The sequence below is a fragment of the Nonomuraea diastatica genome, from assembly GCF_004349015.1.
Classification (GTDB): Bacteria; Actinomycetota; Actinomycetes; order Streptosporangiales; family Streptosporangiaceae; genus Nonomuraea; species Nonomuraea diastatica.
This window is the reverse complement of sequence record NZ_SMKP01000078.1, coordinates 1-44791: the sequence shown is the minus strand read 5'-3', so window position 1 is coordinate 44791 and position 44791 is coordinate 1. Positions and strand designations below refer to the sequence as shown.

42 protein-coding genes and 1 tRNA gene are annotated in these 44791 nt (G+C 68.2%); 12 read left to right on the top strand and 31 right to left on the bottom strand.

What is annotated here, in order from left to right:
* The 13 genes from E1294_RS26145 to kdpF all read right to left on the bottom strand — a co-directional run.
* Positions 1-1058: sensor histidine kinase (locus E1294_RS26145; RefSeq protein WP_132512527.1), on the bottom strand; the 1058-nt coding region annotated here is incomplete at its 3' end.
* Positions 1059-1505: 447 nt separating this feature from the next.
* A complete protein-coding gene (locus E1294_RS52925; protein ID WP_165977480.1) occupies positions 1506-1652 on the bottom strand; it encodes a hypothetical protein in 147 nt (48 codons plus the stop codon).
* Positions 1653-1837: 185 nt separating this feature from the next.
* Positions 1838-2179, bottom strand: coding sequence for a VOC family protein (locus tag E1294_RS26140; RefSeq protein ID WP_132512525.1), 342 nt, complete (start codon positions 2177-2179; stop codon positions 1838-1840).
* 98 nt (positions 2180-2277) lie between these two features.
* Entirely contained in the window at positions 2278-3486 is a 1209-nt protein-coding gene (locus E1294_RS26135) for a cytochrome P450 (RefSeq protein ID WP_132512523.1), read from the bottom strand.
* A gap of 83 nt (positions 3487-3569) precedes the next feature.
* On the bottom strand, positions 3570-4334 hold the full coding sequence (locus E1294_RS26130; RefSeq protein WP_132512521.1) for an ABC transporter permease: 765 nt from the start codon (positions 4332-4334) through the stop codon (positions 3570-3572).
* 12 nt (positions 4335-4346) lie between these two features.
* Positions 4347-5111 (bottom strand): ABC transporter ATP-binding protein, encoded by a 765-nt coding sequence (locus E1294_RS26125; RefSeq protein WP_132512519.1) that lies wholly within the window; start codon positions 5109-5111, stop codon positions 4347-4349.
* Positions 5111-5524 (bottom strand): DUF1048 domain-containing protein, encoded by a 414-nt coding sequence (locus tag E1294_RS26120; RefSeq protein ID WP_132512517.1) that lies wholly within the window; start codon positions 5522-5524, stop codon positions 5111-5113. Before E1294_RS26120 ends, E1294_RS26125 begins: the two co-directional genes overlap by 1 nt.
* 2 nt (positions 5525-5526) lie before the next feature.
* Positions 5527-5856: a PadR family transcriptional regulator gene (locus tag E1294_RS26115; RefSeq protein WP_132512515.1), complete on the bottom strand. Its 330-nt coding sequence runs from the start codon at positions 5854-5856 to the stop codon at positions 5527-5529.
* A 184-nt stretch (positions 5857-6040) separates the two neighbouring features.
* The gene (locus tag E1294_RS26110; RefSeq protein WP_132512513.1) at positions 6041-8560 is read right to left on the bottom strand and encodes a sensor histidine kinase; all 2520 of its coding nucleotides are present in this window, start codon (positions 8558-8560) and stop codon (positions 6041-6043) included.
* Between the two features lies 1 nt (position 8561).
* Positions 8562-9422, bottom strand: coding sequence for a potassium-transporting ATPase subunit C (locus E1294_RS26105; protein ID WP_132512511.1), 861 nt, complete (start codon positions 9420-9422; stop codon positions 8562-8564).
* Positions 9423-11540, bottom strand: a complete 2118-nt coding sequence (kdpB, locus tag E1294_RS26100; RefSeq protein WP_132512509.1) for a potassium-transporting ATPase subunit KdpB — start codon at positions 11538-11540, stop codon at positions 9423-9425.
* A gap of 2 nt (positions 11541-11542) precedes the next feature.
* Positions 11543-13204: a potassium-transporting ATPase subunit KdpA gene (gene kdpA / locus E1294_RS26095; RefSeq protein WP_132512507.1), complete on the bottom strand. Its 1662-nt coding sequence runs from the start codon at positions 13202-13204 to the stop codon at positions 11543-11545.
* Positions 13204-13293, bottom strand: coding sequence for a K(+)-transporting ATPase subunit F (gene kdpF / locus E1294_RS26090; protein WP_132512505.1), 90 nt, complete (start codon positions 13291-13293; stop codon positions 13204-13206). The genes kdpA and kdpF overlap by 1 nt, the downstream gene beginning before the upstream one ends.
* Positions 13294-14181: 888 nt before the next feature.
* Here kdpF and E1294_RS26080 point away from each other — a divergent pair.
* Positions 14182-16617, top strand: coding sequence for a PEP/pyruvate-binding domain-containing protein (locus E1294_RS26080; RefSeq protein ID WP_132512503.1), 2436 nt, complete (start codon positions 14182-14184; stop codon positions 16615-16617).
* 179 nt (positions 16618-16796) lie between these two features.
* Here E1294_RS26080 and E1294_RS26075 read toward each other — a convergent pair whose 3' ends face one another.
* The 3 genes from E1294_RS26075 to E1294_RS26065 all read right to left on the bottom strand — a co-directional run bounded on the left by E1294_RS26075 (position 16797) and on the right by E1294_RS26065 (position 20096).
* Complete coding sequence (locus E1294_RS26075) at positions 16797-18425, bottom strand: HAL/PAL/TAL family ammonia-lyase (RefSeq protein WP_132512501.1); 1629 nt, start codon at positions 18423-18425, stop codon at positions 16797-16799.
* Between the two features lie 97 nt (positions 18426-18522).
* The gene (locus E1294_RS26070; RefSeq protein ID WP_132512499.1) at positions 18523-18711 is read right to left on the bottom strand and encodes a hypothetical protein; all 189 of its coding nucleotides are present in this window, start codon (positions 18709-18711) and stop codon (positions 18523-18525) included.
* A gap of 812 nt (positions 18712-19523) precedes the next feature.
* Positions 19524-20096, bottom strand: coding sequence for an ArsR/SmtB family transcription factor (locus tag E1294_RS26065; RefSeq protein ID WP_281284511.1), 573 nt, complete (start codon positions 20094-20096; stop codon positions 19524-19526).
* Between the two features lie 504 nt (positions 20097-20600).
* On the opposite strand from E1294_RS26065, the gene E1294_RS26060 reads away from it, so the two are divergent.
* The gene (locus tag E1294_RS26060; protein ID WP_132512495.1) at positions 20601-20999 is read left to right on the top strand and encodes a VOC family protein; all 399 of its coding nucleotides are present in this window, start codon (positions 20601-20603) and stop codon (positions 20997-20999) included.
* A 421-nt stretch (positions 21000-21420) separates the two neighbouring features.
* Here the strand turns inward: E1294_RS26060 and E1294_RS26050 are convergent, their stop codons facing one another.
* On the bottom strand, positions 21421-21885 hold the full coding sequence (locus E1294_RS26050) for an aminotransferase class V-fold PLP-dependent enzyme (RefSeq protein WP_181958554.1): 465 nt from the start codon (positions 21883-21885) through the stop codon (positions 21421-21423).
* A gap of 178 nt (positions 21886-22063) precedes the next feature.
* A complete protein-coding gene (locus E1294_RS26045; protein WP_132512491.1) occupies positions 22064-23248 on the bottom strand; it encodes a cytochrome P450 in 1185 nt (394 codons plus the stop codon).
* An 87-nt stretch (positions 23249-23335) separates the two neighbouring features.
* Between E1294_RS26045 and E1294_RS26040 the strand changes: the two genes are divergently transcribed.
* Complete coding sequence (locus E1294_RS26040) at positions 23336-23959, top strand: TetR/AcrR family transcriptional regulator (RefSeq protein WP_132512489.1); 624 nt, start codon at positions 23336-23338, stop codon at positions 23957-23959.
* Between the two features lie 71 nt (positions 23960-24030).
* Here E1294_RS26040 and E1294_RS26035 read toward each other — a convergent pair whose 3' ends face one another.
* From E1294_RS26035 to E1294_RS54755, 3 genes are read right to left on the bottom strand one after another with little or no spacing between them, the layout of a single operon-like run.
* Entirely contained in the window at positions 24031-24471 is a 441-nt protein-coding gene (locus E1294_RS26035) for a rhodanese-like domain-containing protein (protein WP_132512487.1), read from the bottom strand.
* On the bottom strand, positions 24464-24691 hold the full coding sequence (locus E1294_RS54760; RefSeq protein WP_220447940.1) for an alpha/beta fold hydrolase: 228 nt from the start codon (positions 24689-24691) through the stop codon (positions 24464-24466). The genes E1294_RS26035 and E1294_RS54760 overlap by 8 nt, the downstream gene beginning before the upstream one ends.
* Entirely contained in the window at positions 24675-24983 is a 309-nt protein-coding gene (locus tag E1294_RS54755) for an alpha/beta fold hydrolase (protein ID WP_220447939.1), read from the bottom strand. Before E1294_RS54755 ends, E1294_RS54760 begins: the two co-directional genes overlap by 17 nt.
* A gap of 182 nt (positions 24984-25165) precedes the next feature.
* Between E1294_RS54755 and E1294_RS52920 the strand changes: the two genes are divergently transcribed.
* Positions 25166-25405, top strand: a complete 240-nt coding sequence (locus E1294_RS52920; protein ID WP_165977478.1) for a hypothetical protein — start codon at positions 25166-25168, stop codon at positions 25403-25405.
* A gap of 242 nt (positions 25406-25647) precedes the next feature.
* On the opposite strand, the gene E1294_RS26020 is transcribed toward E1294_RS52920, so the two are convergent.
* From E1294_RS26020 to dnaA, 10 genes are all read right to left on the bottom strand, one after another.
* Positions 25648-25860, bottom strand: coding sequence for a GNAT family N-acetyltransferase (locus E1294_RS26020; protein WP_132512485.1), 213 nt, complete (start codon positions 25858-25860; stop codon positions 25648-25650).
* Positions 25861-26457: 597 nt separating this feature from the next.
* Positions 26458-26534 (bottom strand) — tRNA-Ile (locus tag E1294_RS26015).
* 125 nt (positions 26535-26659) lie between these two features.
* A complete protein-coding gene (locus E1294_RS26010; protein ID WP_132512483.1) occupies positions 26660-27343 on the bottom strand; it encodes a DUF3566 domain-containing protein in 684 nt (227 codons plus the stop codon).
* Between the two features lie 2 nt (positions 27344-27345).
* Positions 27346-29844, bottom strand: coding sequence for a DNA gyrase subunit A (gyrA, locus tag E1294_RS26005; protein ID WP_132512481.1), 2499 nt, complete (start codon positions 29842-29844; stop codon positions 27346-27348).
* A gap of 84 nt (positions 29845-29928) precedes the next feature.
* The gene (gene gyrB / locus E1294_RS26000) at positions 29929-31872 is read right to left on the bottom strand and encodes a DNA topoisomerase (ATP-hydrolyzing) subunit B (RefSeq protein ID WP_132512479.1); all 1944 of its coding nucleotides are present in this window, start codon (positions 31870-31872) and stop codon (positions 29929-29931) included.
* Between the two features lie 337 nt (positions 31873-32209).
* Positions 32210-32710 (bottom strand): DciA family protein, encoded by a 501-nt coding sequence (locus E1294_RS25995; protein ID WP_246083283.1) that lies wholly within the window; start codon positions 32708-32710, stop codon positions 32210-32212.
* Positions 32700-33944: a DNA replication/repair protein RecF gene (gene recF, locus E1294_RS25990; protein WP_132512477.1), complete on the bottom strand. Its 1245-nt coding sequence runs from the start codon at positions 33942-33944 to the stop codon at positions 32700-32702. Before recF ends, E1294_RS25995 begins: the two co-directional genes overlap by 11 nt.
* A 72-nt stretch (positions 33945-34016) precedes the next feature.
* Complete coding sequence (gene gnd, locus E1294_RS25985; protein WP_132512475.1) at positions 34017-34961, bottom strand: phosphogluconate dehydrogenase (NAD(+)-dependent, decarboxylating); 945 nt, start codon at positions 34959-34961, stop codon at positions 34017-34019.
* Between the two features lie 45 nt (positions 34962-35006).
* Positions 35007-36146 carry a DNA polymerase III subunit beta gene (dnaN, locus tag E1294_RS25980; protein ID WP_132512473.1) on the bottom strand — a complete coding sequence of 380 codons (1140 nt, stop codon included), beginning with the start codon at positions 36144-36146 and terminating at the stop codon, positions 35007-35009.
* Between the two features lie 543 nt (positions 36147-36689).
* Entirely contained in the window at positions 36690-38270 is a 1581-nt protein-coding gene (gene dnaA, locus E1294_RS25975; protein WP_132512471.1) for a chromosomal replication initiator protein DnaA, read from the bottom strand.
* Positions 38271-38725: 455 nt separating this feature from the next.
* Here dnaA and rpmH point away from each other — a divergent pair, with 455 nt between their 5' ends.
* The 8 genes from rpmH (at position 38726) to E1294_RS25935 (ending at position 44555) form a co-directional block, all read left to right on the top strand.
* Positions 38726-38863: a 50S ribosomal protein L34 gene (rpmH, locus tag E1294_RS25970; RefSeq protein ID WP_043614899.1), complete on the top strand. Its 138-nt coding sequence runs from the start codon at positions 38726-38728 to the stop codon at positions 38861-38863.
* Between the two features lie 83 nt (positions 38864-38946).
* Positions 38947-39291 (top strand): ribonuclease P protein component, encoded by a 345-nt coding sequence (rnpA, locus tag E1294_RS25965; RefSeq protein ID WP_246083282.1) that lies wholly within the window; start codon positions 38947-38949, stop codon positions 39289-39291.
* A complete protein-coding gene (yidD, locus tag E1294_RS25960) occupies positions 39288-39569 on the top strand; it encodes a membrane protein insertion efficiency factor YidD (RefSeq protein ID WP_132512467.1) in 282 nt (93 codons plus the stop codon). Before rnpA ends, yidD begins: the two co-directional genes overlap by 4 nt.
* Positions 39570-39573: 4 nt before the next feature.
* The gene (yidC, locus tag E1294_RS25955; protein ID WP_132512465.1) at positions 39574-40524 is read left to right on the top strand and encodes a membrane protein insertase YidC; all 951 of its coding nucleotides are present in this window, start codon (positions 39574-39576) and stop codon (positions 40522-40524) included.
* 20 nt (positions 40525-40544) lie between these two features.
* Positions 40545-41033 carry a Jag family protein gene (locus E1294_RS25950; protein WP_132512463.1) on the top strand — a complete coding sequence of 163 codons (489 nt, stop codon included), beginning with the start codon at positions 40545-40547 and terminating at the stop codon, positions 41031-41033.
* A gap of 281 nt (positions 41034-41314) precedes the next feature.
* On the top strand, positions 41315-41986 hold the full coding sequence (gene rsmG, locus E1294_RS25945; RefSeq protein ID WP_132512461.1) for a 16S rRNA (guanine(527)-N(7))-methyltransferase RsmG: 672 nt from the start codon (positions 41315-41317) through the stop codon (positions 41984-41986).
* Between the two features lie 137 nt (positions 41987-42123).
* Positions 42124-43059, top strand: coding sequence for a ParA family protein (locus tag E1294_RS25940; RefSeq protein WP_220447941.1), 936 nt, complete (start codon positions 42124-42126; stop codon positions 43057-43059).
* A 533-nt stretch (positions 43060-43592) separates the two neighbouring features.
* Positions 43593-44555 carry a ParB/RepB/Spo0J family partition protein gene (locus E1294_RS25935; protein WP_132512459.1) on the top strand — a complete coding sequence of 321 codons (963 nt, stop codon included), beginning with the start codon at positions 43593-43595 and terminating at the stop codon, positions 44553-44555.
* Positions 44556-44791: the final 236 nt, after the last annotated feature.

Below are 44791 nucleotides of genomic sequence, written 5' to 3'. Positions count from 1 at the left end.
GGGTCGTTCTCGACGCGGATGTGAAGTTCGCCAGGTTCGTACGCCACCTCGACGCCGACCCGTGCGCCCGGAGCGTGCTGGAGCGCGTTGCTCAGCGCCTCCTGCACGATCCGGTACGCCGACAGCTCCACCCCCGGCGGGAGCGGCCTGCGTTCGCCGTCGACGCGCATGGTCACCGGCGTGCCTGCCGCCCGCAGCCGGCCCACCAGCTCCCCCAGCCGGTCAAGGGTCGGCTGCGGGCTCGCCTCGTCCGTGCCGTTCCTGAGCAGGTCGAGAATGCGGTGGAGCTCGGTGAGCGCCTCCACCGCGCTCGACCGGATGGTGGCGAAGCTCCTCGCCAGCTCCGGGGGAGGATCGGTCACACGGTAGGGGGCCGCCTCGGCCTGCACCGCGACGACCGACATGTGATGGGCCACCACGTCGTGCAGCTCCCTCGCGATCCTGGCGCGCTCTTCCAGGAGAGCGGAGCGGGTCTGCTCCGCCAGTGCCTTCTGATCCGCCAGGGCCACCCGGCGCAACGCCTCACGATGCCCGCCGAGCGCGCCCACGGTGATCAGCACCATGCCCGACAACAACGACATGTCCATCAGGCTCACCAGCGCCTGCTCGCCCGGCAGCCCCGCCCACAGGACGACCCCGGCCGCCAGCGTGCCGAGCCACATCTCGACCAGCAGCACACGCCCCGCCCCGAACCCCACCAGGCCCAGCACGGACACATGCGCGCCCAGCACGGGCGCGGGCCACACCATCCCGTCCAGCTGGGCATGGGACGTCACGGCGGCCGCCACGGCCGCGACCAGCGACAACCACCACGCCGCCCTGGGCCGGAAGCGGGACACCACCAGCGCGATCGCCGTCGCCAGCCCCAGGGTGCCCGCCGTCACGTTGCGCACGCCGTAGTCGTCGAGCAGGGTGTGCCAGACGATCGCGGCCAGCACCACCCCCAGAGCGCCCACCAGCGGCAGGGTCACCGCCGAGCGGAGCGGCAGGGCGAGCCCCGCGCCTTCCGCGTCGAACGCCAGGACCCACCGCGCACCATGTCTCACCCGGTCACTCACCCGATCTCCCTGCCTCGCGCGTCAACCCCTCTCCGATCAGTCTGTGTCAAGCGCGTACGTCGTGCCGGATGGAAATCGACCGGTCACGGGGAAATCCATTCGTGAATGCGCTGACTATTCGGATGACAACTGAGACGTTGAGTTTGTCAAAGGACCGCGCGTGGGCAAGGATAGTGCAGAGACCCATCCAACGAAGGGGCAGCGATGAAACGACGCCCGGTCATGGTGAAGGTGGAAGAGACCCGGCTGCGGGTCGGTGCGGTGACAGCGTCCAACTCCACGGGAAACTGAGGCACGCGGCGTTTCACTGCGAAACCGCGGAAACTCGACGGGAGCGCCGGCTGTTCCAAGCAGCGCCGCACGGCGACGAAATTCATCACCACATTTGCCGTTGTGGAGACCGGGGCAGCCTGCCTCCTTTCCGGTGTTCAGCCACGCCACCGCCCACTACAACGCCCGCTCCAGCCAGTGCCGCACCGGGACGAAGTTTCTCGGCCGCATGAGCACGTCACCGGGACGCTCATGGAAGGTAGTCGTGGCGTGACCGACGGCCTCGGCCGACGACCGGGCGATGAACGCGACGCAGTGCGGCATCGGCCCGCGTGGCGGGCCGGACCCGAACGGTGGGCGTGGTGACCGATGCCAGGTGATCTCCTGGCGGAGCAGGCGGGGGTGTCGGGGGGGTCGGGGACCGGCGCGCGAGCCAGGAACCGAACACCCTCGCGACCGCCCCTGCCGCGGGACGGACGACGATGTGGAGCCTCAGGTCAGAGGTGACGTCATCCGACGCCGCCGCCGAAGCTGATCTCATTGCCCTCCGCGTCCCGGTAGGTCACCTTGGTCACGCCACCGTCGTACGTCCCACGCCTCGCAGGCTCGATGCCCCGCTGCGTGATCTCGGCGACCCGGCCGCCCAGGTCGTCGACGAACGACAACACCAGAGCATTCCCCGCCCGATCCGGGTCTTGCACGATGTAGATGTAACGGTTCGCGGCCACCTCCCAGACTGCCTCGATGTCGTTCGGCAGGAAGGAGGGAGGCCCGCCGAAGAGCTGCTCGTACCACGGCAACGCCGCGGCGTAGTCGGAGACGGGGATGCCGGCGAAAAGGTCCTGCGCCATGTCGTCCTCCACACGCATGATCGATGTGTCACCGATACTGACCACGGCGGCGTCGAGAACTCATCGGCTCCCCGGTGCGCCCGCGCCCTGCCCTGGAGTTACGCGTCCCAGGTGACCGGGAGGCTCTTGACCCCGTAGATGTCCGCGACCTCCGGGCGCAGGGCGACCTCTTCGGCCGGGACGGCCAGGCGGAGGGTGGGGAAGCGGTTGAGCAGCGCGGCGAAGGCGACGCGCATTTCGACGCGGGCGAGTTGCTGGCCCAGGCACTGGTGGATGCCGTGGCTGAAGGCCAGGTGGCCGCCGTCCTGCCGGTGGATGTCGAGTGTGTGGGGGTCGGGGAAGCGTTCGGGGTCGCGGTTGGCGGTGTTGAGGGCCAGGATGACCGTGGTCCCGGCCTTGACGGTGTGGCCGCCCAGTTCGACGTCCTCCAGCGCGACCCGGGAGAACTGCTTGGCGATGCTCAGGTAGCGCAGCAGCTCTTCCACGGCCTGGTCGGTGAGGGTGGGGTCGGCGCGCAGCGCGGCGAGCTGTGCCGGGTTCTGCAGGAGGGCGAAGGTGCCCAGGGCGAGCATGTTGGCGGTGGTGTCGAACCCGGCCGACAGCAGGATCAGGGCCATGCCCTGTAGTTCCTCGTCGGTCAGGTCGCTGTCGAGCAGGTCGCTGAGCACGTCGTCGGTGGGGTTGGCGCGCTTGGCGGCCACCAGCTGCGCCAGATACTGCTGGGTCGCGATGTAGGCGGCGATCAGTTCCTCGTCGCTCGTCTCACCGCCGAGGAACGTGTCGATGTTCTCCTGGAAGAAGTTCCGGTCCTCGTACGGCACGCCCAGCAGCTCGCAGATCACGATGGCGGGGATGGGCTTGGCGAACGCGGTCACCAGGTCCGCCGACGGGCCGGCCTTCTCCATGGCGTCCAGGTGCCCGGCGGTGATCTGCTCGACGCGCTCGGTGAGCAGCCGCATCCGGCGGACGGTGAACTTGCCGACCAGCGGTTTGCGGTAGCGGCTGTGCCGCGGCTCGTCCATGAGCAGGAACTCGCCGGGCGGCGCCGGGGGGACCTCGATGTCGCCGTAGTCGATGATCGGATGGTGGCGCATGAGCTCCTTGCGGGAGCTGAAGCGGGGGTCGGCCAGGACCGACCGGGCCAGGTCGTAGCCGGTGACCAGCCAGCCCTGGTGCCCGTCGGGGAAGGAGAGGCGGCTGATCGGGCTCTGCTCGCGGGCCTCGATCAGCTCCTTGGGCGGGTCGAAGGGGCAGCCGGGCCGACGCTCGGTCGGCATCGTCGTGACGGTGTGGGGGGATTCAGTCATGATCTTTCCCTGTCTGGCGATGGGACGTGTCGTGTGGAACGCGAAGGGTGCGTGCAGGACGAGCCGAGCTCGGCCTACGCGGTCTAGGAGATCTTGCGGCGGTAGGTGTTCATGGCGAAGAGGTAGGCGACGATGAGGATGCCGACGCACCAGGCCAGGGCGATCCAGATGTCGGTGCCGACCGGCTGCTGGGTGAACAGGTCGCGGATGGTGTTGACGATGGAGGTCGCCGGCTGGTTCTCGGCGAAAAGGCGCACCGGGCCGGGCATGGTGTCGGTGGGCACGAAGGCCGAGCTGAGGAAGGGCAGGAAGATGAGCGGGTAGGAGAACGCGCTCGCGCCGTCCACGCTCTTCGCGGACAGACCGGGGATGACGGCGATCCAGGTCAACGCCAGGGTGAACAGGATCAGGATGCCGGCGACCGCGAGCCATTCCAGCACTCCCGCGCTCGAGCGGAAGCCCATGAGGAGGGCGACGAGCACCACGACCACGAGCGAGATCAGGTTGGCGACCAGCGAGGTCAGCACGTGCGCCCACAACACGGACGAGCGCGCGGTCGGCATGGACTGGAAGCGTTCGAAGATCCCGCCCTGCATGTCCATGAACAGCCGGTACGCGGTGTAGGCGATGCCCGAGGCGATGGTGATGAGCAGGATGCCGGGCAGCATGTAGTTCACATACGACGAGTCCGATCCGGTGTTGATCGCGCCGCCGAACACATAGACGAACATCAGCATCATCGCGATCGGCATGACCGCGGTCGTGATGATGGTGTCCGGGCTGCGGGTGATGTGGCGCAGGGACCGTCCGAGCAGGACGGCGGTGTCGCCGAAGAAATGCTTGTTCATCGTGGGTTTCCTTCAGGCTTTCGTGCCGACGAGCGTGAGGAAGACGTCCTCCAGGGTCGGCTGCTTTTCGACGTATTCGACCTCGGCGGGCGGGAGCAGCTGCTTGAGTTCGTCCAGGGTGCCGTTGACGATGATCCGGCCCTGGTGGAGGATCGCGATCCGGTCGGCGAGCTGTTCGGCCTCGTCCAGGTACTGCGTGGTGAGCAACACCGTCGTGCCGCCCTCGGCGAGCTCCTTGACGGCCTGCCACACCTCGATGCGTGCCTGGGGGTCGAGCCCGGTCGTCGGCTCGTCGAGGAAGACGACCGGCGGATTGCCGATCAGGCTCATCGCGATGTCGAGGCGGCGGCGCATGCCACCCGAGTACGTCGACACCTTCCGGGCGCCCGCGTCGGTCAGCGAGAACCGGGCGAGCAGGTCATCGGCGATCTTGCCCGGATTCTTGAGGTGCCGCAGGCGGGCGACCAACACGAGGTTCTCCCGGCCGCTGAGGATCTCGTCGACGGCGGCGAACTGCCCGGTGAGGCTGATCGACTCCCGTACGTCCGCGGCCTGCATGGCGACGTCGAAGCCGTTCACGCGGGCGGTGCCCGCGTCGGCCTTGAGCAGCGTTGCAAGAATCTTGACGGCGGTGGTCTTGCCCGCCCCGTTGGAGCCGAGCAGGGCGAAGATGCTGCCCCGCGCCACGGTGAAGTCCACGCCGCGCAGCACCTGCAGGTCCTTGTAGGATTTCTCGAGCCCTTGCACGTGGATCGCCGGGACTTGTTGTGTGGTCATCACGTGGTCCTGTCTTCTCTTCCGGGGTTCTCACCGGCGGCGCATTCGATTGCGGTGGTGAAGCGGTGCCGCTCCCGGGCTCTGTACTGGCCCAGCGGGTAGTTGGCCATGAACGTCTCGACGAACTCCACCGGGTCGTCGCCGAAGATGTCGCGGATCGGGGTGCCGTCGGCCGCGCTCTGTTCGAACAGGTCGGCCAGGTCGTGGAACATCGCCATGGCGCCGGCGCCGTCGGCCGGCCCGAATTGCATGAGGTAGCGCTCCAGCGCTTCGACCGCGATGCGGTAGTTGTCGGGGAGTTGCTTGACGCGCGCCTTGTAGCGCCGCCAGCGCTTCTTGTCGTCCAGGGATCCGGTGAGGAGTTCCAGGTACTGCAGGTAGCGGCTCTTGGGCTCGTTCGATCCTGTGGCCATGTCTAGTTACCTCCCTTGCGGAGCTGTTCGAGCCGTTCTGCGAGGAAGCTCCAGGTCCTCCAGAACTCCTCCAGGTACTCCCGCCCGTGGGCGTTGAGGGAGTACACCTTGCGTGGCGGCCCCTTTTCGGAGGGGACCTTGGTCACGTCGACCAGGCCGCGCCGCTCGAAGCGGACCAGCAGCGCGTAGATGGTGCCCTCGGCGATGTCGGCGAAGCCCTGATCCCGCAGCCGCGCCGTGATCTCGTAGCCGTAGGCGGGCCGGATGGACAGGATCGCCAGGACGATGCCCTCCAGCGTTCCCTTGAGCATCTCCGTGACGAGCTTGCCCATGGGACACCTCCCCTTCAGGTACTCGGTGACGCTAACTACCGGTACAACGTAACACTGACTACCAGTACTTAGCAACGCCGAATAGCGAAGGAAACCGCGGATCCGATCGCTGCTCGTCCACCATCGCCGGGCGCGCTGACACCGGGCCGTTTTCACGCTGACACGGCCGCCGACTCCGGGACCTTCACGAGATCGGCATCCGGACGGTCATGGTGAGACCTCCTCCCGGAGTCTCCTCGGGTTCCAGCGTGCCGCCCATGGCTTCGGTCAGCCCGCGCGAGAGCGCGAGGCCGAGCCCGACGCCGGTGCCGTTGTCGCGGTCGCCGAGCCGCTGGAAGGGCAGGAAGACCCGCTCGTAGTCCTCGGGCGGGATGCCGGGGCCGCGGTCGACGACGCGGATCTCAACCTCGTCGTCGTGCCGGCTGCCGTTGATCAGCACATCATGGCCGGGCGGGCTGTAGCGGACGGCGTTGGCCATGAGGTTGACCAGCACACGTTCCAGCAGGGCCGGGTCGGCCTGAATCTCGGGGAGGGCGAAGGGCACATTGCCTTCGATGCGGTCGCGCATCGGGCCGAGGTCGTCGATGGCGCGGGGGATGACTTCCTCCAGGGCGACGGGCTGCAGGGAAAGGCCGAGCACGCCGGCCTGCAGGCGGCTCATGTCGAGCAGGTTCTCCACCAGCCGGTCCAGTCGGTCGAGCGACTCGTCGGCGGTGGCCAGCAGCTCGTCGCGGTCCTCCGGCGTCCATATGACGTCGTGGCTGCGCAGGCTTTCGACGGCGGCCTTCGCGGCTGCCAGAGGGGTGCGCAGGTCGTGGCTGACGGCGGCGAGCAGCGCGGTGCGCATCTTGTCGGCTTCCGCCAGTGGCTTGGCCTGTTCGGCCTCGCGTTGCAGGCGTTCCTGGCGGAGGGCGACGGCCGCCTCGGCGGCGAAGGCCTCCAGTACGCGCCGGTCGCTGGCGTCCAGGAGCCGTCCACGGGCGGCGAGCACGAGACGGTCGTTGATCTGGACGTCGGTGTCGGCCATGGCGGGCTCGGTGCAGGGCTTGGCACCAGAAGTGGCGATGATCCGCCAGGCTCGGGGCTCGGCCTGGTCGTCCGGGGTGGGCTCGGCGAGGCGTTCGAGCAGGGTGACCGAGTCCAGGCCGAACGTCTCGCGCAACCGTCCCAACAGGGAGGGCAGAGCGGCCTCGCCGCGGAGCACGTGCCCGGCCAGCGTGGACAGCGCCTCGGCGTCGGCGCGGGCTCGCGCGGCCTCCCTGGTACGCCGCGCGGCCAGGTCGACAATCGTGCTGACCGCAGCCGCGACCAGCACGAACACCACCAGCGCGAGGAAATTCTCCGGATCGGCGATCGTCCACGTGTGCACGGGCGGAGTGAAGAACCAGTTGAGCAGCAGCGACCCGCCCACGGCCGCGACCATGGCCGGCCACATGCCGCCGATGAGGGCGACCCCGACGACCAGGCAGAGGAACAGCAGGATCTCGCTGGGCAGCGAGATCACGTCGCGGAACGGCAGCAGGGCGACGGTCAGCAGCGGCATGCCCGCCACCGCGACCGCCCAGCCGGACAACCGGCGCTTCTTGTTCAGCGCGGCTCCAGAGCGTTTAGGCCGCTTGCGGCCCTGTTTGGCCTCCTCGTGGGTGACCAGGTGCACGTCGATGGTGCCGGACCGGGCAGTGGTCTCCACTCCGACACCGCGTGAGAGAACCTGGGCGAACCTGCCGCGCCGCGAGGCGCCGAGCACGAGCTGGGTGGCGTTGACGCCGCGGGCGAAGTCGAGCAGCGCCTGAGGAATATCGTTCCCGACCACCTGGTGGTAGCTGCCGCCCATGCTCTCCACCAGGTTACGCTGGCGGGCCAGGTTGGCAGGGTCTCCGCCGGCCAGCCCGTCGGCGCTGGTGACGTGGACGGCCAGCACGTCGGCGCCCTTGGTGCGGGCAGCGATCCGGACGGCCCGCCGGACGAGCGTCTCGCCCTCGGGGCCGCCGGTCAGGGCGACGACGACGCGTTCGCGGGCCTCCCAGGTACCGGCGATGCCGTGGTCGGTGCGGTAGCGGTCGAGCTGGTCGTCCACCTTGCCCGCCACCCACAGCAGGGCCAGTTCCCGCAGCGCGGTGAGGTTGCCGACGCGGAAGTAGTTGGACAGCGCCGCGTCCACCTTCTCGGGCGCGTAGACATTTCCATGCGCCATGCGGCGGCGCAGCGCCTCCGGCGACATGTCCACCAGCTCGATCTGGGTGGCCCGCCGCACCACCTCGTCCGGGACGGTTTCGCGCTGCGGGATGCCAGTGATCTGTTCGACGACGTCGTTGACGGACTCGAGGTGCTGGATGTTGACCGTGGAGATGACGTTGATGCCGGCGTCGAGGATCTCGTCGATGTCCTGCCAGCGCTTGGCGTTCTTCGAGCCGGGCACGTTGGTGTGGGCCAGCTCGTCGATCAGCGCCACCTTGGGCGCCCGCTCGATGAGCGCATCCACGTCGAGCTCGGTGAAGGTGGCGCCGCGGTGGACGAGGATCCTGCGGGGGATGATCTCCATGCCCTCCAGGAGGGTGGCGGTGCGGGGGCGGCCGTGGGTCTCGACGAAACCCACGACCACGTCCCGGCCTCGTTCCAGGCCGCGCCGGCCCTCCCCGAGCATCGCGTACGTCTTGCCCACCCCGGGGGCCGCCCCGAGGTAGACCCGCAGCCGCCCCCGCATGTCAGGCTCCGTCGAGGGCGAGGTTGAGTTCGAGCACGTTGACGGCGGGTTCGCCCATGAAGCCGAGGGCTCGCCCGGTGGTGTGCTCGCCGATCAACGCCTTGACCTGGTCGAGGGCAAGCCCGCGCTCCTTGGCCACGCGGGGAGCCTGCAGCTCGGCATAGGCGACGGAGATGTGCGGGTCCAGGCCGGAGCCGCTGGCAGTGACCGCGTCGGCGGGAACCTGCACGGTGGTCACGTCGCCGCGGACGGGGACGGTGCGGCCGGCCGCGTAGTTCTCGCCCGGCCGAGCGCATTCGACCTTCAGCCCCTGGTAGGTGGTGACGAAGGGGGTGGCGGGGCAGGCCTGGTTGACGCTGACGGCGCGGTCGGGGAAGACCTTCAGCACCGCGCCGACCCCGTCAGGGGTGCAGTACGGGCGGGCGCCGCCGATCCCCTCCAGCTCGCCGACCGCCTTGGAGCGGGCGCAGACCTGGGTGAGCAGTGACTGCTCGCCCTCGTCCGGGTTGCCCTCGTCATCCTTGGCACCCGGCACCGGCAGAGTGTCGATGACATCCTCCGGGCCGAGGTTGCTCGCCGAGGTGGAGGTGGGGTCGTAGCCGTCGCCGGCCGCCGACGGGCGGGACTGGAAGTACTTCTTGACCGGGTTTCCGTCGGCGTCGGTGAAGGACTGGCCGATCAGCGAGCTGCCGACGGCCTTGCCGTCCTTCTCGATGACCGAGCCGTTGGCGTGGTCGTTGAAGAGTGCCTGGGCCACGCCGGTGGCGGCCAGCGGGTAGATGATGCCGGTGACTACCGTGAGCACGAGCAGCGCGCGCAGCGCGGCGAGGTGCCGGCGGATCCAGCTGGGCATGCGGTCCATTTATGACATCCCCGGAAGGAAGCGAATCAGCAGATCGATGAGCTTGATGCCGATGAACGGGACGATGACCCCGCCGAGCCCGTAGACGTACAGGTTGCGCGACAGCAGCTTGGACGCGCTGGACGGCCTGTATCTGACGCCTCTGAGCGCGAGCGGGATGAGGGCGATGATGACCAGCGCGTTAAAGATGACCGCCGAGAGGATCGCGGACTGCGGGCTGGCCAGGCGCATGATGTTGAGCGCGTCCAGGCCCGGGTACACCGCCGCGAACATCGCGGGAATGATCGCGAAGTACTTGGCGATGTCGTTGGCGATGGAGAACGTGGTCAGCGCACCCCGGGTGATGAGGAGCTGCTTGCCGATCTCGACGACCTCGATGAGCTTGGTCGGGTTGGAGTCGAGGTCGACCATGTTGCCGGCCTCCTTGGCTGCGGAGGTGCCGGTGTTCATGGCCACGCCGACGTCGGACTGGGCCAGGGCGGGGGCGTCGTTGGTGCCGTCGCCGGTCATCGCGACCAGCCGGCCGCCCTCCTGCTCCTTCCTGATCAGCGCGAGCTTGTCCTCGGGGGTGGCCTCGGCCAGGAAGTCGTCCACGCCGGCCTCGTCGGCGATGGCCTTGGCGGTCAGCGGGTTGTCGCCGGTGATCATGACGGTGCGGATGCCCATGCGGCGCATCTCGTCGAAGCGCTCGCGCATGCCCTCCTTGACCACGTCCTTCAGGTGGATGGCACCCAGGACGCGGCCCGTCTCGGCGACGACGAGGGGGGTCCCGCCGGAGGCGGAGATGCCGTCCACGATGTGCCCGATCTGGTCGGTGGGGTGGCCGCCGACGTCGCGCACCCACTTCATGACCGCGGTGGCGGCGCCCTTGCGGACCTCGCGGCCGTCCAGGTTGACGCCGGACATGCGGGTCTGGGCGGTGAACCGCACCCATTCGGCGCCGTGGATCTCGCGCTCGCGCAGGCCGTAACGCTGCTTGGCGAACACCACGATCGAGCGGCCCTCGGGGGTCTCGTCCGCCAGGCTGGAGAGCTGGGCCGCCTCGGCCAAGGCCTGCTCGGTGACCCCGTCCACCGGGACGAACTTGCTGGCCTGACGGTTGCCCAGGGTGATGGTGCCGGTCTTGTCCAGCAGCAGCGTGGACACGTCCCCGGCGGCCTCCACGGCGCGGCCGGACATGGCCAGGACGTTGCGCTGCACCAGGCGGTCCATACCGGCGATGCCGATCGCCGACAGCAGCGCACCGATCGTGGTCGGGATCAGGCAGACGATCAGAGAGGCCAGCACGATCCCGGTCACGCCGTCGGAGGTCAGCGCGAGCGAGTCCGGCACGCCGGGATTGACCGACTTGGAGAATATGGCCAGCGGCTGCATGGTCGCGGTGGCCACCAAGAAGATGGCGGTCAGCGCAGCCAGCAGGATGTTGAGCGCGATCTCGTTCGGCGTCTTCTGCCGGTTCGCGCCCTCCACCAGGGCGATCATGCGGTCCACGAAGCTCTCGCCCGGCTTCTGCGTGATCTGCACGAGGATGCGGTCGGACAGCACCTTCGTGCCACCGGTCACCGCGGAGCGGTCGCCGCCGGACTCGCGGATCACGGGGGCGGACTCGCCCGTGATGGCGGACTCGTCCACGCTGGCGATGCCGTCGATGACGTCGCCGTCACCGGGGATGATCTCGCCGGCCTCGACGATCACCAGGTCGCCCTGCTTGAGCTCGGTCGCGCCGACCACGTCCCACTGGCCGTGGTCGTCGCGGCTCTTCAGCCGGCGGGCGGTGGTGTCGCGCTTGGCCGCCCGCAGTGTGGCCGCCTGCGCCTTGCCCCGGCCTTCGGCCACGGCCTCGGCCAGGTTCGCGAACACGACGGTCAGCCACAGCCACATCACGATGGCCCAGGCGAAGATCGACGGGTCGAGGACCGCCAGCACTGTGGTGAACACCGCGCCGATCTCGACGATGAACATCACCGGGTTGCGCCACATGACGCGCGGGTCGAGCTTGCGCAGCGCGGCCGGCAGCGACCGGATCATCTGCTTCGGGTCGAGCAGACCGCCGCCGACCCGGCCGCCCTTGTCCGGCGTCGGCGACTGGCTCGGTGATTCCAGCACTTGTGTTGACATATCTACAGCAGTCCTTCTGCGAGCGGCCCGAGCGCCAGAGCCGGGAGGAACGTCAGGGCGACCAGGGTGATCGTCACGCCGACGACCATGCCGACGAACTGCGGCCGGTACGTCGGCAGCGTGCCGACGGAGGCGGGCACCGGCGCCTGCCGTGCCAGCGATCCGGCCAGCGCCAGCACCAGCACGATCGGCAGAAATCGGCCGAAGGCCATGCACAGGCCGAGCGTGGTGTTGTGGAACGTGGTGTTCACGCTCACGCCGGCGAAGGCGGAGCCGTTGTTGTTGGAGGCGGAGGTGTAGGCGTACAGGATCTCCGACAGGCCGTGCGGGCCGGAGTTCAGCATGGCCGAGCGGCCGGCCTCGGTAGCCATCGCCACCGCCGTGCCGAGCAGCACCAGCGTGGGGGTGACGAGGAAGTACAGCGAGGCGAGCTTGATCTCGCGGGCGCCGATCTTCTTGCCCAGGTACTCCGGTGTGCGGCCGACCATCAACCCCGCCACGAACACCGTGAGCACGGCGAGGATGAGCATGCCGTACAGGCCCGCGCCGACGCCGCCGGGGGCGACCTCACCGAGCAGCATGTTGAAGATCAGCATGCCGCCGCCGATCGCGGTGTAGGAGTCGTGGAAGGAGTCCACCGAGCCCGTGCTCGTGAGGGTGGTGGCGGTGGCGAACAGGCCCGAGTTCGAGGTGCCGAAGCGGGTCTCACGGCCTTCGAGGGCCTGCCCGATCGCCTGCGGCACGGTGCCGCTCACGCTCAGCTCGGCCCACTGGGTGATGCCGATGCTGACGATCGCCATGATCGCCATCACGCTGGTGATCGCGTATCCCTGCCGGTTGTCGCCGACCATGCGACCGAACGTGCGCGGCAGGCAGGAGGCGATGACCGTCAGCAGGAAGATCGTCAGCCAGTTCGTCCACGCCGCCGGGTTCTCGAACGGGTGAGCCGAGTTGACGTTGAAGATGCCGCCGCCGTTCGTGCCCAGGTCCTTGATCGCCTCCTGTGAGGCTGCCGCGGCCGGGGTGAAGGTCTGCTCGCCGCCGGTCAGCGTCGTCCACATGCTGTGGTCGGCGAAGGTCTGGATCGCGCCACCGGCCACCAGCACCAGCGCCGCCACGAACGCGATCGGCAGCAGGATGCGCATGATGCCGCGGACCAGGTCCACCCAGAAGTTGCCGAGCGTGTCGGTCCTGCTCCGGGCGAAGCCGCGAACCAGGGCGATGGCCACCGCCATGCCGACCGCCGCGGAGACGAAATTCTGCACCGCCAAGCCCGCGGTCTGCACCACGTGACCCATCGTGGCCTCACCCGAGTAGGCCTGCCAGTTGGTGTTGGTGACGAAGCTGACCGCGGTGTTCCAGGCCAGCGACGGCTCGACCGGCTCCATCCCCAGCGAGAGGAACAGGTGGTTCTGCAGGCGCTGCAGCCCGTACAGGAACAGGATCGACAACACCGAGAACGCCAGCACGCTGCGCGCGTAGACGCCCCACCGCTGTTCGCTGCCGGCGTTGACACCCAGCAGCCGGTAGACGACGCGTTCGACGCGCAGATGCTTGGTTCCGGTGTAGACGCGGAACATGTAGTCGCCCAGCGGCATGTAACAGACGGCCAGGGCGAGAAGGAGCGAGCCGATGAACAGGAGCCCTGCCATGGTCGATGACATCAGAAACGCTCCGGGAACAGCAGGGCCGCGACCACGAAGATCACCAGGCCTACGACCACGACGAGGCCCACGGCGTTGACACCACTCACAGCCGCTCCACCGCCTTGACGACCAGCCCCAGGACGACGAAGATCGCGACCGTCAGGGCTACGAAGATGACGTCGGTCATCCCCACTCCTCAATCTGGAAACAGGGTGTTCTGCCGCACCTACTGGGCGGCCCCGAAACCAGCGAATCCTATGATTTGAGGGGTTTGGCCGGTCTTGACGGGATTCATACGGCCGATGCTCGAATATTGACGCCTTTTCTACGCCCAGCCCGCAAGCACCCTTTAGGCGATGTGTCAAGATCGCCCGACGGCTTGCCCTCGATCCGTTCAGAAGCCGTCAAAGTCGGGTGGGGAGCGTACTCACGAGCGAGACGAGCCGCTCACCCGGGGACGCGGCTGTCCGGGGATCGGCCAGGGGCACGGGCGACCAGCAGGAGGAGTTCCTTCCAGGGGGCGGTCACCGCCGCGGGACAGGGGACTGAGATGTGGTCATGGACCCTTCTCAAGGAGAGTGACGGGGGGAGACTTCCCTCCCGTGCGCGAAGGGCCTTCCGCCGCAGCGGCCCGGACTCCTTATGCGCCTGACCCAGGCGCCCGCGTGGGCGAAAGGTCTCCGGTGCAAGTATTTTGACGCCTTTCTGACGCGTAAACAACGCGTCAGAAGCCGTAGTGATTGCGTAGAGATGCCGTAGGAAAAATGCCGTAGGAAGCCAGAAGGAGATTAGATGAAATGGTTTCCTGACGGCGGAAGGACTGGGTGGATGCGTGGCCACGAGGGGGAGGGGTTGATCCCGGCCGGGTTGCCCAGAGGCGCTGTGGTGCAGCCTCGTCTGGTAGGCGAGCCTCGGCGGTGCTAGCGTCCGAAATGGAGCGCCGGGAAGCCTGGTCGGCATTGTTGCAAGGGTGTCGGCTTTGGGAGTAAGGCGCGATGGAACTGATCCGGCTGTCCGACATCGACGGCTCCATGCTCGACCTCGTGGGCGGTAAGGGCGCCGGGCTCGGGGAGATGATCAAGGCGGGGGAGCGCGTTCCCGATGGCTTCTGCCTGACCGTCGAGTCCTACCGGTCGGGGGATGTGCCCGAGAACGAGCTGGTCGAGGCATACAAGCGGCTCGGCGGCGGGCGGGTGGCGGTGCGCTCCAGCGCCACCGCCGAGGACCTGCCGGAGGCCAGCTTCGCCGGCCAGCAGGACACGTATCTCAACATCGAAGGCCGGAGTGAGCTGATAGACGCGGTTCGCCGCTGCTGGGACTCCCTGTTCACGGAACGAGCCGTCGCCTACCGCGCCGCCGCGGGCGTCGGTGAGGCGGTCATGGCCGTGGTGGTGCAGCGCATGATCGACCCGGTCGCGGCCGGCGTGCTGTTCACCGCCAACCCGATCACCGGCTGCCGTGCTGAGATGGTCGTCGACGCCGCCCCTGGCCTGGGCACCGCCATCGTCGAGGGCACCGTCGTGCCCGACCACTACGTGCTCGACCGGCGGATGCCGGCCGTACCGAACCCCGACGGCTGCCTGAGCGCGGAGCAGCTCGACCAACTGCGTGCGGCCGGGCTGCGTCTGCAGAAGCATTTCGGTTCGCCGCAGGACATCGAGTGGGCGATAGACGCTGAGGGCTCGCTGTGGCTGCTGCAGTCCCGGCCGATCACCACGCTCTTCCCGCTGCCGCCCGACACCGGCGATACACGGCTCTACCTGGAGTTAGGCCACTTGCAGGGCATGCTCCGCCCGTGCACCCCCATGGGAGTGTCGCTGTTCAAGACCGGCGGAAGCCTGTGGTTCAAGGCCGCGGGAGCCAAGGTCGACCGGCGCGACCCGCTGCCCCGGCTGGAGCACATCGGTGGCCGGATCTACTTCGACGTGACCGACTTCTTGCGCAGCAAGACCATGCGCAAGCACATCGGGACCTCCCTGGAGATCTACGGGCCGAGAGTGCAGGGCGCCGTGCTGCGCATGCTCGACGATCCACGGTTCGCGTCGCGGCCCGGCCTGCCGTTCCATGTCGGCACCGCGCTCAAGGGCACCTTGCGGACGGTGCCCGCCGGGATAGCCGGAGTGGTATCGAGCCTGTCCAACCCGGCTCTCGCACGAGCCCGCGCCTACCGCGGCGTCGCGGAGATCAAGCGGATGATCGTCCCACCGGGCGGGTCCGCCACGGCCGCCGAACGGCTGCGCTGGGTCATCGAAGACTCCCACACAGGGGTCATGAGCATGGACATGCACGGGATCCTGTGGCCGCTTGTGACAGGCATGATCGCCGGAACGGTCCCGGCCGCGTTGCTCAAGGGCGTCGCCACGGGCGAGGAACTCGACACCGTCCTCGGTGGCATGCCGTACAACGTGACGACGGAGATGGACCTGAAGCTATGGGACCTGGCGGTGAAGGCACGCGAGCACCGCGACCTCTTCCTCGGCACCCCACCGGAGGACCTCGCCGCGAAGTACTTCGCGGGCGAGCTCCCAGACATCGGGATGACCGGCTTCCTGGCCACGTACGGCATGCGCGCGGCGGCCGAGATCGACGTCGGCGTGCCGCACTGGGACGAGGACCCGGCACCGCTGTTCGCCACCATCGCCAACTACCTGCGCATCGAGGATCCCGCGCAGGCGCCCGACCTGCGGTTCAAGGCGGCCGCGGTCAAGGCGGAGCGAATGATCGAGACGCTGTCGCGGCGGGCACGGCGCCGGCACCCGGTCCGCGGCCGGCTGGCGGTGTTCTTCATGCGCCGCTCGCGACAGCTCACCGGGCTACGGGAGATCGCGAAATTCGCCTGGCTGCCCGCGATCCAAGCGTGCCGGCGGCAACTCCTTCTGGCCGGCGCGGACCTGGCCGACCGCGGTCGGCTGGAGCACGCTGACGACATCATGTTCCTGACGCTGGACGAGGCGCGAGCCGCCGCTCACGACGAGGCCGACCAACGGGAACTGGCCGCGATGCGGCGCGCGGAGTACGAGCGGGAACTGCGCCGGCGCACGGTCCCCGGCGCCCTGCTGTCCGACGGGACCGACGTGGAGGCGCTCGCCCCCGCCCGGCCGGCACAGGACGGCGTGCTGGCCGGCATGTCAGGGGCCTCCGGGCAGGCAACGGGCAGGGCGCGGGTGATCCGTGACCCGGTTGGCGCGCGCATCGAACCGGGGGAGATCCTGGTCGCACCCACCACCGACCCTGGATGGACCCCGCTGTTCATGACCGCGGCCGGTCTGGTGACCGAGACCGGCTCCCCGGTTGCGCACGGCCCCACCGTTGCCCGCGAGTACGGGATCCCCGCCGTCATCTGCGTCCGTGACGCCACAAATGAGATCAAGACCGGGCAGTTGATCACCGTCGACGGTACGGCGGGCACAGTGCGCGTGGAACCCGAATGACCGTCAGGGGGTGTGGTGTGCCCCTGCATGAATGCCGGCGAGGCGACCGGCCGTGGTCCTGGCCGGCCAACCGACCGGCGCGCTCGACGACGCCAACACCCACATGGTGATCGACGTGCTTCGTGACATGGCAGCCGTCGGTGATGTCGCAGGCCCTGCTCGGCCAGGTCGGTGAACCCCTATTCCAGCGGTCCGACGGCGCCCTCGACCGCATCGATGATCGCCCCCGACCTGCTCAGGTCGAGCACGGTCGCCATCTCGGTGTGGAACCACCGGTCGCCGTCGAGGGCGGGCGGGATGGCGTCACGGATGACCTCCACCGCCGCCCGAGTGCCACGGCCGAGCGGATGTTCGCGTGCCAGCGGCTCGACCAGGGCCAAAGCCTGCGCCGCCATGAGCATCTCGGCCGAGACGATCTGTTCGACGTTGTCCACCACGGTGCGGGCCTTGCGGGCACACCACGCCGAGTTCGAGACGTGGTCCTCGGCGTTGCCCTTGCCGGGAATCGAGTCGATCGAGCCGGGAGCCGACAGCGTTCGGTTCTCCATCACCAGCGCCGACATCGAGCACTGCACGTTGGCGTAGCCGGTGTTGACGCCCGCCGGGCCGGCGTTGAGGTTACGCGGCAGGCCCAGGCTCATCGCCGGGTCCAGCAGGCGGGCCAGGCGCCGCTCGCTGATCGAGCCCAGATCGGTGAGCGCGATGGCGAGCAGGTCCATCGCCTGAGCCGGGGACTGCCCATGGAAGTTGCCGCCGGAGATCACCTCGTAGCCCTCGTCGGTCTCGAAGATCAGTGGGTTGTCGGTCGCCGCGTTGCTTTCGATCTCCAGCACCCGATCGATGTATCCGAGCGCATCGCGCGCCGGCCCGTGCACCTGCGGCGCACAGCGGATCGAGTAGACGTCCTGGACCCGTGGCGCCGGAGCCTGACCGCTGGCGCGGTTCTCCTCCGGGAACACCACCTGCCGCGCGGCCGGGGAGCAGCGTCGTGAGTCGCCCGCCAGCCTGAGCACATTCCCGGCCACCTGCTGCTGGCCGGGATGGGGCCGGGCGCGATGGACCGGCACGCGGAACGCGGCGAGCTCACCGCGCATCGCCTCCAGGCTCATCGCCAGGGCTATGTCGGCGGCCCGTACGACTCGCCGCGCGTCGTGGGCGGCCAGCACCCCCAGGGCCAGAGAGACGGTGGACCCGTTCAGCAACGCCGACGCGTCCTTGGCCGCGGGCTCGAACTCGGCTGGCAGCCGGGCGGCCGAGATCGCCGCCGGCGCGCTCAGCCGGCGCCCGCCATAATCGATCTCCGCCTCGCCGAACCCGTACAGGGCGGCCGCCAGGTAGGAAAGGGGCGCGAGATCTCCTGACGCGCCCACCGATCCCTTGGACGGGATCACCGGATGCAGCCCCTCGTTGAGGAAGGCCAGCAGCCGATCGACGACCTCGACCGAGGGCCCGGAGAACCCGGCCGCCAAGGCGTTGGCGCGCAGCAGCATCACCGCCCTGACCACATCGGGCTCGAACGGCTCGCCGGTCCCGGTCGCGTGCGCCTTGATGAGCTGCCGCTGATAGTGCGCCATGTCGGCAACCGATATCCGCCGGTCCTTGAACTGGCCCACACCGGTGTTGAACCCGTACATCAGAGGGGCTCGGTCGTCCATCCACCGCGTCTCGATGTGGGCACGCGTACGGACCAGCCGATCCCGCGCGGCGTCGGCGAGCGTCACCTCCGCATATCGGTGGGGGGTCACTGGACGGGCGACACGGACAATCTGGTCAGCGGTGAGGGTTTCACCGTCGATGACAACGCTCATCACACCTGTGCCTTCACTCTGTTTCCCTGGGGACACGGACTCGCCCGCGGTTTCCACCGACCGGCAGGCGGACACCCCGCGCTGTGCGGCTCTCGTTTCATTCGAGGGTGGCGAGGGCCTTGCGCGCGAGGTCCTCGATGGGGACGGTGAAGCGCGCGGCCGCGGTGCTCTCGTACTCGCGCTCCGACGTCAGCCTGTCGGGGGCGTCTCCGGTGAGCGGGAGGTCGGCGTGGATCTCCGCTTCCACCAGCGTGTTGCCGGCCCGGACTTTGACGACCCGGCTCAACGTACCTGTGGCGACCCACTGATCCCACTCGAACGGGCGGCGGTAGTCGGGGGAGTCGAAGTCGGCTTCGCGCGGTGGTGTCGGCGCCGTCGTCCCAGAGCAGGTAGGTCTTGGCGCGGTCGCCGATGCCCGGCACACTCGTCCACTGCGTCATCTTCTGGTCGTCGGGCCGCCTCTCGCTGCGTGCCTCGAAGCCGCCATAGATGGAGTCGAGTTGCTCGCCGACGTCTCGCCCGAACAGCAGGGGCTGGTGCCGGACGACGTAGCGGACGGTCGCCGTCCACCGGCCTCCGCGTCCGGCGAGGGAGAAGTCGCAGACCACCGTGTAGCCGCGCTCCGATTGCCAGGTTGTCTCCATGCCGCTCGCCGAGAGGCCGGGCGCGAGCGTACGTTCGAGGTCGGCGCAGGGCTCCTGGGCGAGTTCCTTGCCGCCGCTCTGGTCGAAGACGCCGCGCTCGTGCTCGGGCTTGCTGAAGTACGAGTACGTCAGCGCCACGATCACGCCGATCACCACGATCACCACGGCCAGCACCGAAAGGCAGCCGATCAGGATGACCCTGGCAGGGGAGCGTTTCGGCTTGGCGGGGGGCATGGGCGGCCTCGGCGCGGCGGCGTTAGGGATCATGGTGCTTCCTGTGACGGAGGAATGCGGAATGGCCGGAACCCGACGGTCGTCCCCGGCGGAATGTCGAGCTTGATGAAAGATCGCGTTGGGGTGTTCGGCCACGGCGTTCTCGCCGACTGCGCCGCAAAGCCGGTGTGCGGTACGCGCGTCGCAGGGAACGCCGAAGCCGTCGATATCGGCGCCACCGTCATCCGCCGGCCGGATCGGCCGGAACGGCGTACAGGATGGCCTGCACCGGGCGAGCCCCCGGCTCTGGCGAGCGGCTGCGCTCCTGGTAGCGGTGCAGCACGGCGAACAGCTCACGGCCGAAGTCGCGGAGCTGGTCGGGGGTCAGCCGCAGGAGGTTGCTGGACAGCGTGGAGACGTTGCGCCATTGGACCGGGAGCCCGTGCCGCCGATCGATGAAGCTCTCAATGGTCTGGACGTCCCTGGCCAGCATCGTCCTGGCGAAGGCGTCCGCGGCACGCGAGGTTGCCGAGTCCTCGTCGGGCTGGTGCACGTAGGTCAGGCGCTGCACTGCGAGGCGCCAGGGGCGCGCGCGTCCCTTGCCCTGCCCGGTCTCCTCGACCACGCCGTATTTGGCCAGCAATTGCAGATGGTACGAGCACACCTTCGGGGTCAACCCCAGCTCTTCCGCGGCACCGCTCGCGGTAACCTCCCCGTTCATCTGCAGCAGGCGCAGGAGGTCGAGCCGCACTGGATGGGCCAGCGCCCGGAGAGTACGCGGATCAGTATTGGAATGGATATTCCCAGAAGGCATATTCCGATAGAAAACCGTAGGCCCCATCACCTGTCAAGCCTGGTACCGGCGGGACCCAGGGAAGTCGCAACGGCGGATGGCGTAGCCGAGGACCGGGCGCACAGACCTGCCGGTAGACCTGTTCGACACGATCACCGTCCACAGGCGGTTCCCCTGGCCGGCGTCCCTCCGGCAGGTGCTGGATCTGTGAGGCGTTGGGTCCACCCGCGACGCTGATCCGCCATGACGCCCACCTGGCACCGGCCGCCTGAACCCCTGGGCATCCGACGGCATCCCGCCGACGATGCTGCCCGAGTTGTACGCGAGCGTCTACGGCCGACGAAGCGCGCGAAGGAGTTCGGCGCCTATGTCGTATCGAGGGCTCGGCCGATCGTCTGTGGAGTGAGGGCCAGGCCATCAGCGGGCATGTCTCTGTGTCCAACTCGCCGTCAGGCGAGGTGAGCCCGACAGCGATCTCGCAGACGGCCTGCGCAACCTCACCGACCGAGCGCGAAGGAGCGCATCATGCATCCCACTCTGAACACGATCGACATCGTGGTGTCCGACCTGGACGCCGCGATCGCCTTCTACGCCCGGCTGGGGCTGGAGTTCAAGGTCGATGAGCACTCACCCGAGCACGCCGGCTGTGACCTGCCGAACGGACTGCACGTGATGCTGGACACCGAGGGCTTCCGCACGCCGTTCCTGCCGGGCTGGAGCGCGCCGACCGGCGGGCCGCGCACACTGCTGTGCTTCGAGTTCGACGCGCCGGCCGGGGTGGACGCCAAGTACGTCGAGCTCGTCGATGCCGGCCACCGCGGAATCGCCGAGCCGTTCGACGCGTTCTGGGGCATGCGGTACGCGACGGTGGCCGACCCCGACGGGAACGGCATCGACCTGTACGCCGCCCTCCCGGCACGCTGACCACGACACCACTGGGGGAGGAGTACGTGCTGATGTTCGTCGAGACCTGCCGTTCGCGGACGGCAAGGAGGTTGTGAGCGGGTTCGCCGAGGTCGAGGTGGCCGACCTGGACGAGGCGCTGAAGATCGCTCGCTCCTGGCCGATCGTGGAGATCCGCCCCGCCTCATGAGCAAACCGGGGGTGAGCCAGGAGGTGCTGGCCCGCGTGGTAGGCGGGCCAGCCGGCCGCGTGCCTGGTGTCGCTGCCGGGCGACTTCGCGGCTGGCGCTGCTGGCCGACCAGGACATGGGCGGCACAAGGTTCACTCCCGCCGGGTGTGCCAGGGTTTGCCCGGTTGGGGCCCGCGGCGGTGCCGTGGCCGCAGTCGTGCATGTGCACGGAGGCCATCGTCATGATCGCGACCATGACGAGCTGGGTAAGGATCATGACCAGAGCGCCCAGCAGCACCCCGACACCAGTACCGCGTCCTCATCCAGGGCGGTGGCCAGCGCGGCCGGATCCACCAAGCCGTCGCCGCCGACCGGCAGCACGGTGATGCGGGCGCCGTGCAGGCGCTCCAGCACGTGGCAGGTCCGGATGACGGCCGGGTGCTCGGTGGCCTGGGTGATCACATGCGGGCGCGGGCGGCCGGAGGCGAGGGCCCCGCCGCGCAGGACGAGCAGGTCGGCTTCGGAGCCGGAGGCGGTGAAGACGATCTCGTACGGGCGGGTGCCGATCAGCGTGGCGACCTGGGCGCAGGCCTGTTCCAGGGCCGCACGAGGCTGCCGGCCATAGGAGTGGCTGCTGGAGGGGTTGCCGGGGTGGTCAGGCGGCGACACCGCTGCGGTCACGCGCGTGTCGACGGGTGTGGTGGCGTTGTGGCCGAGGCAGACCGGACCGCCGGCCAACCGGATGCGGTGTCGCGTGAGCTGCCGGGCCGGTCACACCGGCTCTCCGGCCTCGACGGGCAGCTCGGACAGCCGCCACGTTCGATCATGCCGCCCTCGTCCATGGCGGCGGCCATCTTGGGATACATCCGGCCGAACAGGGGCCGCCGAGCGTTTGTCTTCGCCGCGCTCATGCCGATCACCAGACCACTGGCAGAGCGGTCAGCCCACCGGCCAGCGTGCGCGTGTCGAAGGCCAGCTCCCCCACCGCGCAGCCCAGCTCCAGGGTGGGGAAGCGGGCCGCGAGCTGGGAGAAGACCACCTGCAGCTCGATGCGGGCCAGCGGCGCGCCGACGCAGTAGCGGGCGCCGTGCCCGAACGACAGGTGCGGCACGGCGGGACGGCCGAGATCGAAACGCTCGGGGTCGTCGAAGACGGCGGCGTCGTGGTTGGCGGCGCCGGTGTCGAGCAACACCAGGTCCCCGGCCCGTACGTGCACGCCGGCGATCTCCAGGTCGGTGCGGGCGTAGCGGGGGATGCCGCCCCCGCCCAGGCCGGGCGCGCGCAGGATCTCCTCCACCGCGCCGTCGATCCGGGCCGGGTCGGCGACGAGGGCCGGCCACTGGCCGGGCGTGGCCAGCAGCCACAACACACCCCGGCCGATCGCGGTGACCGTGGTCTCGTGCCCGGCGAACAGCAGGAACATGCCCATCGCGGCGGCCTCGTCGTCGCTGACCCCGTCGGTGGCGGCCAGCCGGGAGATCACGTCGGCGTCGGTGTCACCGGCGGCGCGTTTGCGGGCCACCAGCTGCTGTCCGTAGGTGAACAACGAGCCCAGGCCCTCGGCGGATCGGGCCCGGTCGGTGATGTCGGCGGCGGCCTGCGTCCAGCCGCGGAACTGCTTGCGGTCCTCGTACGGGACGCCGAGCAGCTCGCAGATGACCGCGATCGGCAGCGGCAGCGCCAGCGCGGCGTGCAGGTCGGCGGGTGGCCCCGCGGCGGCCAGCTCGTCGAGCAGCCGGGTGGTGAGCGTCTCGACCCGGCCGGCCAGGGCGCGCATCCGCTTGGGCGAGAAGTGCGGCTGCAGCAGCGAGCGCATCCTGCGGTGGTCGGCCTGCTCGGTGTCGAAGCCCCCGAGAGGGCCGCCGAACAGCTCAGACTCGCCGGTGCGGGAGGCCCGCCCGGGTTCGGGGTGAGCGCGGCCGAGACGGTCGTCGTCCAGCAGGGCGCGCACCTGCTCGTACCCGGTCACCTGCCAGCCGGGGTCGCCGACCGCGGTGCGGATGGCGTGGATCGGGCCCGAGGCCTGCAGCCGGCGCAGCTGCGGCGGCGGTTGCAGGGGGCCGGGCTGGTCGTAGGGAAGCTGAACGGGGGTGGACGACATGGCTCCTCCGCGAGGTAAACGCAGAATTGTATACTTCGATGTCTATTAAGTTACATGTATACTTTGCCTTATACAAGAGGAGGTCGGATGGGCAAGTCCGAAGCGGGCCAGAGCCGGCACGAGGCCGGACCGGCTCAGCCGGTGCGCAGGCTGCGCCGTGCCGAACGGCGTGAGCAGATCCTGGACGCCGCCACCCGCGCCTTCGCCCGCGCCGGCTACACCGCCACCGGCCTCGACGACATCGCCACCGAGGCCGAGCTGACCCGGGCGATGCTCTATCGGCACTTCGACTCCAAGGCCGACCTCTACCGAGCCGTCCTCGACCGGGCCTGCGCACGACTGGCCGAGGCCACCGGAGCCGACGACTTCGACGACGACGCCATCCCCGCGCTGCTACGCGCCGCCGCCGCCGACCCCGACGGGTTCCGGCTGCTGTTCCGCTACGCCGCCCGCGAGCCCGACTTCCGGGAATTGATCGACTCCCTCACCGCCGTCTCCCGCGAGGTCGGCCGCCGCAACCTCGCCCGCGTCATCCCTGAGGGCCCGTGGCTGGACTGGGCCGCCAACCTGATTCCCGGCTTCACCCTGGAGGCCGTCATCGCCTGGCTGGACGCCGGCCGGCCCGACCCGGACCAGGCCGCCGAGCGCATCGCCCAGGCCGTGCACGGCGTCATGGCCGCCGCGCACCCCAGTGCGCATCCCGCAGCGTGACAGGTGAAATATCAGCACGGTCTACTGTCCGTCCGCGAACGCGACCGGTGCGGCGTCACGCGCCTGGGCGTTCACTCTCCCGGTAGGCGCGGCGGGGTCGGCATCGCAGGAGTGGTCAGGGGTAGCCCGGCCAGCCTCCACGCCCGGAAGCCACCGATCACGTCCGTGGCGTGGCCCAGGCCGATCCTGTGGAGCGAGGCAGCCGCCAAGGAGGAGGAGTAGCCCTCGTCGCAGAGCACGATCCAGGCGATGTCGTAGCCGGTCGCCTCGCGGATACGGGCTGGGCTGGCAGGGTCGAGACGCCATTCCAGATGGTTGCGTTCGATGATGATCGCGTCCGGGATCTCACCATCGGCCACCCGCTGGAAGTGTGGGCGGGTGTCCACCAGCCGGGCGCCACGGGCGACTGCGGCCGCAGCCTCGGCAGGGGACAACCGGCGTAGCCCGGCGCGCGCCACGGCAAGCAGGCGATCGACGGTCAGCGGCTGGACGTTGTCCTTCGGCTCACCCATCAAGGAACTCCGTCAGCACAGGTGCCAGCACCTCGGGCGGCACCAGGTGGTTCTGGCCGGGCAGGACGTGATGGCGCGCGGCAGGCATCTGGTGCGCGATCAGGCAACCGGAGTCGATCATCCAGGTGGGGCTGTGTTCGCCGTTGAGAACGAGAGCCGGAACCTGAACGGCAGCCACCAGATCGGCCGGAACGGTGCCGCCGCTACGGACATTGCCCATGATCTGGAATTCGTAGGGAGTGCCCGTACACCGCTGCCGCGCCCCCGTTCGCGCTGATGAGCGCGGCGATGTCTTCCACCTCGCGGACCACCGCATAGGGCTGCGTGTCCCCGCTGTCCCCGCGCCCCCGGCGGTCATAGTTGAGCACCGTGTGGGACGAGGCCAGACGTTCGGCCAGGGCGTGCGTGTCCGTCCGATCGCACAAAGCCGGCGCCACCACGATGACCGGCGGGCCGCCGCCGAGCCGGTCGAAGGAGACGGGACGTCCATCCGCCGAGGTCACCTTGCCCAAAACGGGATCCTCCTGGCCTGTCCGATCGAAGATCTTTGCATCGAAAGCTTTTCAGAGGAGTCGGAGCCGGAACCCGAATCGCGACACGCGCACCGCCGAACGGGCTGTCGAAATCCGCTCCGCTGATCCGACTCTTCAGGAGAGCCGTCAAGAAGGAGGACCATGAGGCTGGGGGGTCGCCGATGAAATGCCTGCTACTGATCTACAGCAATCCGGTGAACTGGGAGCACCCGATCTTCCTGAACCAAGAGGAGCTGACACCGGCCGAGAGACAGGCCCGGCTGAAAGAACACAACGGGCTGGTCGAGGAGATCGCCGAGTCCGGTGAGCTGATCGACGCGGCCACGACCTCCACCAGGGTCTGGGGCCCACCACCCCGGCCGGCCATGCGTGCCGGAGACTTCGCTCAGGAAGTCTTCTGAGGCCATCTTGCGGACGTGGTGGATCAGGACGATGGCGACGCCGTCGGTGTCGGCCAGGCTCTTGGCGGCGTAGTCGGCGTCGTAGGCGGACAGGCCGGGTGCTGTGGTGCCTCGGACCTTGGCGAAGACGTCGATGACGACCAGGCGGGCGTTGGTGTTGCGGTCGAGCCAGCGGGTAGACCTCCACAGCCCTTCCACCAGTGGCAACCCAGAGACGTTCGATGCCGGTGGCCATGGCCCACTCAGCAGAGATGACGCACAAGGAGCTGGCCTACACCCGCACCGTGCTGCTCAGGCCGGACGATCATTCCCACCACCCATGGAGAACGATCCCGTCGCTCCTCAAGGTCATACATGCTCAGCCCCACGCCGCCAAGAACACGCCCTGTCCCATCCATCGCGACGAAGGTCACCGGCAGATCGTCGAGTCCGGCTTCGCGTTCGGTGATCCGCACCCAATCAGAGGGCGAGTCGAGAGTCGATGTCGGCCCTGTCAGGCGGATGACACTAGTATCCGCAGACGTTGAGGAAGTCGGCCCGGTTGCTCAGGTCGGCTGAGCCTTTGTCGATATATGAATGGCTGAGGAGACATTGGAAACGAGGTTCCGCACCCGCTCGCCGTCCCAGTACTAGGGAAGCCTTGGTGTTCGAGGGCCTATTGAAGTTCACCCATGAGCTGGTCTTGTTCGTGTAGTCGTACCAGCGAAGCTTCTGGAACTTGCACTCGTAGGCCAATTTCCTCCCTGTGCCGTCGTCGTCATCGAAGAGGCACACCTGGCCACCGTTGAACACGCCCCGGCTCTCCGTCCTCCTCCTGCCGACAGATCTCTGCAAGGTCTCGTATGAGCTCGGGCCGCCGTGCCAGGAGTCCCACGTGCACCCCGGCGGTTCTGGCTCATGGTCACTCACTCGCGCAAGGTATCCGCCAGGGGCCGTGGAGGAGAAGCCGTTGTGGCAGCATGATCAGCGAACGGCAGTCACTCAGTTGGGCACCCACGCAACAGAAGGGCCGCTCTCCGAAGATCGGATAGCGGCCTTTTCGCTGGTCAGCGTGGTGGGGCTACCAGGACTTGAACCTGGGACCTCTTCCTTATCAGGGAAGCGCTCTAACCGTCTGAGCTATAGCCCCGCACACACCGAACGTTATCGCATCCGGCGATCGGAGGCGAACCGGTTGTTCGGTCGGGAAAAGCTTACCGTCTCCGGCGTGCTGCTCGCGCCGTGCCGGCGAAGGGCACGGCGCGAGCCCGCGGGCTATTCGGCCTCGCTGAAAGTCACCTCGACGCCCCCGACGAGGTCAGAGGCGACGTTGTAGATGACCGCCCCCAGCGTGGCCAGAGCCGTGATGAGCACGACGTTGACCGCTCCGATCAGGGCGGTGTAGCCGAGGATGCGTACCGGCTCGAACCAGGACGCGATGTCGATCGGGATCGAGTTCTGGCCCTGCTCGCCCTGGCCGAGCTGGTTGACCAGGTCGACGATCGAGTCGAACACGCCCAGGGCGGACAGCACACCGTACAGCACGGCCACCGCCACGAACAGCACCACGAAGCAGACCAGGGACACCACGAAGCTGAACTTCATGGCCGACCACGGTTCGACCCGGCGCAGGACCAGATGGGCCTTGCGGGGGAGCCGCGCCCCCGCGCCGCTCGACTTCTTCTTGGGCAGCTCGACCGCGGGCGGAGGCGGAGCCTCCGTGGCCAGCGACGGGCGGATGCGGACTGTGTCGTTGCCCTCCGGCTGCTGCTGCGGGTGCTGCTGCTGCGGAGGTGGCGGCGATGTGGGCTTGGAGTCGTCTTTGGCCGGGAAGGGCCTGCCCTGCGCGGGCGAGGTGTCCCTGCTTTCGTCGAAGGTCTCTTTCTCTGCGGGCCGCTTCGGTTGCTGTCCGTTACCCGAAGCCGCCCTTGTTCTGGCGGAGCCACCCTGGGCGCTCATGACTATTCTCCTCCCCCGTCTTCCTCACTCTCCATCGAAGTCTCCAAGGACTCCGCGTTCCGGGCGAGGGCCACCACGCTGTCGCCTTCGGCGAGATTCATCAATCGCACTCCCATGGTCTGACGGCCGGACTGTTTGATCTCACCGGCACTCGTCCGGATCACCCCGCCGGCTGACGTGATCGCGAAGACCTCGTCCTCTGGATTGACCATGACGGCTCCGACCAGCTTGCCACGGGAGGATACGATTTTCGCAGTAAGCACGCCTCTACCGCCACGGCCTTGAACTGGATATTGCTCCACTGGCGTCCGTTTTGCGTACCCAGCCTTCGTGGCGATAAGCACATGTTGACCGTCGGCGATGCGATTCATGGCGAGAAGTTCGTCACCGTCGAGAAACCTCATCCCGATGACACCACTGGTCGCCCTGCCCATGGGCCGCAGCGCGTCGTCGGAAGCGGTGAACCGGATCGACTGCGCCCCCTTGGAAACGAGCAGCAGGTCGTCTTCCTCGGAGACGAGGCGGGCCCCGATGACCTCGTCGTCGTCGCGCAGGTTGATCGCGATCAGACCGCCGGACCTGGGAGAGTCGTACTCGGCCAGGCGCGTCTTCTTGACCAGCCCGCTGCGGGTGGCGAGGACCAGGTAGGGGGCGACGTTGTAGTCACGCAGGTCGAGGACCTCCATGACGGTCTCGTCGGGCTGCATGGCCAGGAGGTTGGCCAGGTGCATGCCGCGGGCGTCGCGGCCGGCGTCGGGAAGTTCGTACGCCTTGACCCGGTAGACCCGGCCCTTGTTCGTGAAGAACAGCAGCCAGTGATGCGTCGTGGTGACGAAGAAGTGGTCGACGATGTCGTCCTGGCGCAGCTGCGCGCCGCGTACGCCCTTGCCTCCGCGCTTTTGGGCGCGGTAGAGGTCGGTGCGGGTGCGCTTGGCGTAGCCGCCCCGGGTGATCGTGACGACGATCTCCTCTTCGGCGATCAGGTCTTCGATCGACATGTCGCCGTCGTAGGCGATGATCTCGGTCTTGCGGTCGTCGCCGTAGCGGCCGACCAGCTCGGCCAGCTCGTCGTTGACGATCTCGCGCTGGCGGGCCTCGCTGGCGAGGATCGAGTTGTACTCCGCGATCTGTGTCATCAGGGAGTCGAACTCGTCCTGGATGGCCTGCCGCTCCAGGGCGGCCAGCTTGCGCAGCTGCATGTCGAGGATGGCCTGCGCCTGGATCTCGTCGATCCCCAGCAGCCCCATGAGGCCCTGCTGGGCGGCCGAGGCGGACTCGGAGGCCCGGATGAGGGCGATGACCTCGTCGAGCCGGTTGAGGGCCGCCAGCAGTCCGCGCAGGATGTGGGCGCGCTCTTCGGCCTTGCGCAGGAGGTAGCGGGTCCTGCGGACGATGACCTCGATCTGGTGGGCCACGTAGTGCCGGATGAACTGGTCGAGACGGAGCGTGCGCGGCACGCCGTCGACCAGGGCCAGCATGTTGGCGCCGAAGGTGTCCTGGAGCTGGGTGTGCTTGTAGAGGTTGTTGAGTACGACCTTGGCGACCGCGTCGCGCTTGAGCACGATCACCAGGCGCTGCCCGACCCGCGAGGAGCTCTCGTCGCGTACGTCGGCGATGCCGGTCAGCTTGCCCTCGCGTACCAGCTCCGCGATCTTCAGCGCCAGGTTGTCGGGGTTGACCTGGTACGGCAGCTCGGTGACGACGAGCGCCTGCCGCCCCTTGTCCTCCTCCACCTCGACCACGGCCCGCATAGTGATCGAGCCGCGCCCGGTGCGGTAGGCGTCTTCGATGCCGCGCCGGCCCACGATCAGCGCGCTGGTGGGGAAGTCGGGCCCCTTGACCAGCTTGATCGAGGCTTTGAGCAGCTCCTCGTCGCTCGCCTCCGGGTTCTCGAGCGCCCACCTGACCGCCGAGGCGACCTCGCGCAGGTTGTGCGGCGGGATGTTGGTGGCCATGCCGACGGCGATGCCGCCCGAGCCGTTGACCAGCAGCTGCGGGAAACGCGCCGGCAGGACGTCGGGCTCCTGCGACTTTCCGTCGTAGTTGGGCCGGAAGTCGACGGTCTCCTTGTCGATGTCGCGCAGCATCTCCATGGCGATGGGCGCGAGTTTGCACTCGGTGTAACGCATCGCCGCCGCGGGGTCGTTGCCCGGCGAGCCGAAGTTGCCCTGCCCGTCGACCAGCGGATAGCGCAGCGACCACGGCTGCGCCAGGCGCACCAGCGCGTCGTAGATCGAGGTGTCGCCGTGGGGATGGTAGGTGCCCATCACGTCACCGACGACGCGGGCGCACTTGAAGTAGCCGCGGTCGGGACGGTAGCCGCCGTCGTACATCGCGTAGAGCACCCGGCGGTGCACCGGTTTGAGCCCGTCGCGCACGTCCGGCAGCGCCCTGGACACGATGACGGACATCGCGTAGTCCATATAACTGCGCTGCATCTCGGACTGGATGTCCACAGGCTCGATGCGGTCAGCCGGGGGAGTGGTGTTCACGTCCGTCACAGGTTGAGGTCCTTCTTCATGGAACGATGAGCCATGTCCTGCGGCTCACCGCAGGTAGCGGAATCTGCACCCACGGCCGGTCGCTCAGACGTCGAGGAAACGAACATCGCGAGCGTTGCGGATGATGAAGTCGCGCCTGGCCTCGACGTCCTCGCCCATGAGCACGCTGAACAGGTCGTCGGCCTGGGCCGCGTCGTCGAGCGTGACCAGGCGCAGGAGCCGGGTCTCCGGGTTCATCGTGGTCTCCCAGAGCTGGGCCGCGTTCATCTCACCCAGGCCCTTGAAGCGTTGTACGTTGTCGCGCGACCGCGGGTCGGGCTTGCCGTTGGCGATGCCTTCGGCGATGACCGCGTCGCGCTCGGGGTCGGAGTAGGCGTAGGAGGCGTCATCACCCTTGCGGTCCCACTTGATCTTGTAGAGGGGCGGGCACGACAGGTAGACGTGCCCCGCCTCGATCAGCGGCCTCATGAACCTGAACAGCAGCGTCAGCAGCAGCGTGTTGATGTGCTGGCCGTCGACGTCGGCGTCGGCCATCAGGATGACCTTGTGGTAGCGCAGCTTGGTGATGTCGAACTCGTCGTGCACGCCGGTGCCGAGCGCGGTGATCAGCGCCTGGACCTCGTTGTTCTTCAGGACCTTGTCGATCCGCGCCTTCTCGACGTTGAGGATCTTGCCGCGGATGGGCAGGATCGCCTGGAAACGCGAGTCGCGGCCGCCCTTGGCCGAGCCGCCGGCCGAGTCGCCCTCGACGATGAACAGCTCGCACTTCTCCGGGTCGTTCCACTGGCAGTCGGCCAGCTTGCCCGGCAGGCCGCTGCCCGACTCGAGCAGCGACTTGCGCCTGGTCAGGTCGCGGGCCTGGCGGGCCGCGAGGCGGGCGCGGGAGGCCTGCAGCGACTTGTTGATGATGTCTTTGGCCTCGCCGGGGTTGCGCTCGAGCCAGTCGCGCAGGTGGTCGTTGCACGCCTTCTGGACGAACGACTTGGCCTCGGTGTTGCCGAGCTTGGTCTTGGTCTGGCCCTCGAACTGCGGGTCGGAGAGCTTGACGGAGATGATCGCGGTCAGGCCCTCGCGGACGTCTTCGCCGGAGAGGTTGTCGTCTTTGCCCTCTTTGAGGAACTTCTGCTCGCGGGCGTAACGGTTGACGATCGACGTCAGCGCCGCGCGGAAGCCCTCTTCGTGGGTGCCGCCCTCGGCCGTGTTGATCGTGTTGGCGAAGGTGTAAACCGACTCGGCGTAGGAGTTGTTCCACTGCATGGCGATCTCGACCGCGATGCCGTCGCCCTCTTCCTCGAAGGAGATGATCGACGCGTGCGCCGGCTCCTTCTTGGTGTTGAGGTGCTGGACGAAGTCGGCCAGGCCGCCCTCGTAAAGGTAGTTGACCGTGCGCACGTCGCCGTTGATGTGGTCGGGACGCTCGTCGGTCAGCGTGATCGTCAGGCCCTTGTTGAGGAAGGCCATCTCCTGGAAGCGCCGCGAGAGTGTCTCGTAGTTCCAGGCCGTGGTCTCGAAGACGTCGGGGTCGGGCCAGAACGTGACCATGGTGCCGGTCTCGTCGGTCTCCTCGCCCTTGGCCAGCGGCGCGGTGGGCTTGGAGTGTTCGTAGCGCTGGCGCCAGTAGTGGCCGTTCTGCTTGACCTCGACGTCCATCGCGGTGGACAGCGCGTTGACGACGGCCGAGCCGACGCCGTGCAGGCCGCCGGAGACCGCGTAGGACTGGCTGTCGAACTTGCCGCCCGCGTGCAGCGTGGTCAGCACGACCTCGACCGCCGAGCGCTTCTCCACCGGGTGGATGCCGGTGGGGATGCCGCGGCCGTCGTCGATCACGCGCACGCCGTTGTCGGCCAAGAGCGTGACGTCGATCCTGGTGGCGAAGCCCGCGAGGGCTTCGTCCACCGCGTTATCCACGATCTCGGTGACCAGGTGGTGCAGACCTCGCTCCCCGGTGGAGCCGATATACATACCCGGGCGCTTGCGAACCGCCTCAAGCCCTTCGAGTACGGTGATTGAGCTAGCGTCGTAGGACAACTGCGAAATCCTCCTGCCGCGGACACGCGGCGGGGGTCGCCATGAATGCACAAGCTGCCCCTGCCGTGCCCGTCACCGTCGTGAGTGCCCCGATGCGCGGTCACCCAGGGGAGTCGGCTTGCTGCCGGGGTGACACGCAAGCGGACGTGTCCGGAATCCTTTTTCATTCTACCGCCTTCGGAGCCTCAAGGTGGCAATGAACGCGCCTGTGATGCCCGCTAGCTCGTTCTGCCCCCTGGGTCGCATCCCCCCTCCGGATAGGGGGGCTTATCGCGTCTGTGGCTTTCTGATCGCCCTTGGCCCCTATCCACAGCGTCCGGGCAGGCGTTGGGCGCGGCTATCCATAAGTGTCGCCGGGACCCCGACTTCCGGTCACCCGCAATCCGCCTGACGGGCGAGGGGCGTTCTGCGGCCCTCTGACCTTGACCTTCGTCACCGTGCCGTCGCCGAGCTCCTCGTTGAGCCTGCGTACGAGGGTGCGCGCGAGCAGCCGCACCTGCGTGGCCCAGGCCGTCGAGTCGGCCACGATCAACACCTCGCCGTCGTCGAACGACTCGGGCTTGGTGTGGGCGGCCAGGTCGGAGCCCACGATGTCGGCCCAGCGCCCGAACACCCCGCCGACGGCCGCCGGGCGTTCCCAGCCGCGGTCGGCGAGCAGGTCGGCGATGGCCCGCCCGAAAAGTTGCGGATCACCGCCCTCACGGCGCGGCCCCGCCGCTCTGCGCCTGGGCTCGCGCCGGGGGAGCTGGCCGCGTTTGGCCGCGTCGGCCTTGGCCTGGGCGAGCTTCTCCCTGGCCATCGCGGCGCCTCTGGCGGTGGCGTTGTCGTCAGCGGACACGGGTTACGCCCCCCTCGGCGACGTCGTATCTGCCTCCTGACAGCTCCTGGGGCACGTCGTCGGACACGGCCGCGGTGATGAGCACCTGCTCGGCCGGTGCGACGATCTCGGCGAGGCGGCGCCTGCGCTGGGTGTCGAGCTCGGCGAACACGTCGTCGAGGATCAGCACGGGATCGCCGCCGTCGGCACGCAGCAGGTCATAGGCGGCCAGCCGCAGCGCCAGCGCGAACGACCAGGACTCGCCGTGGCTGGCGTAGCCGCGGGCGGGCAGGTCGCCGAGACCGAGGATCAGGTCGTCGCGGTGGGGGCCGACGAGCGTGACGCCTCGTTCCAGCTCGGACTGGCGCACCTCCAGCAGGCGCTCGCGGATACGCTCTTCAAGGGTTTTCCCCAGGTCTGTGGATAACGTCTGTGTAGCGGAAGATCCCCGCTCACCGGCGTCTTCGGGCAGTTCGCCACCCTCACCGTTATCCCCACCTGTGGACAACGTGCTGCGATAGGCCAGCGTCGCTGGAGCGCTTGCGGGGGCGAGCGCGGCGTAGGCCCCCGCGACCAGCGGGCGCAGCGCCTCGATGAGCTCGAGCCGGGCCCGCAACAACTCGGCGCCGTGCCTGGCGAGGTGGGCGTCCCACACCTCCAGCGTGCTCAGCACGTCGCCCGCGCCAGCCGCGGCGAACCCGGTGTCGCTCTCCGCCCTCCTGGCGCTCCTGCTGCCTCTGCGGGCCTGCGCGGCCGTACGGAGCAGGGCGCCGCGCTGCTTGAGCACCCGGTCGTAGTCGGCGCGCACACCGGCGAACCTGGGGGCCCTGGCCACCAGCAGGTCGTCGAGGAATCGGCGGCGCTCCGACGGGTCGCCCTTGGACAGCGACAGGTCCTCGGGGGCGAACATCACGGTGCGCAGCAGGCCCACGGCGTCGCGCGCCCTCGGCACGGGCGAGCGGTTGAGCCTGGCACGGTTGGCCCGGCCCGGGTTGATCTCCAGCTCGATGAGCGCCCGCCGGTCGTCGCGCTGCACGGCGCAGCGTATGACCGCGCGTGTGGCGCCCTGCCGGACGAGGGGCGCGTCGCCGGCCACCCGGTGGCTGGAGTGCGTCGCGACGTAGCCGAGGGCCTCGACCAGGTTGGTCTTGCCCTGGCCGTTGGGCCCCACGAACGCCGTGACGCCCGGCTCCAGGCCGAGCTCCACGGACGCGTAGGACCGGAAGTCGGTCAGCGACAGGTGGGCGACATGCACCCCACGAAGGTTAGTCGGCCACGCGGGCCCCTGGGGTCACCGGCTCGCGAAAGGCGGCGGAGGCCGTGCCGGCTACCGTTCGCTCTCGCGGGGCGGCGTGACGTCGGCGCCCGGCGCGTCGGCGCCCTTGCCTGTGCTGCCCTCCGCCGCGGTGGTCGCGTGGCCGCCGAACTGGTTGCGCAGCGCCGCGACGACCTTCATCGCGGGGGAGTCGTCCTGGCGCGAGGCGAACCTGGCGTAGAGCGCGGCGGTGATGACCGGCAGCGGGACGGCGTGGTCGACGGCAGCCTGCACCGTCCACCGGCCTTCGCCGGAGTCTTGTGCGTAGCCGCGGAGCTGGTCGAGGTGCTCGTCGTCGTCGAGCGCGCGCACCAGCAGGTCGAGCAGCCAGGAGCGGATCACGGTGCCGGTGCGCCAGCTGCTGAAGGAGCCTTTGACGTCTTTGACGACGTCGGAGGCCTCGAGCAGCTCCCAGCCCTCCGCGACCGCCTGCATCATGCCGTATTCGATGCCGTTGTGGACCATCTTCGCGAAGTGCCCGGCGCCGACGTCGCCGGCGTGCACGAAGCCGTCCTCGCCCTCAGGCTTGAGCGTGTCGAAGATCGGCATCAGCCGCTCGACGTGGGCGGAGTCGCCGCCGCACATGAGCGCGTAGCCGTTCTCCAAACCCCAGACGCCGCCGCTCACGCCGCAGTCGACGAACCCGATGCCCTTCTCCGCCAGCTCGCCGGCGTGCTTCTGGTCGTCGCCGTAGTGGGAGTTTCCGCCGTCGACCACGATGTCGCCCTCGTCGAGCAGCTCGCCAAGATCGTCGATCGTGGTCTGCGTGGGCTTGCCCGCGGGCACCATCACCCAGACGGCGCGTGGCGCTCGCAGGCGCTCGGCCAGCTCTTTCAGGCTGCCCACGTCGCTGATCGCCGGGTCACGGTCGTAGCCGACGACCTCATGACCGCCGCGGCGCAGCCGCTCGGCCATGTTGCCGCCCATTTTGCCCAGTCCGACCATGCCGATCTGCATGTTGTCTACCCCCTAGTCAGGCTTCCATCATCCCCGAAGGCCGGGTCAGCCTGACAGGCGGATGGGCATGATCAGGTAGCGATAGTCCGCCGCGGCCGCGTCGTCCACAGGCTTGCCACCGGTGAGGATAGCGGGCTTCGTCGACGTGGTCATCTGCAGCCTGGCCACGTCGGAGTCGATGGCGCCCAGCCCTTCCAGCAGGAACTGGTGGTTGAAGGCGATGTTCATCTCCTCGCCCTCGTAGTCGACGGGCAGCGCCTCGACGGCCTGCGCCTCGTCGCCGCTCCCCGCCTCCAGCACGACCTCGCCGCTCCTGAACGCCAGCCGCACAGGGGTGTTGCGCTCGGCGACCAGGGCCACGCGCTTGACCGCCTCGACGAACGGGCCTGTGGACAGGTCGGCGCGGGCGGAGAACTCGGTGGGCAGGAGCGAGCGGTATTTGGGGAACTCGGGGTCGAGCAGCCGGGTCGTGGTGCGGCGCCCGGCGCTGGAGAAGCCGATCATGCCCTCGCCGGTGCCTCCGGCGGAGCTGAGCGCGATCTCCACCTCGGCGCCGGTCGCGCCGAGCGCCTTGGCGGTGTCGGCGAGCGTCTTGCCGGGGATCATCGCGATGGCGGAGAAGTCGGGCTGCCCCGGCTGCCACTTCAGCTCGCGTACGGCCAGCCGGTAGCGGTCGGTCGCGGCGAGGGTCACCGTGTCGCCCTCGATCTCCATGCGCACGCCGGTGAGCATCGGCAGCGTGTCGTCCCGGCCCGCGGCGACAGCGACCTGGCCGACGGCCGAGGCGAACACGTCGCTGCCGACGCGGCCCGCGGCCGGCGGCATGGCGGGGAGCGACGGGTAGTCCTCCACAGGCATGGTCAACAGGGTGAACCGCGCGCTGCCGCACGTGACGACCGCCTTGGCGCCGTCGACCACGAGGTCCACAGGCTGTGCGGGAAGTGACCGGGTGATCTCGGCGAGCAGCTTGCCCGAGACGAGCACGACCCCTGACTCGCCGGTGTGGACCTCGAGCGTCACCTCGGCGGAGACCTCGTAGTCGAATCCGGAGAGCTTGAGCTGCTGCTCGTCCGTGACCTCCAGGCGCATGCCGGCGAGCACGGGCACCGACGGTCGCGCCGGGAGGCTGCGTGCCGTCCATGCCACCGCCTCAGCGAGGACGTCTCGCTCGATTCGGAACATCACGGTGATCAGCCTCCTGGGTTCGTCGTTGATTCAAGGATCTCAAGGATCCACCCTCCCGGACTCGCGCTCCGGGAGAACCCCTCTATGGGTCTTTGAGTTTCTTAGTAAGAGAGATAGGAGGTCATCACACTAGGGGCTGTGGGTACTGTGGACAACCGGCGTCTTGGCAGGTCAACGGCCATATTTTCATCCACCGACGCTGTGGGCGACGCCTGGGGAGAACTTCCGCGCCTGGGGACAGAGATTTTTCGCCCACAGGCCGTCCCCAGATCTTGGTGCCTTCATCCACGGCCGGACCGGGGTTATCCACGAGGTTTCCACAGGTTATCCACGGGGTACTGGGGTGCCTTCTGGAGTCCCAGATCCGTTGTTCACAGTCTGTCCACACACTGTCCACTGGTAGTCCCCAGGTTCTCCCCAGGATGTCCCCACCGTTGTCCCCAACCATTGTGGACGGATTTTTCCCAGCATTGCCGGGCGAACGGCGAGTGAATTTTTGCGTTTGCGCTGGTCCACAGTGTTTTCCACAGGCTGTGTATGAACTCACGATCCACGGGGTGTCTGCTTGATCCGCATTGTCAGCTCGTTGACCTGGTTGTACATCGACCTTCGCTCCGCGATGAGCGACCGGATCTTGCGCTCGGCGTGCATCACGGTGGTGTGGTCGCGCCCCCCGAACTGCTGGCCGATCTTCGGTAGCGACAGCTCGGTCAGCTCGCGGGCGAGGTACATGGCGATCTGCCTGGCGTTGACGAGCGCCCGGCTGCGGGAGGTGCCGCACAGGTCGTCGATGCTGATGCCGAAGTATTGAGCGGTCTCGCTCATGATCGCCGCGATGGTGATCTCGGTGTCGGACTCCGAGGTGATGAGGTCCTTCAGCACCACCTCGGCGAGCTGCAGGTCGACGCCCTGCCGGTTGAGACTGGCGAACGCGGTGACCCTGATCAGGGCACCTTCCAGTTCGCGGATGTTGGTGGAGATGCGGCTCGCGATATATTCGAGCACCTCGGGCGGCGCGGCCAGGCCCTCCTGGATGGCCTTCTTCCTGAGGATGGCGATCCGCGTCTCCAGCTCGGGCGGCTGCACGTCGGTGATCAGGCCCCACTCGAACCGGTTGCGCAGCCGGTCCTCCAACGTGATCAGCTGCTTGGGCGCCCGGTCGCTGGAGATGACGATCTGCTTGTTGGCGTTGTGGAGCGTGTTGAAGGTGTGGAAGAACTCCTCCTGCGTCTGCTCCTTGCCCTCCAGGAACTGGATGTCGTCCACAAGCAGGATGTCGATCGCGCGGTAGCGGCCGCGGAACCCGTCAGCCTTGTGGTCGCGGATGCTGTTGATGAAGTCGTTGGTGAACTCTTCCGAGCTCACGTACCTGACCCGCGCTCCGTCGTACAAGCTCTGGGCGTAGTGCCCGATCGCGTGCAGCAGATGCGTCTTCCCCAGCCCCGAATCGCCGTAGATGAAGAGAGGGTTGTACGCCTTCGCGGGGGATTCGGCCACCGCCACGGCCGCCGCGTGGGCGAACCGGTTGCTGGCGCCGATGACGAATGTCTCGAATGTGTATTTCTGATTGAGACGGGCTGGTTCGCTGGGCTTGTTGCTCTTCGCCTCCCAGCGGTTCGGCGCCGGCTCGGGGCTCTTTTCCACAGGTGGTGTGTACGGCTGCGCCTGTTCAAAAGAGAAGCTCTGCTGTGGATATTCGGTGGATATCTGGGGCTGCTCGGGCTGTGGAGAATAGAACTGTGGAGGCTCGGAAGCCTGGTTGTGCTGCGGTTGCGCAGGCTGTGCATAACGTGGCTGACTCTCCACATCCTGGGGATAACTAAGAGTCACAGGCTGTTGATGAACGTCCCCCGGCGGCTGCTCCGGCGCCGTCGTGTCGATCATCACCGCCAGCCGCATCGTCCGGCCAAGCTCCTGCGACAGCGCGTGCGCGACGAGTGGCCGCAGCTTGCCCTCGATGAGGTCCTTGAGGAAGTCGTTGGGGACGCCGAGCACGATCGTGTCGTTGGCCAGGGCGATCGGACGCACCATCGACAGCCATGTGCGCTGCTGTACCGGCACGTTCTCGTTGAGGAAGTTGCCCAAGGCCCTCGCCCATACCGTGCCGAGGTCGACAGCGTTCATGATGCGGCTTCCCCTCCTCCCTCTCGCGGCCCCCCGCGATCGTTTATCCACATGGCGCGGCCGCCCCGGCTCTCGGCGACCCCTCCGTCCACAGCGTGGCTGCCGGGCTCTCGTACCGGCCTCCACAGGCCCTCCACAGGAGATCCACAGGTTGTGCACAGCCTTGGGGCAGGCCCAGAAGGGCCGACAGTATCCATGTGCACAGCTGCGTTCAAGACGTTGTCCACAGCGTAGTGGCACGCGGGTGCACATACTGTGGACGCTGGCGCGGCAGTGGAAAAGTCGCCTGTGGATTAGTGGATAACCGGTCTGGTTTGACCTGGGCAGCGCTTCCCCCGTAACGTACGATGGTCGGCTTGTCACGCGACGGCTATTTCGCGTGCCCTCGCTTCCCTGACAGGCCATCCTGTGTGTTAAGCGCCGTCTTGGCGCATCATCAAGCCTGGAGCCCACCCGTGAGCAAGCGTACTTTCCAGCCGAACAACCGTCGCCGCGCGAAGACCCACGGCTTCCGGCTGCGGATGCGCACCCGGGCCGGTCGCGCCATCCTCGCCGCTCGCCGCCGCAAGGGCCGCGAGAAGCTGTCGGCCTGATCGACCCGCGCCCGATAGTCGGCCCGCCGGTGCATCTCGCCGGCGGGCGTTAGGCGTATACGGTGCTGTCCCGTCAATCCCGCATGCGACGCGGGGATGAGTTCGAGGCGGCGGTGCGGCGCGGCAAGCGCGCCGGCCGACCGACTCTAGTGGTGCATTTCACCATTTCCGGGGAGAACGAACCCCTGGTGGGTTTTGTGGTGAGCAAGGCCGTCGGTGGCGCCGTGACGCGCAACAAGGTCAAGCGACGGCTCCGACACCTGATGCGGGACCGCCTTGACCGGCTGCCGCGAGGTAGCCTTCTGGTGGTACGCGCCAATCCACCGGCCGCGTCCGCGCGATTCGAGCAGCTGGCCGCCGAGCTCGATTCAGCGCTGGAACGTTTGCTCAGGCGGCACGAGTCCTCGACGGGTGGACAGCAGAGATGACAGAGCAGCCGCAAGTGGTGGCGCCGAGCCCCGCCGCTCGGGCGCTCATCCTCCCCATCCGGTTCTACCGGGCCTTCATCGGCCCGTTGCTCGGTCCGCGCTGCCGGTTCTACCCGTCGTGCAGCGCGTATGGACTCGAGGCGATTGCCGTGCACGGAGCATTGCGCGGCACATGGCTGACTGTCCGGCGTATCGGGCGGTGCCACCCATTCCATCCCGGAGGTATTGACCCGGTGCCCCCACGCCCGGTCCGGTCCCACGAAACGCAAGGGAGATAGCTCGGTGGAGCTGTCCTGGCTGAGCTGGCTGTACCAAGCCGTAGCCCAAGTCATCATCTGGATCCATACTGCATATAGCACGGTCCTCAACCCGGACAGCGGGCTGACCTGGGCGTTGACGATCATCACGCTGACCGCGTTCATGCGGATCCTGATCTTCCCGCTCTTCCTGAAGCAGATGCGATCTTCGAGGAAGATGCAGGAACTCGCCCCCAAGGTGCAGGAGCTGCGCAAGCGCTACAAGAACGACAAGCAGCGGATGAATCAGGAGGTCATGGCGCTCTACCAGGGCGCCGGAGCCAACCCCCTCGGCGGCTGCCTGCCCGTTGTCGCGCAGTTCCCCATCTTCATCTCCATGTTCACCGTGCTCCAGAAGATGGCCAACGGCGAGCCCGACTACGGCATGACGCAGGAACTGGTCGACAGCGCGAGAAGTGCCCACATCTTCGGCGCTCCGCTGCCCGCCCACTTCTGGATGTCGGCCGAGCAGCTCACGACCTTCCAGGCCGGCGCGGTGCAGACGAAGATCGTGCTGGGCATCTTCGTGGCGATCAGCTCGCTCACCACCTTCCTCACCGTGCGGCAGAGCGTCACCCGGTCCATGGCCCAGATGCCGGACAACCCCATGGCGCAGCAGCAGAAGATCCTGATGTACATCTCGCCGCTGTTCGCCATCTTCAGCCTCAACTTCCCCCTCGGCCTGATCCTCTACTGGGTCACCACCAACGTGTGGACGCTCGGCCAGCAACACTGGTTCTACAGCCGGCACCCGATGCCCCAGTACGACGCCAAGGGCAACGTGATCCCCGTGCCGCCGAAGCAGGGTCTGATCGCGAAGATTCGCAAGACACCCCCTGAGGAGCAGGCGCCGCCGCCCCCGCCGGAGCCTAAGATCATCAGGCAACAGCCGAGCCGGCAGTCCCGCAGCAAGCGCACCGGCAGCAAGAAGTCGTGAACACGAAGGAGAGGCCGGCCATGACCGAGGCCGAGCAGGAAAAGGCTCCTGATCTCAGCGCGCTGGAGCAGGAAGGCGAGATCGCTGCCGACTACGTCGAGGGCCTTCTCGACATCGCCGACATCGACGGCGACATCGACATGGACGTCGAGGGCGACCGCGCCCTGGTCTCCGTGGTCGGGCTCAAGGGCACGGAGCTGGTAGGGGCCGGGGGAGAGGTCCTGGAAGCGCTGCAGGAGCTGACCCGCCTGGCCGTGCACCGGCAGACCGGCGAGCGTTCCAGGCTGATGCTCGACGTGGCCGGCTACCGCGAGCGCCGCAGGGCAGAGCTGACCAAGCTCGGCACCGAGGTCGCCAACCAGGTCAGGGAACGCGGCGAGCCGAAGTCCCTGAACCCGATGACGCCGTTCGAGCGCAAGATCGTCCACGACGCCGTGGCGTCCGCCGGGCTCCGCAGCGAGTCGGAGGGCGAGGAGCCTCAGCGGTACGTCGTGGTCCTGCCTGCTTGACACGTTCCAACCGGCCGTCTGCCCGCCGCCTGAACGCGGGGCAGGCGGCCGTTCGCATGTTCGGCCGCCGATCCTGACCGGCGGCCACGTGGGCACTCCCGTCGACGCGCTCGGGCAGCGCGGCCCTCTGCGGTCCGGTGTCGGCCTCGGGACAGCCCGCTAGTCTTCCCCTGTGATCGCACATCTAGCCTTGGGTGAGGGACGATCTCCTGACGTCCTCGCGGTCCCGAGGGCGATCGGCGTCCGGCTTCGACCAAGCACCAAGAAAGGGCCACCGACCAGTGAGCGATGAGCTTCCGGAGCCGCCGGAGATAGCGCGCGACGTCTTCACCGGGGAGGCTTGGGGGCGTGCGAACACGTACGCCGAGCTGCTGGCGGGTCCTGGAGTCGTCCGCGGGCTGCTGGGTCCGCGGGAGGTGCCGCGGATCTGGGATCGCCACCTGCTCAACTGCGCGGTCGTGGCGGAGGTCGTGCCGCCTGACGTGCGCCTGGTGGACATCGGCTCCGGCGCCGGGCTGCCGGGGCTCGTGCTGGCGATCGTCCGTCCGGACATCACGGTCACGCTCCTGGAGCCGCTGCTTCGACGCACCGTGTTCCTGCAAGAGTGCGTCGACACGCTCAAGCTCGGCAACGTCGAGGTGCTGCGCGGGCGGGCGGAGGAGCTGGCGGGCAAACGCGAGTACGACGTCGCCGGCGCTCGTGCGGTGGCCCCGCTCGAACGCCTCCTCAGATGGGCCATGCCGCTGCTGTGCGAAGGCGGCGAGCTGATCGCCATGAAGGGGGAGCGTGCCGCGGGCGAGCTGGCCGAGGCGGAGGCCGAATTGCGCGCCACCGGGGCCCGAACGGCTGAGCTCGTGACCGTCGGGCGCGGTAAGGTCGAGCCGCCTGCAACATTGGTTCGGGTGGTAGCGGGTCGCGCGCCGGAGCGAGCCGGGCGGCGACGAAGGAGGTGACGGTTGTGCCAGTCGCGTCAAGCGGTCTTGGCTGGCCGGACAGCCGTCCGTCCGAGAGTCCAACCGGAGTTGGCTGGCCCGAAATGGGCGTGTCGCGAGAGTCAATTCCCGGCACCGGCACGCCACTCGTTGAAAGGATGGCCATCGTGACCCAGACCCCCCTGAACCCCGGTGAATCGCCGTTGGTACGAGAGGCGCTCAGCTCAGTGGTTTCACGTGAAACATCCGCAACCCAGACGGCCGTCCAGTCCGGCGAGAGCCCCACTGGTGGCGACGGCACCTGGCCGCGCCCGGCCAAGACGAGGGTGATCGCGGTGGCCAACCAGAAGGGCGGCGTAGGCAAGACCACCACCTCGGTCAACATCGCCGCCGCCCTGTCGATGCACGGCCAGCGAGTTCTCGTGGTCGATCTTGACCCTCAGGGCAACGCTTCCACGGCGCTGGCCACGGAGCACCGTGGCGACGTTCCTGATGTCTATCAGGTGCTTGTGGACGACCTACCCATGGCCGACATCGTCAAGCAAGTGCCCGACATGCCCAACCTCTATTGTGCTCCGGCGACCATCGACCTGGCGGGTGCGGAGATCGAGCTGGTCTCTCTGGTGGCGAGGGAAGCCCGCCTCCGGCGCGCGCTGGCGGCCTACGATGCGATCGACCTCGACTACATCGTCATCGACTGCCCGCCGTCCCTGGGGCTCCTGACGGTGAACGCCTTGGTGGCCGCGGACGAGGTCATGATCCCCATCCAGTGCGAGTACTACGCGCTGGAGGGCCTCGGCCAGCTCCTCAGGAACGTCGACCTGATAAAGGCGCACCTCAACCCGACTCTCAACCTGTCGACGATCGTTCTCACGATGTACGACGGCCGCACCCGGCTGGCCTCGCAGGTGGCGGACGAGGTGCGGGCCCACTTCGGCGAAACGGTGCTCAACACGGTCATCCCGCGCAGCGTCCGCCTGTCGGAGGCGCCCAGCTACGGTCAGTCGGTCATGACCTACGACCCGGGGTCCAGCGGTGCGATGGCCTATATGGACGCCGCCCGGGAAATCGCCCACCGCGCCACGGTCGCCTGAACTTCGCGCCATCCCGCAGGACGTGGTTGCCGCGCCTCGATCGGTCGGACGGCCTCTCAACGTCGTACGAGCGCACCGCACCCGCTCACGTCACCTCCACGGAACCGTACACGCCCGCCCGCCTCTCTTCCGCCCGGTACGCCAGGCGTCGCGCAGGGGCCAGCCGATATGCAACGGCCCACCCGGCAGGGACGGCCGATCCGGCGGAGCGGGCCGATCCGGCGTGCGGCGGCCCGGTAGAGGGGATCGACCTGACAGGTGAGGGCTGACCCCTGCGTGCGGCGGCTCAGGGATATCCGGCTCTTACCGCGAGCTTCCCCAGGCTCGTGGCAATCACCGTGACGTCATGTTGGCTTTCGGTGGGGCCGGGGCAGGAGCGTGAGATCGTGAGGGCGGTCATGAGTTGGGCAGATTTGTGATCGTCTCGGGGTAAATCCAACGGGACGGTGTGTGGCGAGCGGACACTCCGTCCGGCGCACAACGGTAACCTCTCCAGGAGTGACCGGAATCGACCGGCTGGATGAGGAGACGCAGTGAGTCAGCAGCGGCGGGGATTGGGCAAGGGGCTCGGGGCGCTCATCCCGACCGGTCCCATCGTTGACGGCACGGGGGCGGTTCCGTCCTCGGCCAACGGGTCAACGGCGGAGACGGGCCCGAAGCCGGTCGCCGGGGCGTACTTCAAGGAGATCGCCCTGGAGGTGATCGTTCCCAACCCGCGCCAGCCCCGTGAGGTCTTCGACGGCGAACGCCTTGAGGAGCTTGCGAAGTCCATCCGTGAGGTGGGGCTCCTGCAGCCGATCGTGGTGCGGTCGGTCGGTGGCGGGCAGTACGAGCTGATCATGGGGGAGCGGCGCTGGCGGGCGTGCAAGCAGGTCGGTCTCGACCCGGTCCCCGCGATCGTCCGCAACACGCAGGACACCGACCTCCTGCGGGACGCGCTCATCGAAAACCTTCAGCGTGAGCAGCTGAACCCGCTGGAAGAGGCCGCAGCGTACCAGCAACTTCTTGACGACTTCCAGGCGACGCACGACCAGCTGGCACAGAAGGTGGGCCGCTCTCGTTCCCACATCACCAACACCCTCCGCCTGCTGAACCTCCCGCCCGAAATCCAACCCAAGGTGGCCGCCGGTGTCATCAGTGCCGGCCACGCGCGGGCTCTGCTCGGGTTGAGCTCCGTAGAGGAGCAGATCCAGCTCGCTCAGCGGATAGTGGCGGAGCTCCTATCGGTACGTGCAGTGGAAGAGATCGTCGCCATGGGGAGCGCTCAGGCCGCCCAGAAGGCTCCCCGCGAACGCCAGACCTCCAAGCCCACCGCCCCCGGGCTCACCCATCTCGCCGACCGCCTCTCCGACCATTTCGAGACCAAAGTCAAAGTCGATCTGGGACGCCGTAAGGGCCGCATCGTCGTGGAGTTCGCGACGATCGATGACCTTGAGCGCATCATCGACACCATGGCCCCAGAGGCCGTCCGGGCGATGCGGGACGCGCAGGAGTGACCCGACGGTTGTTTCACGTGAAACCACGCCAAGCCCGATGCGCTGTTTCACGTGAAACACTCGGCCCCGCTTCACGCGTCCGGGGGCGGGTCGGTCGTCACAGTCCCGCTGTGCTTCAGGCGCTGGAAGCGCCCGTGAGCGATAAATCCTCGCAGAGTCGGACCGCGTGACCCTCACCCTCCAGCCACCGGGATAATCCTCGACGCGGGGACGCGGGGACGCGGGGACGCGGGGAC

Excerpts from the sequence above, each read along its gene's own strand:
- E1294_RS26060 (WP_132512495.1), top strand. The coding sequence starts at position 20,601 with ATGCATCCCACTCTGAACACGATCGACATCGTGGTGTCCGACCTGGAC.
- E1294_RS26110 (WP_132512513.1), bottom strand. The coding sequence starts at position 8,560 with ATGCGGGGGCGGCTGCGGGTCTACCTCGGGGCGGCCCCCGGGGTGGGC.
- E1294_RS26125 (WP_132512519.1), bottom strand. The coding sequence starts at position 5,111 with ATGACCACACAACAAGTCCCGGCGATCCACGTGCAAGGGCTCGAGAAA.
- rnpA (WP_246083282.1), top strand. The coding sequence starts at position 38,947 with ATGCGACGCGGGGATGAGTTCGAGGCGGCGGTGCGGCGCGGCAAGCGC.
- E1294_RS52920 (WP_165977478.1), top strand. The coding sequence starts at position 25,166 with ATGAAATGCCTGCTACTGATCTACAGCAATCCGGTGAACTGGGAGCAC.
- dnaA (WP_132512471.1), bottom strand. The coding sequence starts at position 38,270 with ATGAACGCTGTCGACCTCGGCACGGTATGGGCGAGGGCCTTGGGCAAC.
- E1294_RS52925 (WP_165977480.1), bottom strand. The coding sequence starts at position 1,652 with ATGCCGCACTGCGTCGCGTTCATCGCCCGGTCGTCGGCCGAGGCCGTC.
- E1294_RS26045 (WP_132512491.1), bottom strand. The coding sequence starts at position 23,248 with ATGTCGTCCACCCCCGTTCAGCTTCCCTACGACCAGCCCGGCCCCCTG.
- E1294_RS26075 (WP_132512501.1), bottom strand. The coding sequence starts at position 18,425 with ATGAGCGTTGTCATCGACGGTGAAACCCTCACCGCTGACCAGATTGTC.
- E1294_RS26035 (WP_132512487.1), bottom strand. The coding sequence starts at position 24,471 with ATGGGTGAGCCGAAGGACAACGTCCAGCCGCTGACCGTCGATCGCCTG.
- E1294_RS26105 (WP_132512511.1), bottom strand. The coding sequence starts at position 9,422 with ATGGACCGCATGCCCAGCTGGATCCGCCGGCACCTCGCCGCGCTGCGC.
- E1294_RS26010 (WP_132512483.1), bottom strand. The coding sequence starts at position 27,343 with ATGAGCGCCCAGGGTGGCTCCGCCAGAACAAGGGCGGCTTCGGGTAAC.
- E1294_RS26130 (WP_132512521.1), bottom strand. The coding sequence starts at position 4,334 with ATGAACAAGCATTTCTTCGGCGACACCGCCGTCCTGCTCGGACGGTCC.
- kdpB (WP_132512509.1), bottom strand. The coding sequence starts at position 11,540 with ATGTCAACACAAGTGCTGGAATCACCGAGCCAGTCGCCGACGCCGGAC.
- E1294_RS25940 (WP_220447941.1), top strand. The coding sequence starts at position 42,124 with ATGGCCATCGTGACCCAGACCCCCCTGAACCCCGGTGAATCGCCGTTG.
- E1294_RS26120 (WP_132512517.1), bottom strand. The coding sequence starts at position 5,524 with ATGGCCACAGGATCGAACGAGCCCAAGAGCCGCTACCTGCAGTACCTG.
- E1294_RS26115 (WP_132512515.1), bottom strand. The coding sequence starts at position 5,856 with ATGGGCAAGCTCGTCACGGAGATGCTCAAGGGAACGCTGGAGGGCATC.
- E1294_RS26140 (WP_132512525.1), bottom strand. The coding sequence starts at position 2,179 with ATGGCGCAGGACCTTTTCGCCGGCATCCCCGTCTCCGACTACGCCGCG.
- kdpA (WP_132512507.1), bottom strand. The coding sequence starts at position 13,204 with ATGTCATCGACCATGGCAGGGCTCCTGTTCATCGGCTCGCTCCTTCTC.
- yidD (WP_132512467.1), top strand. The coding sequence starts at position 39,288 with ATGACAGAGCAGCCGCAAGTGGTGGCGCCGAGCCCCGCCGCTCGGGCG.
- E1294_RS26080 (WP_132512503.1), top strand. The coding sequence starts at position 14,182 with ATGGAACTGATCCGGCTGTCCGACATCGACGGCTCCATGCTCGACCTC.
- E1294_RS26065 (WP_281284511.1), bottom strand. The coding sequence starts at position 20,096 with ATGCCTTCTGGGAATATCCATTCCAATACTGATCCGCGTACTCTCCGG.
- E1294_RS26135 (WP_132512523.1), bottom strand. The coding sequence starts at position 3,486 with ATGACTGAATCCCCCCACACCGTCACGACGATGCCGACCGAGCGTCGG.
- gnd (WP_132512475.1), bottom strand. The coding sequence starts at position 34,961 with ATGCAGATCGGCATGGTCGGACTGGGCAAAATGGGCGGCAACATGGCC.
- E1294_RS25950 (WP_132512463.1), top strand. The coding sequence starts at position 40,545 with ATGACCGAGGCCGAGCAGGAAAAGGCTCCTGATCTCAGCGCGCTGGAG.
- E1294_RS54760 (WP_220447940.1), bottom strand. The coding sequence starts at position 24,691 with ATGGGCAATGTCCGTAGCGGCGGCACCGTTCCGGCCGATCTGGTGGCT.
- E1294_RS26040 (WP_132512489.1), top strand. The coding sequence starts at position 23,336 with ATGGGCAAGTCCGAAGCGGGCCAGAGCCGGCACGAGGCCGGACCGGCT.